A 57,671-nucleotide genomic window follows, 5' to 3' on the forward strand; every position below is an offset into this window, starting at 1 on the left:
CCATGGGGAAGGGAACATTATAAACCCTTTCATCGATCGTGCTAATATCTTTGGGTTCGCTCCCACTCGCTCGCGGAACGTCATGCCGCTATTTGTCCTACACCCCCTCGATTTCATAAATTCACGGAACTACGATGCGTTATTTCGTCTCAAAATAGGCTGAATGCCTCATTTTAAGCAAATAAGGGATCCTCCTTCCGTTTCACTTGAATGATCACGTGTGCACTACAAAATAACGTATCCCTGTTCCTCTACCTGTCGATTTAGAGTGAATAGGGGAAGGAATTCGCAGTCAACCCTAAGATTTTAAACATTCTATAATCTTAAAATAGAAAGCAAAAAGACCGAAGAATAATTAAATTCTTCAGTCTTTTTGCTGTTCTTATAAATTTTGAAGAAAGGCTTCCTTAGCGTTCTGAAACTCTTCTTTTACTTCTTGAAGAAGGCTTGGATTCTCAATTAAATCAAAAGCCGCTCCGGCAATAGATTTGGCCGCTAAGATTACAGCGTTATGGCCTGCCTCGCTCGTTCCGGCTTCTACCCATTCCGTAGAATGGCTGGAGGTGCCGAATGGAACAAAAGCTACGCGAAGGCAAGCACCAGGTACAAGGTAAGTTACATTGCCGAAATCAGTAGAACCTGTGCTTGAGCGCGGAGGAGATATTTCTTTAATTCCGGCTTCCTCCGCATTTCTCAACAGGAGCTGGTTCAATTTATCGACATTGACCTTGTTCTCGCATTTTTTCACCTGGTTAATCGTTAGCTTGCTTCCAGTCGCCAGAGCCGCACCTCGCGCTGCATTGTACACCCGCTCCAACACCGTATCCAAATACGGACGATCTGCAGCCCGCACATAGAACTGCGCTACAGCCAGATCAGGGACGATATTGGCCGCGACTCCTCCGTTCGTAATGACCCCATGCATCTTCACATCAGGACGAACATGCTCACGCAAGTATTCAATGGCATTGAAGGTCATCAGAATACCGTCCAGAGCGCTGATTCCTTTCTCCGGGGCTACAGCAGCATGAGCAGCCTTGCCCTCAAAGACGAAATCAATTAAATTCATTGCGAGCGATTTCCCGTCAACCGTTGTACGGTCGCCTCCATGCATCATTAAGGCAACATCAAGGTCGTCAAACAGACCGGCTTTGATCATGGGCAATTTGCCGCTGGTCGTTTCCTCCGCCGGGGTACCGTACACAACTATTGTTACAGGCATCTCACCCAAATTTTGCGATAATGCAATCGCCGCTCCTACTATAGAGGAGGCTTGCAGATTATGCCCGCATCCATGGCCTAGTCCTGGCAAGGCATCATATTCACACAGCAGACCAATTCTCGGTCCGCCTCCTTTATGGGTATAAGTTGCAATAAAGGCCGTTGGTAAAGCTGCCACGCCCTGCTCGACATGGAAATGATGAGCGGCTAAGGTGCGAGTTAACAGCTCTACCGCTTTAAATTCATTGTTCCCTAGCTCAGGATTATCATGAATGAAATCATTAATATCGATTATTGAGTCCCGCAGGCTATCAACTGAAGCATATATAGGTTGTTTGGACTTACTCACATGCACTACCTCCAAAAAAAACATTCTATATTAATTATATAAATGACAGGCAACGAATTGGCCGTTTACTTCCTTTAAAGCAGGTTTATCCGTTCGGCAAATGGCCATGCATTCGCTGCACCGTGGATGGAATGTACAACCGGAAGGCGGATTCGCCGGGCTAGGCACATCTCCTTGCAATACGATTCTTTCCTTCTTGATCAGAGGATTTGGAATAGGCACAGCAGATAGTAAAGCCTTGGTATACGGATGCTTCGGATTGCTAAAAAGCTCATTCTTATCCGAAAGCTCGACAATTCTGCCTAAATACATGACACCAATCCTGTCGCTGATGTGCTTAACCACGCTCAAATCATGGGCAATGAATAAATAGGTTAATTGAAATTGCTCCTGCAAATCTTGAAGCAAATTAATAACCTGGGATTGAATGGACACATCCAGTGCAGATACCGGCTCATCGGCTACAATGAGCTTGGGCTTCAACGCCAGAGCCCTTGCAATCCCTATGCGCTGACGTTGTCCGCCGCTAAATTCATGAGCATAACGTTTGGCATGATAGCTGCTTAACCCTACAACATTCAACAGCTCTTCAACCTGCCGGTCCACTTCTTTCCCATGGGCAATGCCATGAATTTTTAGAGGTTCCGCAATAATGTCCCCTACAGTCAGACGCGGATCGAGAGATGCATAAGGATCCTGGAAAATGATTTGCAAGTCTTTACGCAGCTTTCTTAATTCCCCGGCATTCATGCCCACGAGGTTTTTCCCCTCATAGAGCACTTCTCCCTCGGTAGGTTGAAGAAGCTGAAGAAGCGTTCGCCCCGTAGTCGATTTACCACAGCCGCTTTCGCCCACCAATCCAAGCGTTTCACCTTTATAAATATTGAAATCAAGTCCGTCAACCGCTTTGACATGATTGACAGTTCGACTGAAAAGCCCCTTTTTAATAGGGAAATATTTTTTTAAGTTTCTTACTTCAATTAGCGGTTTTGTCATTACGGGTCTCCCCCTGATGGTATGAATGAAGCCAGCAACGGCTGTAATGTCCTGTTTCGACTTCTTCCAGCTGTGGAGCATCTTGCCTGCATTTGTCCATGGCAAATTCGCATCTGGGGGCAAACGAACAGCCTTGCCGTAAGCTGCCTGGAATCGGCACATTTCCTTTGATGGAATACAGCCTCTTTTCTTCCGAGTCCAGCGTAGGGATCGATTTCATCAATCCTTGGGTGTAAGGATGCTTGGGATTGGTAAAAATAGTGATGACATCCCCTTCTTCCACCACCTTGCCGCTGTACATAACTACAACACGGTCACACATTTCAGCTACAACGCCTAAATCATGGGTAATCATCATGATCGCCGTATTTTGTTCCGCTCTTAATTTTCTCATCAAATCCAGGATCTGTGCCTGAATCGTTACATCCAATGCCGTAGTCGGCTCATCTGCTATTAACAGCTTCGGCTGGCAGGACATAGCCATAGCTATCATGACACGCTGTCTCATGCCGCCAGAGAGCTGATGCGCATACTCATCCACAATTTGCTCCGGTCTTGGAATGCCGACCAGCTTGAGCATTTCTACCGCGTGAGCCCTTGCTTGTGACTTGCTATAGTTTAAATGAATCTCCACAGATTCACCGATCTGCTGGCCTATTGTGAACACCGGATTTAATGAAGTCATCGGCTCTTGAAAGATCATCGCCATTTCATTACCGCGAATTTCTCTCATTGATGCTTCCGGAATCGATAAAATATTTTTACCGTTAAACTCAATCGACCCTCCTACTACTTTCCCTGGAGTCAGCCGCATGGTTGTCAGAGACGTTACGCTTTTGCCGCAGCCGGACTCACCGACTATGCCAACCGTTTCACCCTCATATATCGTGATATCTACCCCATCCACAGCAGGAACAACACCCTCATCGGAATAAAAGTAGGTTTTGAGTTCTTTAATCTCCAACAGCTTCTTCTTCAATGTTTACCCTCCTGTATAACAGAGTTACTCCGCTTCGGTCCACTTCACTTCACTACACTTCGATCACAGCTTCATCTTCGGATCCAAAGCATCCCTCAGCCCGTCGCCCAGCATGTTAAACGCCAATACCATGAACATGATTGCAAGTCCCGGGATAGTGCTTACATGCGGAGCTGTCCGCAAATATTCGCGCCCAGTGCTAAGCATAGCCCCCCATTCTGGAGTAGGAGGCTGTGCGCCCATGCCCAGAAAGCTTAGCCCGGAGGCCGTCAAAATGGCTGTAGCAATACGCAGCGTGGAAAGAACTATAATAGGAGCAATACTGTTTGGAACCACATGCTTGAATATAATGAGTGCATTGGTTGCTCCCATCGCTTTTGCCGCTTCAATGTATTCTTTATTTTTCACGGAAATAACCGCGCTTCTGGAAATACGAGAGAACGTCGGCACTGAAAAAATACCGATTGCTATCATAACGTTGATCATGCTTGGTCCCAATACGCTCACGATGGCTAAAGCCAACAGAAAGCTCGGAAAAGCCATGAAAATATCCATGATCCGCATAATTAAAGAATCAATATATCCCCCGAAGTAACCGGAGATCGTACCTAAAGCAACACCGAGGATGACAGAGATAAAAACACCGACAATCCCAATCATCAATGAAATCTGGGCTCCGTAAATAACCCTTGATAAAATATCCCGCCCGAACTCATCGGTGCCGAACGGATGGCTCCATGTCGGAGATTCCAGCATGATCTGCATGTTTTGAACGAATGGATCGTAAGGAGCAATCCAACGCGCAAGCAGAGCGACAATTACAAAGATCGTGACCATCCATAGTCCGACCATAGCCCGTTTATTTTTTTTGAATCGGCTCACCATCATTTGCAACGGCGAGCGCGGCGTATAGGATTGCTCGAACGGGTTGCTTTCAACTTGTGATACCGATGCTGACTGACTCATGAATTTGCTCCTTTCTTAATCGTATCTAACCCTAGGATCGACTAAGCTGTAACATAGATCGACGATCAGGTTCACAATAACAAATATGGTCGCGATAAAAAGCACTGTTCCTTGAATCGCCGGATAATCACGAAATTGAATCGATTGAATCACGTAACGTCCTAGCCCATTCATAGAAAAAACAGTCTCAGCTAGTACCGCCCCTCCCAATAAATGACCAAATTCCAAACCAATGATCGTAATAATCGGGATTAAAGCGTTTTTCAAAGTATGCTTATAGATGACTGCCTTCTCCCTGACCCCTTTGGCCCGAGCCGTACGTACAAAATCTTGATGAATGACTTCCAATACGGAAGATCGGGTAAGACGAGCCAATATAGCGGAAGAAGATAATCCAATGGCAAGCGCCGGAAGAATAAAATACTTAAACCCATCGCTGCCTCCGGAAGGCAGGATACGAAGATAATAGGAAAAAATTAAAATTAACATGAGTCCCAGCCAAAAGACCGGCATCGAAATGCCAAATAATGAAAACATCATGGTAGCATTATCCCGGATGCTATTAGGCTTGGTGGCCGAGAAAATCCCTGCGAAAAGCCCAACAATAATCATAATGATGATAGCCATAACCGTAAGCATAATCGTGGTCGGGAATCGCGTAAGAATTTCTGTCAGCACCGGCCGGTTGGAACGAAGTGAGGTTCCGAGATCACCTTTGGCCAAGTTGACCACATAGGTTCCGTATTGCACATGCAAGGGCTGATTTAATCCGAGGCGGTCACGAACCATGGCAACGTCTTCTTCAGTGGCGTCATTGCCGGCAACTAGCCGGGCTGGATCTCCCGGAACAGAGTGGATCAGAATAAATACAAGAATCGATACCCCAATCAAGGTAGGAATCATTTGCAGCACACGCTTTATAATATAGCTAAACAACCTGGCGCCTCCTTTACAAGAATAGAATAGGGGGATGCTAATATCCCCCTATTCTACTAAAGCTTTTTGTTATTTTTTCACAACATCACGAAGGATAAGCCGCTCGTTATTCCAATTGTATACATTGTCAAGATTGCTCTTATAGCCTGAGGTTTGTTTGTAATCGAGCAGGAAAATCCATGGTGCCTGGTCCTTGATAAGCTTAAGCGCATCGCCGTAAACCTTTTTACGCTCATCCGGATTGGCCGTTTTCATTCCTTTATCGATTAATGCATCGAGATCAGGATTGGACAACTTCGAGTAGTTGCTAGCGCCCTTCGTCATTAGGATCGGTCTCAAGCCCCAATCCGCATCATTCGTAGAAGTACCCCAGCTGTTCAAAGCCAGATTGAATTCAGCCTTCGGATCACGGGTTGCTTCCTGGAATGCGCCGAACTCCCATTTACGATATTCGACTTTAAATCCTACTGCCTGAAGGTTGCCTTGAATGAATTCGGCAATTTGGCGATCCATCAAATAACGGCCGTCCGGCGTCCATAATTTTAACGTTGTTCCCGGCGCAACTCCTGCTTCCGCCAACAATTGCTTCGCTTTCTCAGGATCGTACGGGTATGCACCTACAGAGGAGTAACCCCAAACCATATCACCAATGGCCGCTTCCGCCACTTTGGCTTGGCCGGACATGATTTTCTTAACAATCGTTTCCTTATCTACCGCATAGTTGATCGCTTGACGTGCTTTCACATTATCGAATGGCGCTCTTGTTGTATTAATAGACATGTATAGATTTCTGGAGCTTGGCTCCACATTGATTTTGATTTTGTCGTTTGTTTTAAGACGATCTACATCTGATGTAACAACTGGGACGATAATATCCGCTTCACCGGTTTCAAGCATGATGGAGCGTGCGGAATTTTCAGCTACTGTTTTGAACGTAATGGTTTTCATCTTCGGTTTATCTCCCCAATAATCGGGATTAGCCTCGAACACAACTTTGTTTCCTGGAACCCATTCCTTTAATTTATAAGGACCGGCGCCAACAGGAGATTTGCCAACATCTTTCCCCTTCTCTTTCACGTTCTTGGGACTATGAATCCCGCCGTTTGTATGTGCAAAGGTAATCAACGCAGGGCCGAACGGAAATTTCAAATCAAAGCTCACTTGATATTCGCTATCGACATTAACTTTATCGATAAACTCCGCATATAAAGAGTAGCGGTTCAGCTTATTATCCTTGTTAATAACGCGGTCAAAGGTAAATTTCACGGCTTCTGCATTAACAGGTGTACCGTCTTGAAATTTCGCCCCTTCGCGAAGCTTGAACGTGATCTTCTTTCCATCAGGCGATGTGGTCCATTCTTTAGCCAATTGAGGAACAATCGTATTGTTTTTATCCAAGGTAACCAGCTTATCGAACAATAGCTCGTTAGCATTATTGGATATACCGTCACTTGTATCTTGAGGATCCAGCGTAACCGGCTCAGAACCAAGGGCAACAACCAGATCCTTAGATGCACCGGCGCTGTCTCCTCCGGACGGAGCGCTGCTACATGCAGAAATGAGAAGCACAAAAGCCAAAATGAGTAATAATGAAGTCTTTTTCAAAACAAATTCCCCCTCTTCAACAAATATTTATATTAAAAGTAAAATGACCGAATTAAGCAAACTCGTGGATCACTGCAGCTACCATTTTGATACCATAAATATAATCGCTTACCAATATATTTTCATTTGGTGCATGCTTCCGAGAATCTCCGTTCCCAACACCGAAACCAACTGTCGGAATACCGAACTGCTGACAAAGCCGGTACATTGGACCCGAGCCTGGATTCATCAGCACCTTCTGAGGAGGTTTCCCGCTTACTTTTTCCGCAGCCTGCATCACTTTAATGACAAGCGGATGACCGGGATCTGTTTTAGCGGCTCGCGTTCCTTTTCTGGCAATGATTTCGATGTCCTCAAAGCCATGACGGTCCAAGTGCTCTCTTAAGAGCCGCACAATCTCCTCGGGATCTTGATCGGGAACCAAGCGGAAGTCCAGCTTAGCTCTTGCCTCGGAAGGCAGCACCGTTTTGGAGCCTTCCCCCGAATAGCCGGAATAAATACCGCAAATATTGCATGTAGGCTGAAAAATAAGCTTTTCCTTCAATGGCGTTCCGGTTAAGTTCAACAAAAATTGATCTAGCCCGTATCTTTGTAAGGTTTCTTCTTCCGGGTAATCCATCGACTCCAGAATGCTTCGCTCTTCATCTGATAGTTGTAATACACGATCATAGAATTTGTCTATTAAAATTTTCTCTTCCTGATCCTTCAAGGTGCTTAATGCCCAAACCAACCGCCAAGCGGGATTCTCGACAATGGCAGCATTCAAGGAATGCATATCCGAGTTGGCGCCTTTTACGGCCAGTTCGATATACAAAATCCCCTTTGTTCCCATCTTAAGCTCGATGCTTTTATCCGAATAAATAATGCCATTCTCCCAAATGCACAGATCAGCTTGCACCTTATCCGGGTGATTCTCGATAAAATCAGGGAGATTTATGCTTCCCTTCTCCTCCTCCCCTTCCACAATGAATTTCACATTGATGGGGAGTTCGCCATACACCTGCTGATAAGCATGAATTGCACAAATGCGTGCCATTAGGGCTCCCTTGTTATCTGCGGAACCTCTGGCGGTTAGTACATCATCATGAATTTCGGCTGCAAACGGATCATAATGCCAGGATTCGATCGGGTCTTCCGGCTGCACATCGTAATGATTGTAAAATGAAATCGTTTTCTTATTCCCCGAAAAAAAATGACCATACACAACCGGATGTCCTGTCGTCGCAATAATTTCTGTGGAACCGCCTTGCTGCTGCAAAAATTCGGCAACCATCTGAGAGGCTTCCTGAATCCCTCTGTTTTGAGTAGAAACGCTTGGTATTCTACATAATTCCTGCAGCCATTTCACATACATGTCTTGATGTTCATCGATATAACGGTATACGAGTTCCATATGTGTCCTCATCTCTGTATTTCTTGGAAGAAGTGTGTCTTGGACAGTCTTCTTTCTCTCGATCCCCTCCGTTTAAAGATTGACAGATATACTTTGTAAACTTCTTGTAAAAAGTATAGCATCCGATTTATTGAATGTATAATTTATAATTTTATCAGTTATTGATAAAATTTTTTGTTAATAAATCTATTCTTTATCTATGGGATGTTGTAAATTATCCTTATAATAATCAAATACCAGATTTCCGTTAGTCGTTTTTACACCGTAGAAAATGTCAGACAGCTTCTTCCCTTTCTGATCGATTTGATTCATCAGCCACTGCTCGGATAAATTATTTTCCAATAAGTTTTCCTTCATCATTTTCCCATCCATAATAACTTCAATAGGAAAGCTTGTTGTACCTGAATGAACCAGATTCAGATCTTTTTTTATTAAAGCCAGATACTTGTCCTTCTTCTTTACAGATAGCTTCCCGTTAGTTTCCAGAATCGCATAATCGACCTCTTCTATATTGAATACATCCTTTTCTCTTAAGGATTGATTGAGAGAATCCAGTGTATAATGCAGCTTTCTCATATTGTCCTCAAGTATTTTTCCTTTCTCAATGATTACAGTCGGTCCTCCGGACACCCATTTTCTTGTATTAGGGAACTTGAGCGCTACCACAGACATGATATAGGATGTAAGAGTAAAAACAGCAAGCGATAGAATAAAATACCAGGCTTGTATCTTCTCGTTGAAGGCCAAATTTGCTGCCACTGCTCCCATAGTTATACCTGTCGCAAAATCATGAAAGGTCATATTAGAGATCGTCTGTTTTCCTAATATTCTTGCAATTAACAATAGTGCTGCAAATGCTAAAATCGTTCTTCCGAATATTTCAATACCTTCCTGCATGATTGAATCACCTCACTGAACAGCTTTACCTTTGAAAATGGATTTTATTCCAATTGAGACACTGTATTGCCTTGTTCCTACCATAAGCTCCATACTTTTTGTGCTCTTAAGAAATTGTTAAGGTATACCCTGCCAATTATTTAAGAACTTGCGTCTATATTAATGCTATACATATGAAAAGTCTAAGGAGGAAGCCCGTATCGCAGCCCAAAAAACTATACTTCTTGTCGACGATGAGAAGGAAATTATCGATCTGTTGGAAATTTATTTGAAAAATGAAGGCTATCTGCTTCTACGCGCATCTGATGGGGAAGCTGCATTGAACATTTTACAAAAAGAGGAGGTTGATTTGATCGTGCTTGATATTATGATGCCGCGTATGGATGGAATTGAGGCCTGCCTCAAAATCCGTGAGCACAAAAATATGCCTATAATCATGCTCTCAGCCAAGGGACAGGATATGGATAAAATTATGGGGCTGAGCAGCGGTGCCGATGATTATCTGGCCAAACCTTTCAATCCGTTGGAGCTAATTGCCCGCATTAAGTCGCAGCTGCGCCGATATACGCGCCTCAACATCACCACTGCCAGCAAAGAGCATGAAATCGAGGTGGATGAGCTGCTCATCAATACACAGACACATGAAGTGAAGCTCGACGGCCGCATAATTAAGCTAACCCCGCGAGAATTTGCCATTCTGGAGCTGTTAGCTCGTCATCGCGGTGTCGTGTGGAGCATTGAAAAAATTTATGAAACGGTCTGGCAGGAAGCCTACTTCGATTCCAACAATACCGTCATGGTCCATATCCGTAAAATTCGCGAGAAAATAGAAGCCAATCCACGCAAGCCCAAATATATCAAAACCATCTGGGGGGTTGGCTACAAAGTTGAGTAAACATCCGTCCTTACCTCCGACATCACGTTTAAATCGATTCCCTTTCACCTGGTTTCCATTTAACTTGCTGCGTGCCTTGATTCTGCTGACTATGGACTTATATCAAATTATGAAAAAGCAAGTCGGACGAAGCCTGAGATTGCAGCTAATGGTTGCTTTTGCCTTTTGTCTGGCGGCGTCGCTCATCTTCTACTCCCTTAGCTCGGCTCTGTTCGGCGGGATCAATACAGATCCTGTCATTGATTACAAATCGGGGGTCCAGCGTATTGATAATGCGGCGAAGAGCTTGGCAGAGGTACTAAGCCATGAATACTCCAACCACGATAACGAAGTGAACAGTCCCGAATCACAGATCGAATGGGAAAAGGAGAGAATGCTGGACTTTACCGAGCAGGTCAAACGGGAAAGTTCTATGAACAGGCACAAAATAGTGGTCACCGATCTCACAGGCAAAGTTTTATTTCAAAGCTCCAATTCAGCTGAAACCAGTGTAGACATTCATAAATCGATCCGCAACTCGATAGACACCCAACGTGAAAGAAATCTGCGGCAAGAGACCTCGAGCCTGTATCCCGTTACTTACAAGGGGCAGTCCTCCTATCTGATCGTCAGCGGCATCCCCGAACCGAATATTACTTACAAACGCGGACAAAGTCCTTTTACAATGGTCGGCTCGATAATCTTTTTTATTGTTCTGTTCTACTTTTTAACCCAACAGAAAATGCGCTATATCGAAGAATTAGCGGGTGGGTTGATCACGATATCAACTGGAAATTTGAATTCGCGGGTTGCGGAACGCAGTGATGATGAGCTTGGCTCCCTGGCCAAAAATATGAATTTGATGGCGGAGCAGCTGCAGATGAAAATCGAAGAGGAGCGGAGGGCTGAACGGCTGAAGAATGAGCTGGTTACCAACGTTTCCCATGATCTGCGTACACCGTTAACATTGATCATGGGATACCTGCGTCTGCTCAATGATAAGAATTACGAAAACGAGCAGCAAGCTCAAACATACCTTAATATCGCCTACAATAAATCGGAAAAGCTTAATTCACTGATCGACGACTTATTTATTTATACGAAGCTGACTCATCGGGATGTTCCTTTGAATAAAACAGGCATTGCGCTTAATGACCTGCTGGAGCAGCTTCTTGAGGAGTTCGTCACACCGGCTGAGGAGCAGCAGGTTATTCTGTCTCGCAATATCCCTAAGGAGAAAATATTCGTAAATATTGATGTTGATCAGATGATCCGAGTGTTCGAGAACCTGTTGGGCAATGCATTGAAGTACAGCCCGAAGCCGGGAGTCATCTCGATAAGCATGGTCAGGGAGCAGCAGTATGGTATCGTCCGGATTAGCAATATGGCTGAGGAGCTGTCTGAGCAGGAGCTCGAACGATTGTTTGATCGTTTTTTCCGGGTGGATGCTTCCCGCTCCTCTCAGACAGGCGGTTCGGGTCTCGGGCTCGCTATTGCCAAAAGCATTGTCGAAGCTCACGAAGGCTTCATAGGAGTGGAGCAGCAAGATGGCGAGTTAATCTTTTACATTAAATTAAAGCTGGATTAAAACCTTATTCCTGATCCGTATCTAGGAGGGAGACTGTATAGGCCGCTCGTTCCTGTGTGGCAACTACAGTCCCCTCTATTCACCTATTCAACATACGATTAACAAACCATTTAGGATATCCAGACACAATCCTCAGGCTTCTTATCCAACAAAAATCCTTTAAACAACGTAGTTTTCAATTGATGCATATCCGTCCGTTCGAGATACTCAATCCGGCAGCATAAGCATGGTTGAATCCATTGTGTTTTCTCGTCCTCTGTCGTGTGAAGCCGCTGCGCAAGCTCCAAGAACTGTAGTTTATCCTCCTGCTTAAACCCAAGCTCCACTACACCAACCGGCTTGTTTTTGACCGTTCTGAAATTCAATCCTATAACAAGTCCGAATGGACTGGTTCTATAACCCAATATGAGCACATCCACTGTTTTGACATGGTTGATTTGCAGCCAGTCCTTGCTTTTCGTATCCGGAATGTACCTCGACGCTTTCCGCTTCGCTACGATCCCTTCCATATTATGTTCCTTGGTCAATTCAAACAAGGCATTCCCCTTACCTGTTAAATACATGGTGGGCATTATCGAAGGCGAAGCAGCAACAATCTCACTTATCCGCTGCTTCCTCTCCAATAAAGGTTCTTTCATGTGCTCCCTGTCCGTACATAAAACATCAAAAACAATGAATGATGCAGGATGAGTATGAACGGCGCTCTTAATCCGTGTGGAGTTGCTCAACCGCCCCCGGTAAGTAAAATCATCAAAAACAGGCCTTTGACCACGCAATACGATACCTTCACTATCTAAAATAGCGGTGTGCGCTTTTATTGCCGCCGCGACTTCCTTCAACTCAGGGAACTTGTCCGTTACTGAATGCCCATTAGATGTATAAGCTTCTATTCGTTCACCCTGCTTGTGTAAAAGAATGCGCCAACCATCCCATTTCGGTTCAAAGATGAAATCATCATCATCGAATGGCTCCTTGCCCAAACTTAGAAGCATTGGCTTGATTCGTGTAAAAAGCATTTAAACCACCTCATTACACCATTGTTCCATACTAAGCCTGCTCTAAACCGTGTTTTTATAATAGAAAACAGTCGCATGTAATTCACCATTTGCAGATTGCGCATAATGAGGGATACGTCCTGCGGGGATATAATCTAACGAAGTATACAGCAGATTAGAAGGGTCTCCTTCTCTGGTATCGAGAACTATTAAGGTTCTCCCCTCCAGCTTCGCTCTTTCTTCAGCTAATTGCATTAGGAAACGACCTATACCGTTACGACGGTAATTAGGATGCGTCATTAATTTAGCAATTTCGGCTCTATGTCTGCCATTCTGCTTCGTACTTAGATGCAGCTGCACCGTTCCGACTATCTGGTTGTTTATTTTCGCAACAAATAGAAGTACCCCATTGTCCAATACGTTTTCCCAATATTTTATGGCCTCTGAAAGGTTCAATGGGGGTAAAAAGCCAATCGATGCGCCATTTTCAACGACTTGTATCAGAAGATCCGAAAGCTCGTTAAGCTGTTCTTCGATGGTATTTATTTCTTCCAACATCACATCGCTCATGAGTACAATCACCTCCAATTAGTGTTCTATCTTCCTCAATTTAACATTATGAAGGTTTGCATACAATAAAGATGTCAGGTTTTTTTACAAGTAGTCATCATGATTATCTAAAATAGCAATCGGTAAGAAATCCCGTCATCTGGTGCATGCTATTATAATGGTGAGAGCTATCCAAACCAAAGGACGAAAGGATGTTGTAATTATGGCTAAACATGCACCTTATATTTTTTCCGAGGACGCAAGATCTCAAGCAGAGTTTTACACGAAAGCGCTTGGCGGAGAGATTCAGTCCATTATGACCTATGGAAATCTTCCGAATGCCAATGAAGCGAACAAGGACAGAATCATGCACTTGAGTCTAATGGCCGCAGGGGTTAACATCCTGATGTGTGATTCTCTATACGAGCCAATTCGTCATGGCAATGCCATTCATCTGTGTCTGGAATTCTCAACCGAAGCCGAAGCCCGTGAAGCATTCGACAAGCTTGCGGAAGGGGGCAATATCAAGCACCCGTTGGGAATGGAATTCTGGGGCGCAATGTTCGGACAAATCGAGGACAAATTCGGCGTATTGTGGATGATCACCACCGAGCCCAAAAGTCAATCTTGATTCAGCCTACCTGAATCCCTCATACCTAATAGCGGCAGCCAAGAGCATGAATATCATGTTCTTGGCTGCCGCTACCGTTCTATGTACCGATTTTTTGTGTCTCTCTCAATCTTTCTTTATAATCTAATTATTTTCAATAGGAATCATAATTATGAATTCAGGGTCTTTCACATAAGGATCTTGATGGATAGGATATTCCTCGTAGTGTGTGACCTCTCCCTTATGTAATTGATACCCCTGACTTGCAATCCAGGCATACATATTTTTGTATGAGAGATCTATACTTTGATCTTTCTTGTGCTCGCACTTTGCATAGGTTAAGGTCGGAACCGTTATACTTACCATTCCATCAGGAATGTGCTTGGCACTTTCAACCTCCATAACCGAATAGTGAGTAAATCCTCCTTCATTAATATGATAGGACAAGCCTAATAAAGTATCTGGATATAAAACATGCCGTATCTCCTGTAACCGTCTATTTATTTCGGAATGAACCGCTCTAATCCCACCCGCTCCTGCTTCTGCAAATGTTCCTTCCCATTTCAACCCCACTGCCTGAAAAGACTCTTTTGTAATAATAGTTGACTCATTCCTCTGTTCCAAAATAACCATCCTCCCGAAACGAATGATAATATCTCAATTACTATTTTACACCAATAAAGTTACAGAAGCTGGAAGAATATCTTTGCAGGTGAGGGATTAAACATCTGCATCCCTCTAAAATCATAGAGACAGTCTGTCATTTTCCGCGATACGCTTTTTCATGGTAATCAGTAATATAAGAGAACAAAGTTTTACCGTCATCCAGCGGTGCAAAATCCTCATTAAAGCTCAAGTACATAGCTCTATAAGTCTCTGGAACCCAAATATAGGGATGGACATAGTCGGTCAAATGAAACCCGACTTTTTCCCAAAACCGGATACGCTCCGCATTTTCCTTAGTCGGTTCAGCCTCAACCTCTATAACGATGCCACGGCAATCAGCCGTGCTCTCTGCCCATGCCCGAATATCTTCTATGCATTTTCGGCCTAATCCTTTGCCGCGCTGATTTTGTCGAACCGCTATATAATCAATGATCAGCACTTTTGCATTTCGATTTATCGCGGTGAGGGCCATCGCAACCACATCAGTACCCTCACTCCAAGTATGAAGATTACAGATTTCTCTTTTGAACATGCGTTGAATGAGCGATCGATTTTTCCTTCCGTGTTCAGGAAACGCCTCCGCATAAACTTGCTCCGCTTTAAGCCATAACGCTTCATCCCACTCTGCGGTTGTATGGTATTTCATAGCCATTGTTCTTCATCCTTTTCGTAAATTGTTCCTCAATTCATGAGTATATAGGTAGACGCCGCTCTGTAAGGAACATCCCGGTAATTGTAGAATTATTTAGTATGATGACAAAACGTAAAATTATTCTCATTCTAGGAACGTTAGTACTTATTCTAACTGCTGTACGTTTGGTATGGATTACACTTCAAGCAACGCCTGATCACCCTGATGCCGTTCAAGGGGTTCTAGATTTGCAGTAAGACATGGCGTTACTAAGCGCTCACATGGCGGAACGGTACGAATCCTCATTACCGATCATGAGAACTATATCGATATTACGAAAGAGGACGATGGAGTGGGAATGAATAAGGAAAAGCTGCATACTCTGCTCGATCATCATTCACAGGGCAGCCGTGGAATCGGGTTGTTCAATACGGAGCGAAGGCTGAAGCAGCTGTATTAAGAGCCCCTATTCTGTCTTGGTCAAGACAAGGATAAGGGTCTTTAACATATACGGGGACGAGTTTATTGTGCCAAAATCATCAATCACTGTATCATTAAAAATCGAAGCAAGCCCAATATGGCAAAGCAGAAGAGCACTATACCAACGCCAATCCCCGTAATTGCGCTGTTAGCAATATTAAGTTTTTTGGATACAACTAATGAGGTTACAACAACACCAACGAGGAGTATCCCTAAAATATACAAGCTGGAATCATTAAAAACGTTTTTTAACCAGAAAAAATGAACACCTACAATAAAAGCAATCCAAGGGGCAATATAATCATTACGTTTATATTTAATCAAAATAAAAGCACCTATAGCTGCTAATAAAAATTCAATGATTACGAATATCAAATAGTTTTGGAATGCACCCGGATCCGATAAAGCAGAGCGATCATGCCAGTGTGTTATACTCAAGTAAATACCCACTAAACCTACTATCAGTGGGGCTGAAGAAGCGATCCCAATATACTTCCGCCAACTTTTTCTAGGATTCTCCTGAGCCCAGCCGAACCAGCTAAAACTAAATATACCGAAAATAGCTGCATACATCACATAATCCCTTACATATTCCATGAATTCTCCCCCATTAAAAAATTCTGGCCCACATGGTATTGGTAAATGCGAAGCTGCTGCCATTTCGATTTACTTAGACTTTCCCGTATTCCTTACCATCCCTTATGATCTATTAAAACTTTTATTTGCGAAATGTGATGCTGATTATGCCAAACAAGCCTTTGAAGGGCAGTATCTATAGTGATTTTACCCAATGCTTGAGTTTTCAATCTTCTATTAAAATCTTCCGGGCTCAAACTATTTATCAGAATCAGAAATCGGCTGTGAAGTAATTCCAGAAGTAAAATGGATGTCTCAATAGGAGTATCCTTGTAATCGCTTAATTCTGCCCACAAGTCTTCTCGATAAGTCTGCGACATGGGTTCATCCTCAGTTAGCGCTCTCTTGAATCGCAAGTAAGCATTCATATCATTATCGGCTATGTGATGCACGATTTGTTGAATTGTCCAGCCCTCAGGACGGTATGGGATTTGAAGCTGATCCGGCTGAAGGCCCATAACAAGACTTCGAAGAGTTATTGCAATAGTAGGGATTTGATCTATAAAGCTTCTCCGCTCTTCCAAAGTAGGATTGAGCAGCGGTGCAAACTGACCCATTGGAAAACGTAATTTATCCATTCCTTGATTAACCCCCTTATTTCTTTTGGAGCTCTTGATTTAGTAAATGCAGCATTTCCTTTTCTTCCTCTTCTACGACCTCCCCTAATCTTACAGCTATTGTCGGTACTAACCATACGTCTATTTCCTCTTTACTTATTTCTTGTAATCTTAAATATTCAGTCAAATAAACATCATGAAAAAATAATCTGCAATTTCTATCCAGCAGCCAATCCGGAGGATCATCTGGTAGGGCGTGAGATCTTAACATTAAAAGAGTTCTCATTATATCGGCATTGGGATTACCAACTAAAGTATTAAACCAATCTACTATTATAGGTCCTCTAGGTGACATAATGATGTTGTCTGGATGAAAATCATAGTGACATATTGTATGAGCTGCCGGTAAGTTATCAAGCAATCTTATAATTTCTGTTCGGTTCTCGATGGTTATATGGTTTAATCTGTTTATTTTCTTGGTTAATTCCTGCTTTAAATTGGGCGGATGCTTATGAGTGGCTCTATGTATTTCTGCATGTAAAGCTGCCATAACCTTAGCGTGTTTCGATAAACTACTCTCTGTCGGTTCAATCAATCTCATCAATGTACTTCCAACTATTCGTTCATAGATTATCCCTTTACGGTCTTCTATTTCAACCAGCTCAAATACCTCTGCCGCGGGTAAACCGATCTGGTTTATTATTGTGGTATTAGTCATTTCCTGATTAACATTATCATCTTTTAAAAATAACTTTAATACCTTTGTTTCTCCCCATTCAAAAACTTCGGCAGTTCTCCCTCTCGCTAAAAGTCGCCCTTTTTCCACTACTATTCTCCTTTACATATAACCACAGGACTGTGGAGGTTGTTTTTTGTAAAGCTTCTCTATTCATTCATTTGATTTAAATACTCATCTAATAGAAGGGGAGAATACAATTTTTCACCTGGGTTGTCTCGCACTTTACTCCATATTTGCGCAGCAACTTTCATTCGGTCTTTAAAGCCCTTCGTTCGAGAGTCTTTATTAAAGTCTTTAACGAAATTGTTCCATTGATATGTTTTTTCTTCCGGGCTTTCAAGCTTCGTTTTCCCCTCATACACCTGAATTAAATCAGCAACTGTCATTTCAATATTACCTTGACGTTCCGCTTCTCGTAATGCCGCTGCCATTTCTTTAGTAAAAGTAAATTTACTCTTGTTGTAATATTTGGCGAAAAACTCCCTCGCCTTCTGGTTAAACTTAAATCCATCTGGAATAAGCCTTGTACTTAGCGATATTTCATTCAGTTCTTGTTTCTTTCTTATGTTTGTATTTAAGAGACGATGATCAATTGTTTTTTCGCCGATTAATAATTTTTTGATCTTCACTTCCAGCTCTGCTTTTGTCCCGGACGATGAGATGTTATGCATACTGCAGATGTGGATTAATTCATTCTTATACCAATAATGTCTTTCGAACTCTTGGATTGAAAGATCCATTGAAAAATCTGGCCGCTGTTGGTTAACGCTCATACGATTCTCCTTTACTTTTTCTGTTAGTTTCATTTTATGTTCATGTTATTTGCTATTAATTCCTGCTACGGCACCAATAATGACTCCGACTCCAATGATTAAATATTTGAGGTAAAAGTTGATCACACTAAGAGCCGCAAGTTAAGTCCTGCAACACTGTATAATTCAATAAACCCCAAAATATCCCTTCATTTTAGGAAACTTTTACCTGAATTCACCTTCAAGAATGCTTACGCTGCATTTGCGTGAATAAGAGGAACAGCTGCTGTTGAAGTCTTGTTCCTATGATGATCAAGCTTGCCATGATGGAGTTGGAACACATCTTGCAACAAAATAGTAAACGGCTCGATACTCCCTAAAGCTACCCTGAAAATAACGCATGATGCAGCCCGGGAAATTGGCGCACGAAACTAGGTGCAGCTATATTTTTAAAAAGCTGCGTCTGCCTAACGGGAAATCCTCCCGTTAATTCCGGGCGATGAGCGATTTTTTCACAATTAACTGGAAATCCTCATGCTAATTCGACACTGTAGCTCATTTAATCTAAAAAACATCAATATTAGAAGGAGAATTTCCAGTTAATTCCCTCTACAAGCAATTAATAGGAGAATTAGCTCCAGAAATTCCAGTTAACCATTTCACTACCTTCCGACCAAGATGCTTTCACGTTTTAATAGCATTGAGGTAAGCTTCGCTCACTCCAAAACATATAAATTATCTGTATATTAAAAAGAGGCGGTCCCAAAAGAGTGTCAGTGAATGAATCCGTCCCAACTATATACAAAGACGCCTCCAAAACCACTATGTCCGTGGGGATGGAAGCGTCTTTTTGTAGGGAAATTCCCATTAGAGTGAGTGGGGGTCAAAAATCCAGAAACGGATTTGGGAACAGCCTCTCCTCACTATTTGTTCGCCAGTTAAAATGTAGGCAGATTATCCAGATTGTTCTCCTGCACACCGTCAGGCTCGCTTCGCAGAATATCGCGGCCATAGCGGTGGTATACATCCACATTGGCGAGGGCACCCGCCTTAGCCTCATTCAAAGCACTTACATAATCAAGCTCACGTCCTGCCGATGTTTGAATCGCAATGATATCGCCGTCATTATTTTTACGTACGGCTACGATATGCTCTTTTCCAGCGTTTGCCGCAGTATTCATCTGATCCTGCCCCGCTTGCATTTCACCCTGTTGCCTGTACTCTTGATAAATTTGTTCGTAGTTTGTATTCTGATTCGTTGGGTTTTGATTCATTGAATTCTGATTTGTTGGACCTTGATTCATTGAATTCTGATTCGTTGGATTCTGATTCATCGGATTTTGATTCATTGAAATCTGATTCGTTGGATCTTGATTCATTGGACCTTGATTCACTGGATTCTGATTCGTTGGACCTTGATTCATCATAACCACCTCGTCAGTTATGATACCCAGAAATTCCATCTATTATCAGCCCAACAACAGCAGCAGCTCCAAAACTCCTTCATGCTCAGGTTCCATAGCCAAAGCTTTATGAGCATAGTCCCGCGCCGAGTCTTGAATCCCAAGCTCATAACAGCAGATCGCCATATTATAAAGGACTTCCGCTCCAGCCTCTGTTTCTTTCAATGCACGTTCATAGAACACCAGTGCGTCCTCGTATAAATCCATTTGAAACAGCAGCATACCGCAGTCCAAAGCTAAATTATGCTTCTCCTCCATAGGATAATAGCTATCCCACATCCGTTGGATCCCATTGCGAATATCGTTCATATCTTTCTCATTAGCTGCTGGAAGCAGCAGGGCGATTCGCTTGGCGCTCTGAATGAATAATTGAGCATCATAGCTGCCCAATTTCCAAAAGGAATGCAGCTGGGATAGCTCCATTTGATCCAGATGCATATCAAACCATTGTTTCATACTAAAAAAATCATCCGGCCCAAAACGGTCTACAAACCTCCGGTAAGCCAGACGTGAATTGGCATAGCTCGCCGGATCTTGAAGCATAAGGATACAGCCTACATTCAAGTTGTTATATTGATGCGTTGTGAATAAGGTCTGTGCACCCTTTTGTTCAAATAGGTACTGTATCGCATGGTAATTCGCTTCCAGGGAGAAGCTTCCATGATGGATAAGCTTAGGAGGCTCAGCATATTCCCAATTTTCTATTCGATGGTCTCCTTTATCGGCCGTAAGCAGAAGAAAACCATGTTGGGACAATTCACTGAGTCGTTCCAAACACGCCAATCCTACGCCCGGAAAGAGAACATGCGAATCCTCAAGCTTTTGCTTATAGAGCTCTATTACATCGTTGTAGGGATACGATTGCTGTTCATAGCTCTCAGCTCTGCGGTAATGATACTCGGGTATGACTTTCCCAAGCTTATCGGAGGCGCTCAGACCGGCAGTCCCTTCCGGAAACAGCAGGGAAATATCACATTCATAAATCTTGCCTTCATCTACATAAAGCAGCTCTTGAGGGATACTGTCAAAAAAGTAATTAGCAATAACCAGCAGCGGCTGCTCCAAATCGCCAGGCCTTACGACTGATTTAGATTGCGTCAAGATTAGCTCTGTATCCTGAACGGCATCGAATTGTGCGAAATCCAAAACACCTTGCTGGACATAGGGCAGTAAACTTGTGTGCTGCTCCCAATAGGATATATTTTTGACAGCCAAGTCACTCAATATATAGCGAAAAGGAGGAAGCGGTATGCCGGCATAATCCCTTAGCTCGCATAGCTCCTTAAGAATATGAAACGCTAATCGGCCCGAACCCGCACCAAGCTCAAGTATTGTAACGGGTGCTGAAGTATACCCTAACCTCGCTCTATCTTGAAGAAATCCAAATATAATTTCCGCATAAGCCAATGCCATAATTGGATTATTCGTTATATACTGCGGTACTTCTTCACTCTGCCAAGCGTTGATTCCCTGCTCTTCATAAAAGAATCGCTGCAGCTCCCAGATTGGCGCTTCACTAAAACGGTAAATTGGCGGTTCGGTACGAGTCATCTATTTAAACCTACTTCACTAATTGTTTATCATCCTATAGGGATTGATATGTGTATATCATAAGCGGATATACGCTTCAAAACAATGTGTTAGCTTAATCACCGGGATTTATAAATGCTTTTCAAGTACATTTCGATACTGCGCTTTGGGACGAAGCCCCACGATTTTATCTAAAGGCTGCCCTTCTTTATACACGATAACGGTTGGCATGCCCATGACGCCAGCCTCAGCGGCGGATGCAGGTAAATCCTCGCAGTTTACTTTTACTATCCTGACTTTCCCAGTCATTTCCTGATCTATCTCCTCCAATACGGGGAGTAATGCCTTGCAAGGCCCACACCATGGTGCGCCATAGTCGACAAGTACGACCCCTTCACTAATAAGAGATTTTAGCATGGCGTCATTTTCCGCAACTGTTAGTGCCATTTCCTCTCACCTTCCTATTCATTATTCGCTTCCGCCTCAAGCTGCACGTAAGCTATGCGATCCAACAGATTCGCTTTGATTTGATTCAATTCGATGATTTGCCGTTCGATCTCCTCCAGCTTCTGCTGGTAAATCGGCATTACATCTGTACAGAACGCCTCTTTATTCTGAAGCACGCAATTTAGGAACCCTGCAACCTGCTCTGTAGTTAAGCCGAGATTTAAATACAATTTAATCGTCTTCACCGTTTCCTCAGTGAGTGGACTGAAATCTCGGTATCCATTCGTTAGGCGTGCCGGTGCAATTAATCCTTGCTTTTCATAATAACGCAGCGACCGGATGCTGACACCCGTCAATCGCGATAGTTCACCGATCTTCATAACAATCCCCCGGGTCTATGAGAGTGGCTTATTCTTATTATAAAGTCTGACAGTAGTGTCAGGGTCAAGCGTTTTTTTTACGGCAGAAATAACAATCATTTTGTCACAAATATAGGGTGGACCTCATTTATTGAACAAATAGTGAACGCTTTAGAGGATCATTATTCCCGCGACATCGTTCGAGTTACTTTTTACATGGGTTTTGATAAAGTAAGCCATACGAAATCAACTAACATATGGTAGGTGCTCAATGGTTGAACTTATGGTACAAGAAAAAAAATGCTTTAGCATTGAGGAAACAGCTTTATTTTTCGGAATCACTGAAACACGGCTAGTTAATCTTCTTCAAAAAATTGAAGGGTCCGGGTACTTATTTAAACGATCGGATAGTGGCCAATTGGCACTGACTGAAGAGGATATCATGATGATTCTCTGTTTCACCTAAGTAGTCCTATGTTATCATATCAAATTAAGATGCCAAAAAGCCGCTCAGCGAAGCGGCTTTTTTATTTTTACTATTCATAGCCCAGATTACAAAAAAGAAGAGTTTATGGGTTACGAAGTCTTAAAGAAAGGAATACATTAACATTATCAGTAAGCCGTTGAGACTGGAGACTTATACATGAACGAAAGAACCTTGTATTTATTTGATGGAATTAATAAAAACTCAGTAAAAGCCGTTGTAGAGAATATACTGAAGATTAACCAATTGGACGATGAAAAAGATAAGAGAGAGAAGGACTACAAGCATGTTCCCATCGACTTGATCATCAATAGCAATGGTGGAAATGTTTATGACGGGCTAGGTCTTATTAATGTGATTGATAATAGCAAGACACCTGTCCATACGTATGTGTATGGTCTTGCAGCCAGTATGAGCTTGCTTGTTGCAGTTAGCGGTCACAAGAGGCATTTAGGCAAACTAAGCACGCTAATGTATCATTCCATTTCAAATACAATAGGAGGCCGTTTGGAGCATTTGAAAAATCGGGTTGATGAAGGGCAGAGATTACAAAATATTTACGATCAGTATTTAATATCGAAATCTAATCTCCGGCTGGAGGATCTTAAAAGTGTTCAGGAGCATCAGCGCGATTGGTTCATTAGTCCAGAGGAAGCATTAGAGCTAGGAATTATTGACGAGATTATTTAGAATTATTTAGAAGCAAGCAGGTCCCCGTTACGAACTACCCGGTACAATGCTTGATTATTTTCAATACGGCCGATGATTATGTCAGGCTCCCCATCCTTGTTTTGATGAAAGAATGGGGGGATCTATCGGGGTTAGCGCTCTTCCCATTTACTTAGAATGAAGTCCATAATTTCCTGACTCGTCTCCTCGGTAAGGCCATTGCGCAATGCTGTAATGAATTCAATAAAAAGTAGAGAGACAAGCTCATCCAGCTCTATATCAAGAGGGTGATGCTTCCAACGCAAATCTTCAAAAAACACATTCACTCGGTTAACTTCCTTTGAATGCAGCCTTATGGAAAGAGTCAAAAACTCGCTTTCCTCCTTTTTGCCGTTCTTAGTAGTTAGGCTCCAATGAAATTTGGTTGGTGCGCTTGAATCGGACACTTTTTTGCCAATGTTATTGGGTGTCGTAAGGACACTTCCGTATAACCTGCTCAAAGAGGATAGGTATTCATACAGATCCTTTCCCTGCCGGACACTTTCCAGAAAATTATCAAACAACAGCTTCGCAAGAAAAGCTTTGTTTAATCCCGTCAATTCTTCCTCAGTCATATATTTAACATCCTCTATAAAAGCATCCGCACGATTAAAATAATCGCGAGGCGCACGAACCTGAACCGTTTGGTAGGACTCAGATGACCTCCCGTTGAACATACCTGTCCATTTTTTGAAAGCGATCATATACCCAGCTCCCCCTTTTTCCCCTCTATTAACTACTATTACGAATCTAGCAATTTTATGACATAAAAAAAGAGCCGCCTAGTAGCAAGCCCCTCGCAATAATTATGCAATTAGGTTAATTGAGATACTAATTCTATCTGGAATACCAGTACAGAGCATATTCAGTCATAGTAGAGGCGTAGCCCAGCTGGCGCAACATAGCCGTAATATTGCCGCGGTGGTACGTAGCATGATTCACAATTTGCAAAACGATTTCAGAATAGCTCGTTTCCCGTATACCAGCATATGGGTTATCTACAACTATCGTTTTTTCCATATTGTCCTGTTGGTTGAAAATTGCTTTAAACTGCTCGGATGATTCCAAAAACAACATTTCCAATTCCTCAAGGCTCTTCGCCTCGGTATTTTCTTTCAATTGATTAGCATATACCAAAGCATCACTCATACTTTTACCCAATAGGATGTTCAACCAACAGATATCCGTTATGTAAATATGAGGCATCGCCTTCGAAATCGATGGAAAAACACTTTGAATCTCCTTATTGTAAATGTCCTGTGGAATTTCCTTTAATCGATCGAGCATCGTTTTATTCGCCCATACATTGAAGTTATACATTTCTATTGAGGCATGCGCCATATATAAAACCTCCTATTTTCATTTCATTTTCCAATTAATTAGCTTATAACAAAATAGTAGCACAACTACCCTGACAGCTGTTTGTCAGGGTTATCTAATGATGCTATGAATTTAGCTTGCTATCGTTTTAAAATAATGATAAATCTTATTTAATTTATCCTCTTGTTTCCCCTTGGGACTTTCCATATTCCCGAATTCAAAGAACTTTACTTTCTTTATTCCCACATAACTAAACAAGGCTTTTTTCATTAATACTTTGTGCGCATTATTTAACCAAAACAAAGGATATAACGCGGGCCCCTTCATGGAAGAAATACAAACTACCGAACGTCCCTTTAAAAGTCCTTCTGGCAGCAGTCCACCTGTATCTTTGTAAGCAAAGCCTGACGCAAACATTTGGTCGATGTACCCCAGAAGCATAGCAGGAGGCCTTCCCCACCATATAGGATACACGAAGACGATTTTGTCGGCCCACATAATCTGATCCCGATACTTGGCAAGCCGGGGTTCAGATTTCATATCTCTTCGGCGTTTATTCTCATTGAACACAAGGACAGGGTTAAACTCCTCCTCATATAAATCCAGTACCTTGATCTCCATAATATGAGGATTTTCGGTGCTTCCTTGTATGACTTTTTGCAAAAATGCGTAGCTTAGGCTCTGATGATTAGGATGCGTATAAATAACTAAAGTTTTCATTGAACCACCTCATTACTTATCATTTGATAAGCAAATAGTAGCATGCCGTTATTTTGTTATCAAATGATAATTGTTTTATGATAATCAATTTGTTATGGTATCCCTAAGAGGTGATTTCTGTGGATAAAAAAGTTTTTTTTCAAAAATTCGTATCCTTTACCACTGCTGTTCTGCAAGTGAAACATGAGCTTACCAAAGATATTAAATCCGATGCCATTACACCTGTTCAATATAATATTCTCGAATATATAGCGGTTAGTCAGCCCGTTACCCTTAGCGAGATTAGCGATTGTCAGCATATGTCCATGCCGAACACGAGCCGTGAACTGAAGAAGCTTACCGAAAAAAATCTATGCGAAAAAGTCGCCGTTACCGAGGATCGACGCAAGCAATATATCCGTCTCTCCGAAGAAGGACAAGCCATAATGGACGAAGCCTTCAACCGTATTGAAGTTCGTTTTCTGCAGCAGATAAAGGATGCTTCTGCAGAGGATCTGCAAGAAATAGAAAAAGCTCTGGATGTGCTTAACTCCAAAGTGTTTCATTCCAATAAATCAGTGTGACCGCGATAAACTCAGCCTGTGAGGGCCCCCTTTGAATTTTTGGGGGGCATTTTTTGTTACTCAAGATTCATTTTCCGCATGGTGTGCAAGAGCATTGTCATTGTCATCGCCAGACACATTATTAAGAATATTGTCTTCTAATACAGTAAATTTATCCCCATACTCTTTGATAATATGGTTTTCACCCCAGGCGCATAGGGAGTCCAGGATCGATTTCAAACTCCATCCATATTCGCTCAGCTCATACTCCACCTTAGGAGGAACTTGGTTATAGCTAATTCGATTCAATATGCCATCTTGTTCTAATTCTCTCAGCTGCTGAGTTAACATTTTTTGTGTAATTGCTGGCATAAGACGTTTTAAATCACTTGTTCGTTTTTTGCCATGCGTCAAATGACAGAGGATTACACATTTCCATTTACCCCCAATCACCTCGAGCGTTGCCTCCACTGAAATGTTATATTTCTTTTTGATCACACACTCTTCCCCCTAACTACGCTTATAGGAACCTATTAGTTTGTGGGTACTTTTTAGTTCCTATATCACTTCAAAGTACGTACTATTCATTTCTATTCAAATAATACATAATAACATCTACCGGCCGGTAATACCATACTGTAGGAGTTGTGAAACAAATGTCATTGGACTCAAAGAGAAGTACATTCGCGCTCCTTGCATTAGCCATCAGCGCCTTTGCTATTGGAACAACGGAGTTCATCAGTGTAGGACTGCTGCCTCTCATTTCTGAGGATCTAAATATATCGGTTACAACATCCGCATTAACGGTTACTTTATATGCATTAGGGGTAACTTTTGGGGCGCCCATCCTAACATCCTTAACCTCTAATATTCCGCGCAAAACGTTATTAGGTTGGATTATGGTTGTTTTTATTGTGGGCAATAGCCTTGCCGCCGCAGCAAGCGGCATTGGCTTGCTTCTGGCAGCTCGTGTTATCTCCGCTTTAGCACACGGAGTGTTTATGTCCATTGGCTCGACCATAGCAGCGGACCTTGTCCCTGAAAACCGCAGGGCTAGCGCCATAGCTATCATGTTCTCCGGGCTCACGGTGGCGACTGTTACAGGAGTACCCTTGGGTACCTTGATCGGGCAGCAATGGGGTTGGCGGGCTGCATTTATCGGTATCGTTGTAATCGGCGTTATAGCTTTCATAGCTAATATGACATTGATTCCATCCGATTTGCGCAGAGGAGCTAGAACGCCGCTTCGCACTCAGCTTAAACTTGTTACTAATGGGCGTTTGCTGCTTGCATTCTCCATTACTGCCATAGGGTACGGAGGCACATTTGTCGTCTTTACTTATTTATCCCCATTGCTTCACGACATAACCGGATTTAAGGAGACAACAGTAGCGCTTATTCTCCTTATTTACGGTATTGCCATAGCCATCGGCAACGTAATTGGAGGAAAAGCTGCCAACCGCAAGCCGGTTTCCGCCTTGTTCTATATGTTCATTTTACAAGCTATTGTACTTCTGATCTTAACGTTCACCGTCCCATTCAAAGTAGCCGGCTTGATTACGATTTTCTTTATGGGATTGTTAGCTTTTATGAACGTTCCGGGATTACAGGTGTATGTAGTTATGTTGGCTGAACGATTTGCACCGAAAGCTGTAGATGTGGCTTCTGCCGTCAATATCGCCGCGTTCAACGCCGGCATTGCGATCGGGGCCTTTATAGGTGGTGTTGTTACGGATTCTATTGGACTTATTCATACAGCGTGGGTTGGATCGTTGATGGTTTTTGGAGCCGTAATTTTAACCGGTTGGGCACGAGCCTTGGAAAAAAGAGATGAAACCAACCACAAACAAAAGTCAGCAGCTTAATGATATGATGCCCCGGTGTCGACTCAAAAAAAGTTATTCAGCTCGTAATCGGGACGCTGCAATAAATCGCATCCTCATTATATTTTTCAAAACAAAACTCAGGAGGCTTATTCTATGATCGCGAAACATTTACAAGATACAACAACGTTACACAATGGTATCCAAATGCCTTGGTTCGGGCTCGGAGTATTTAAAGTAGAAGAAGGTGAGGAGCTGGTTCATGCTGTTAAATCAGCCATCAAACAAGGCTATCGCAGTATCGATACGGCTGCTATTTACGATAATGAAAAGAGTGTCGGTCAAGGGATTCACGAAGCCATTGTAGAGACCCGAATCGCTAGAGAAGATCTTTTTATTACATCCAAGGTTTGGAATGCCGATCTCGGATATGAGTCCACATTGGCCGCCTACGAAACAAGCTTGAACAAGCTAGGCTTGGACTATCTCGATTTATACCTTATTCATTGGCCTGTTGAAGGTAAATATACCGAGTCGTGGAGAGCTTTGGAAACCCTATATAAAGAAGGGCGTGTAAAGGCGATTGGAGTAAGCAATTTTCAGATCCATCATATTGAAAAACTTATGAAAACAGCAGCTATTAAACCTATGGTGAACCAAGTGGAGCTTCATCCCCAATTAACTCAAAATGAGCTGATTAGCTTCTGTAAGGAGCACGGCATTCAAGTGGAAGCATGGTCACCGTTAATGCAAGGTCAGTTATTAGATCATCCGGTCTTACAAGAAATTGCAAATAAGCATAACAAATCGATTGCCCAGATTATTCTGCGTTGGGACTTGCAGCATGGGATTGTAACGATTCCAAAGTCTACTAAAGAACATCGGATCATAGAAAATTCGGCCGTATTTGATTTTGAGCTTTCAAAAGAAGATATAGCCCGGATTGACGGCTTGAACCAAAACCACCGTGTAGGTCCGGATCCGGATAACTTTGACTTTTAAGATGAGCCTTCTTCTATGTAATTTCAAAAGGATGTTAGAAGAGAGTACCGATTCGAGGGTACTCTCTTAAACCATGCTAGTCTGTAGTCACATACTCGTTTTTTCCAGCGCCCATACCAAAAATAAAAATAAAGATCGACGCGACAATTAGCATCAACAACGGGATAGTCCAGCTATGCGCTGCATCATGCAACAATCCAAACAATGTGGGACCTACTGCAGCAAGCAAATACCCAAATGATTGCGCCATTCCTGACAGCTCGGCTGCTTGATGCGTATTATGTGTTCGAAGGCTAAAAAACATCATAGCTAAACTGAAGGCAACTCCAGCTCCAATACCAATCATAATGACCCATAAAGGGATTAGTGTCGTACCTCCATACAGAACACCCAATATTCCAGCCATAAATAATAAAGCGGTTATGGCGACTAAAATACGCTGGTTTTTCATATATCCCGCCAGAATAGGAACAATAAATGTAAAGGGAAGGACTGCAAATTGCATCAAGGAAAGCATCCATCCCGCTGAACTTGAGCTTAATCCTTGTTCTTGAAGAATCACAGGCAACCAAGCAATAACCGTATAGAAAATAAGGGATTGCAGCCCCATATATAAAGTCACTTTCCAAGCCAATCTGGAACGCCACAAGCTGACAGACTTGGTTTGCTGCTCCAAGCTTACTTTTCTAGCTGATTGGAGCCGTGTCCGCATTTGCGGAATCCAAAATAAGAGAGCAATGAAGGACAAGATTCCCCAGCAGCCAAGAGCGCCCTTCCAGCCTAATCCCATTGAAGACGAGATTGGAGTACTAAGCCCCGATGCAATGGCTCCGCACAGGTTCATCGAAACTGCATACACCCCTGTCATAATTCCAATACGCCCGGGGAATTTTTGTTTAATAAGACTCGGCAGCAGTACGTTGCAAACAGCAATTGATAAGCCAAGCAGGATGGTACCGGCAAATAATGCTCCTACTCCAGCAAATGATCGTAACAAGATTCCTACTGTTAACATAACCAATGATGCCAGAAGCACAACTTCTATGCCAAAGCGTCGTGATAACTTAGGTGCGAAGGGTGAAAGTACTGCAAAAGCAAGTAAGGGAACAGTGGTTAAAGTACCGGTTACTGTGTTGGATATTCCCAAACTGTCACGAATGGAAGCTACCAGAGGTCCTATAGATGTCAAAGGCGCTCTGAGTGTTGCTCCAATAAAAATGATTCCAATAACAAGCAGCCATACCCCTGTCTTTGGTGCTGCTGTAATTTCAAGCTGTGCTTTGTTTCTTGTTTGCTGAAAACTCATGATGATCCTCCAATATCTAAAGATAAGGCTTCTTTAAATTGATAAATATATTCATTTACAGCTTCAACGGCCTGATCCGTATTTTGTTCGATAATGGCAGCTACAAGCTTACTATGAATTTTTTGATCAGAATCCGTATGCGAAGTAATTTCCACCAGGTTATGAACAGAAGCCTGCAACGATTCTGTCATATGCTCGTACAAATCAATCAGGACACTGTTATGAGTTGCTTCTGCTATCGCTTGGTGCAGCTTAATATCAGATTCAGCGTAGGCCTGAAGGTCCTTTGCATCTGCGGCAGCTTGACAAGCAGCGATGCACATACGCAACCTGTCCAAATCTTCTTCATTGCGCCTTATAGCTGCTAATTGTGCAGCTTCCCGCTCAAGAGCATGCCGCACCTCTAATGTTTCTAATATATTGGACTTCTGGATGCGCCGGTTAAGTGCAGCCCCGAGGACGCTTGATGAGCTTACGAAGGTACCGCTCCCTTGTCTTGTTTTCAGAAGTCCTGCATGAACAAGTGCTCGTATCGCTTCTCTTAATGTATTGCGACTCACATCGAACTGCTGCATCAATTCCAGTTCAGGTGGTACACGGGTTCCAACAGACCATTTTCCAGATTCAATTAAAGATTCAATTTGTAATACGACTTGCTCGACAAGCGATAAACGATTTGTTTTAGCTATATCCATTTACGCACCTCAAATTTGTAGGATGTTTGGTTCATTGGTTAACCCAACATAACATAAGTATGTGATAATGTAAATGAAAATAAAGCTCAACAAGAAAAAGAACCTTATACCACACCGTGGTTTTAAGGTCCTTTATACTACACCTGCCGAGCTTCCAGCCTACGAGCTACAATGGATAACGAATAGTTAACAATAAAATACATAACTGCAGCGAGCAATAAGATTGGGATTACGAAATTAACGTTCTGCCCATTAATAATTTGTGCATTATGCATTAATTCTCCTAAAGATATAACGACAGCAAGCGATGTGTCCTTCAGCAGTGAGATAAATTGGCTCACCATTGGCGGGACCATACGGCGGAGCGCTTGTGGAAGCACAATATACCAAAGCGTTTGCAGATAGGACAGACCCGATGACCGGGAGGCTTCTATCTGGCCTTTATCAATTGATTTTAATCCGCTTCGTACAATCTCTGAGATCATCGCCGCTTCAAAGATGGTCAGCGCAACAATCGCCGCATTCACAACACTTAGCTTGATTCCAACTTCGGGGAGAGCAAAAAACGTAAAGAAAATGATCAACAGCAGGGGAAGGTTGCGAATCGTTTCCACAATTATGGCAGTTAGCTGTGAGATTACGGGAAATTTCGTATACCGAATCGTCCCCAGTAAACATCCGAGCAAGAAGCTGAGCAGGATCGCTATCCCTGCTACTTTCAATGTTATTCCCAAGCCTTGCAGCATGAACCATAAATGATCCCACGTATACGCACCTGCAAAATCCATAAGGCCTCACCTCCAAAGCAAGCCTAAACCACCTTAACTCACTCCCGCCATTCGTCGTTCCAAATAGGAAAGCCCGATGCTGAGCGGAATGGTAATAACAAGGTAGAATAGGGCTACAAAAATATAGACGCTAAACGTAACAAATGACTTGGTAGAAATAAGGTCGGCATAATACATCAAATCCAACCCTGCCACGACACTTAATATCGATGAGTTTTTAACAAGATTCAAAAATTGGTTGCCGATCGGAGGGATAACGATTTTAATAGCCTGAGGTAATACAACATAATACATCGTTTGGTTATAAGTTAATCCTGATGCACGTGCGGCTTCGGTTTGCCCCTTCGGCACAGCCTGTATTCCCGCCCGAACCGCTTCAGCTATAAACGCGGCTGTGTAAATAGTCAACGCTAATGTGCCCGCAACAAAGCCGCTAAGCGGTAACCCTAGTACGGAAGGAGCAAGAAAAAAGAAAAACACAATCAAAATAAGTGGAATATTGCGAATAAATTCAACAAACACAGTACCTAGCCAATTCAAGGGCCTAATAGGAGCTATTCGCATCACTGCAACAATCGTCCCCAGAATAAAGCTTCCCACCAACGCTATAAGACTTACCTGAAGCGTATTCAAGAAGCCTTCCATGTACATATCCCAATACTTAAATAAAATATCAAATTTAAGCTTATCCATACCCTTGCGGCGCCTCCTTCCGCTAATGGAACAAGGGTGAGCAGCTTACTAGCCAAGCTTGCTCATCCCTTAGTCCGGCGTACTATTTACTCGGCTTTTCTCCAATCCATTGCTCATACAATTTGTCGTATTGACCGCTAGCCTTGATGGATTTCAAGAAATCATTAACATAAGCAGTGTAAGTTGTATCGCCTTTCTTAATGGCCATTCCATAAGGCTCATCTGTAAAGGTTCCCCCTACTACCTCGTAATTAGGATCCTGTTTAACCATACCGTACAAAATGGCATTATCCGTAGTTAATGTATCTCCCTGGCCCGCTTTCAGAGCGGTGAATGCTTCTTGATAATTTTCAAACTCAAGCACCGTTGCCTCCGGGGCTTTGGCACGAATGTTGGTTGTCGAGGTTGAGCCTTTTACAGCCAGCACCTTAACTCCTTTTTTCACATCTGCCACTGATTTGATAGCACTTCCTTTTTTAACTAACAGAGACTGGCCTGCTTTAAAATATACATCTGAGAACTCGACTTCCTTTTTACGTTCCTCTGTAATGGTCATAGTAGCTATAATCATGTCAATATCACCGTTATTAAGCATTGGAATCCGCGTTTTGGAAGTAACCTCTTTTAATTCCAGCTTTGTTTCATCGCCTAGTATTTGTTTCGCCAAAGCTTTAGCTAAATCGATATCAAATCCTTCGACCTTGCCTGTACCCGGGTCCTTCAATCCGAACAGCTTGGTATCAAACTTAACGCCCGCTACCAGCTTGCCCCGTTTTTTGATCGCATCTAAAGTACTGTCCGCCGCTTTTCCAGATTCCGCACCTCCAGTTTTTGGCGCATCTGTACCTGGCGCGGGAGCGGCAGTGCCGCAAGCGGTTAAAGCGAGCATTATCGTAATCATAATCAGTGTGAACGTCATCCCCATCTTTTTTCTACTCATTGAACAAACCCCTCTCCTAATGATTTATTAATGCTGCAGCAAGCGGCCGAGGAATAGTTGGGCCCGTTCCTCTTTTGGATTATTGAAAAAATCATCCGGTGCCCCTTCCTCAACAATGAACCCCTGATCCATAAAGACAACGCGATCTGCAACCTCGCGGGCGAACCCCATTTCATGTGTTACTACAACCATAGTCATTCCATCATGAGCCAGGCCCTTCATAACATCGAGCACCTCACCAATCATCTCCGGATCAAGTGCAGAGGTTGGTTCGTCGAATAACATAATCTGCGGCTTCATTGCGAGCCCGCGGGCTATTGCAACCCGCTGCTGCTGTCCGCCTGAGAGCTGGGATGGAAAAGCGTCCGCTTTCTCAGGTATCCCAACCTTCTCCAAGTACTGCATCGCTATTTGTTTTGCTTCCTGCTTTGATATTTTGGATACTTGGACAGGCGCCAATGTGATATTTTCCAAGACAGACATATGCGGATACAGATTAAAATGCTGAAACACCATCCCAATGTTGCGCCGCAGCTTGTTAACATCGGTCTTCTTGTTATGCAGCTCGGCAGCATTTACTGTCAATTCTCCATCTGTGATAGTTTCCAGCCGGTTGATACAGCGAAGCAAGGTACTTTTCCCCGAGCCTGATGGTCCAACAACAACTACTACTTCCCCTTGCCGGATGGATAGATTGATCTGTTTAAGTACATGGAATTTTCCATAATGTTTATTAACGTTGCGAAATTCGATCATGAGCCGCCACCCAACCTCCCTCAGGCTATACCAAAAATATAACTTTTAAATTATCTTTTTGATATATTAATAATGTATGTTGTTATATTCGGGTTATGCTATACAACATTAACGGATATCAGGGAATGCTCCATTTCATTGTGCAGCACCTGCCTTTAAATGGTATTAACCTCATTTCATGAATTACGAATCTCGGATCGTTTTAACAATTCTCCAAAGTAAGAAAAGCTTTCTGATCGAGGCCCTTTCGAGGAAGATACATTCGTGTCTTAGCGATGGCTTTTCTTGCAATATCAGCTTGTTCAGCTCCGCTGAAAACTTATAAGTTTGATATTATAAGAAAAGCTTTCTGATCGAGGCTATTTCCATGTAGATACATTCGTGTCTTTGCGGTGGCTTTTATTGCAATATCAGCCTTGTTCAGCTCCGCTGAAAACTTATCAAGTCTGATATTACAAAAAAACACACCTCAAAAGTCGCCTCTTGGGATGAGTTTTTTATTGTTATATGGGCTATTACTTTACATACTTCCCGATAAACCGGGCTACCTCTTGATCATAAGCCTCCGGATTGGTCTGTCTAGCCATGCCGTGACCGGCTCCAGGGACGATGAACAATTTCTTATGTGTCGGGCTATTCTCGTACAGTTCATATACCATTTGGGTCGGGACAAACAAGTCGGTGTCACCATGAATGAACAGCGTTGGTGTTTTGGATTTTTTCACTTGCTCCAAGGCGGAAGCTTCGCCAAAAAAGTAGCCGGCCCGAAGTTTGGTCAACAGGCTGGTCGATTGAATAAGCGGAAATGATGGGAGGTGGTACATTCGTTTCAGCTGATAGGACAACTGATCTTTAACCGACGTATACCCGCAATCCTCCACGATCACTTTGACGTTCGGAGGCAAATCCTCGCCGCTGGTCATTGTTACAGTCGCTGCCCCCATGGATATGCCATGAAGAACAATTTGCGCCTGGCTTCCCGTTTGTTCAATAATCCTATCGATCCACTTGACGTAATCCAGACGTTCCGACCATCCGAAGCCGATATAGTTTCCTTCACTTCTCCCATGTCCGCGAGCATCCGGCATCAGAACATTAAAGCCAAGTGAATCTCTATACATTTTGGCCAGTTCACGCATCTGCTCGGATTTACCGAAATAACCGTGTGCGAGAATAGCCGTCTTGTTCGAAGGCTGATCCGCTGCTAAATAATAAGCGTGAAGCTTGATTCCATCATTGGATACCAGGCTCCATTCCGAATAAGCTTGTTTCCTCCACCATTCTTCAATGCTGTGAAAAGGCTTCTGGGCAGTTACCTTAACCTCTAAATCCGGATTACCATTTAAAAAACTTTTATCCGTACGAGCTATAGCAACATGATAGAAATAAAAGCTGGCTAAAGTGATAAATAAGATTATTATGAGAACAATAATGATAACCGTCACAAGTAACACCCTCTATTTACTTTTTAAAATCGTTCTTTTTAATCTACACGTTTACGTTTATTGTATAGTATTGCTTAAATTAAAGGATTATAAGAAAAAAGTTTTTTGAGCTTTATTCGGCTGAAAATGGAACATATATAAGAAAAACTTCTGATCGAAGCCCTTTCGAGGAAGAGACATTCGTGTCTAAGCTGTAGCTTTTCTTGCAATATCAGCCTTCTTCAGCTCCGCTGAAAACTTATAAAAGTCTGATATTTAGTAAACTATCCTGACGACCCTTTAGATGCGGAGCAGACTATGGTGCATGGAGAGAGAAGAACGTGTGGGATTATATCCAATGATCGTGCATGTTCTTTGAAATGTAGGCTTGGCGTGAATGAAACACATCTCGCACCATAACCATCAAATTTGTAGAAAGCAACGACCTTGTCCATCATGCAGCGCCACAACGAGCGATCTAAGGTACCCCACATAATTAGCTGGAAATCCTCCAGTTAATTCCAGTTGAATATGGATTTATTTGCAAATAACAGGAAAACGTCCCGTTAATTTCGTGATTTTAATACATTTAAGCCAATAATATCAAAATTAGAAGGATTATTTCCAGTTAATTTCCTCACAGAGGATCTGACGGGAAAATTAGCTCCAGAAATTCCAGTTAAACCATTCGTTATCTCCCTGACGACAAAGCATTCGTGCTATAGCAGCACTTCTTTTCAACACGCGCGAATTCCGAGCATGCATTGCGCTCTTGCATTGCGCTCTTGCAATGCATCGCTGCATTGCGGTTTTGCAAGCAGAAACATGCACCTTAGTGAAATTAAACTTTCTCTATTTGCCAAGGTTTAGGGTGATCAAATTACCGCTTTAATCAATTAGTTCGGTTGTCCGCAGTGGAAGCAAGCTTACTTTCTGCTATTCAACACAAAGAAACCGTGCTGGGCACGGTCCTTAACATTTCCTTGTTCTAGCTTCTGCTTAGAACAACATTTCGACAATAAGAAACAAGTTCAATGAAACCACAATCGCCGCTATAATCCAACCTACAATGGAAGTGATTCGATGATTGACCAGCTCTCCCATGATGTTCTTATTGCTTGTAAAAATAATAAGTGGAATTAGCGCAAAAGCAATACCAAACGATAAAATGACCTGACTCATAACCAAAGCTTTGGTTGCATCAATACCAAGAATAATAATAACAAGTGGTGGAATAGTGGTGATTGCTCTGCGCAAGTACAAATTGATTCGTTTTTTAATGAACCCTTGCATTACTACATCTCCAGCCATAGTACCCACAGAAGAGCTTGATAAACCGGCAATTAACAAGCCGAGACCAAACGAAATGGCAAATGAGGGACCCGCCAGCTGGCCGAATTGATGGAAAGCTGTCTCCAGATCTTCAACAACCAGACCGTTTTTAAAAAACAGGGCGGCTGAGGTAATAACCATTGCCATATTAACTGCTCCTGCAATAACCATAGCAATAATAATATCCATCAACTCTAGTTTAAATATTTGTTTCTTTTCTGCGTAATTATTCCCAACAATACGGTTTTGTGTAAGGGATGAATGCAGATATATCGCATGCGGCATAACTGTAGCTCCGAGAATCCCGGCTGCCAGCAGAATGCTATCTACACCTTGAAAGTTAGGAGTAAAAATACCTGTGACCACAGCTCCTATGTCCGGCTTCGCCATAATTACCTGAAAGGTGAAAGCTAACACTACAATCATAATCATCGAAGCAATCCCGGCCTCTAAAGCTCGAAAGCCTCTACGCTGCAGTTCCAATATGGCAAAAGAACCAACCGCTGTTATGAGTGCAGCAGGCAGCATTGGAATACCGAAAAGCAAGTAAAGACCTAGCGCCGCTCCAATGAATTCTGCTAAATCAGTTGCTATAATAACCAGCTCACTTTGGATCCACAAGCCTATAGATACTGGCTTCGAAAACCTCTCTCTTGCAACCTCTGGCAGATTCTTCCCTGTTGCTATTCCAAGCTTGGCAGATAGTGTCTGAATGAGAACCGCCATTAAGTTGGATACGGCAATAACCCACAATAAAAGATATCCATATTGGGAGCCTGCTGTTATATTAGTTGCAAAGTTACCAGGGTCTAAATAAGCTACAGATGCTATAAAGGCTGGACCCAGAAATGGAAGCAGTCTTTTAAACCCTTTGATATCTCCTCTTAGCGCTGATTCGGCTGAAAGGGGCGTTTTTCTTTCTTTTTTGATCAACCTGTTGTAACTATAGCTTTTCTCCGTCATGGCTGACCCCTCCCCCTTTTTCATAAGTTAGCTTAGTGCATAAAAGTTTACCACGAGCAACTTTTAGTTAATTATAATCTATATCTTATAAATTGTATATAGAGGTGTCGCTTCGTAATCGCTTTAACTACCCAAATAACAAAAAAATAAGCCAAAGGCAGTCCCCTTTGACTTTCTGTTCCAGCTTATGCACTAGCTTTTAATAACAGTAACACCCTTATTTACATGTCGGAGTGACCTTTTAGCCTTTAGCCTTCAGTGTGTAGTTTAGTGTTTAGTGTTTAGTGTTTAGTGTTTAGCCTCTAGTCTTCAGTCTTCAGTCTTCAGCCCTTAGCCTTCAGCCTCCTCTTTTATCCATGAAAGCTGCCGATAAAGTTCCCGTTTATGTCAAACTTCATTTCCTCCAGCTCTCCAACTACTTCAAGATGATCCAGCCCGTGGACTTCCGGCAGCAAGGATTCTGAAATGTACAGATACTCCAGATGAAGAGTATTCGGAATACGCATGATACGGGCTAGCTCAGGAAGGATACCCCAGCTGCAACGCAGCGCTGTCCTCATAGCTTCCCTATCATTATCGATAATAATCGGAATCATAGCGCGATGAAGAAATGTGCTTGTAATGACGTTTTCATTGGTTTTATGAAAATCAATTTTATCCATCAGCCGTTTCGTCGTCAGATCAGCCAATCCAACACCAAGCGCATTGCCTTGACATTCATCGCTAAGGTCTCCGGCAATTACATATCCGATTCTGGGAGAGGCCGGCTCGTCCACGCCGTTAATCCGCATTCTGCCGATAATATTCGTATCCATACCGGTACCGCTGTAATTCTTCCCGATTTTATCAACATGCAGCACATCTAGCTCCTGCACCGGAAGCTTCGGCATCAGAGATGCAGAGAGCTTGAGCAGCTCCCGCTCGCGTTCCTCTATCAGCCTTGTCGGGATGGCTTCGATTACGGCTGTCTGTTCATAAGCATTCTCAACAATGCCGATGCCGCATAAAATATTCGCTTTCTCGAACACGACACGCGATACCTCCGGCATGAAATCACGGATTCCCGGAATGCCATAATTATGCAGCGCCAACGCTTGCTTATGCTTTCCAAGGCCGATTGCCGCCATTTTCATAATACCGCTTTCGATGCCAATCGGAGATTTGAAGTCAGTATGCAGCTTCACCCTTCCGATCAGGATGATTCCGTCCCCTTCATACGCATGTCGGTCTATATAGACCGGGATTCCTCTCGGTGTCTCGCCGATTTGCACCACTTCCATAGACGAAAGAATGGGAGCTCCACAGTAAGACTCAGTCACACCCAAGCTTTCCAGCACCTTAACTTGGCCTTCTGCGGTTGCTCCTCCATGACTGCCCATAGCTGGAATGATATAAGGCTCGGCTCCTATCGATTTCAACTTGCGAACAGCAGCCCTAATAATATCGGCAATATTGGCGATACCACGGCTGCCCGCTGTCAGCGCTACTCTCATCCCCGGAGTTATCTTCAGCTCATGCTCAATCTGCGTAAGCTGCTTCGTTACTTCTCCTTCAATATCCTTGACTGCAGGACCTGTAAAGCGCTGCTTCACCAACGCCATCTGTGGCAGTTTCATGCTAATCCTCCTTACGATCGAATTCTGCTAAGCTTACAAACAGCTTCATCCCGCTCCAAATGAATGGATTCGGGATGAAGAGCTTGCACCTTTACTTACACAAACTTAGGCAACCAATTGCCATGAGCTTCAATGAGTTCATCACACATAGCCACAATATCATCAATAGAAAGCTCCGCTGCCGTATGAGGGTCGAGCATCGCTGCATGATAAATATGCTCTTTTCTGCCTGTTGCTGCTGCTTCTAAGGTTAATAGCTGAGTATTGATATTCGTGCGGTTCAATGCGGCAAGCTGCTGAGGCAGATCTCCTACATAGGTAGGTGTAATACCACTTGCATCTACCAAGCAAGGAACTTCAACTACTGTTTCTCTAGGAAGATTCGTGATCAAACCGGTGTTCATCACATTACCGCCGATTTTGAACGGGTTGTTTGTTTCCATAGCTTCAAACATATAGGATGCATATTCATGGGACCGGGTATGCCCAAGACTTTTGTTATTGACGAGTTCGTCACGCATAGTCGCCCATCTTTTAATTTGACGTTCACAACGGCGAGGGTACTCATCCAATGGAATATTGAAGCGTTCAATTAATTCGGGATAATTCTTTTTGATGAAGTACGGGTGATATTCGGCATTATGCTCGGAAGATTCCGTAACATAATAACCGAAGCGGAACATCAGCTCATAACGGACCATGTCTTCATGCTGTTCTTTTTGCTTCTCACGGGCACGACGTTTGATTTCTGGATATAAATCCACTCCGTCCTTTGTTGCTTCCAGCAACCACGCCATATGGTTTATGCCTGCAATTTTAGTATGAACTCCTTCGGTTTCCATATCCAATGCTTCAAACAAGTAAGGTATGCAGCGTTGAACACTATGGCATAACCCGACTGTTTTTACGCCTCCATATGTCGTCATTGCATTGGTTAGTACAGCCATTGGATTCGTATAGTTCAGGAACCATGCATCCGGGCATACTTCATTCATATCTTTGGCGAAATCGAGCATTACCGGGATTGTGCGAAGATTACGGAAAATACCACCAATTCCTAAGGTATCGCCTATCGTTTGGCGTAAACCATATTTCTTCGGTATTTCAAAATCGGTAATCGTGCAAGGATCATAACCGCCTACCTGTATCGCATTAACCACATACTTCGCTCCACGCAGAGCTTCCTTCCGGTTTGTATATGCTTTTACAACGCAGGTGCTTCCAAGTGTAAGCTTTAAATTATTTAACATGTTCTCAGAATCCTTGAGACGTTCTTCATTGATATCGAATAATGCTAGTTCAAAGCCTTGCAGCGACGGAGTCATCATGCAGTCACCTAACACATTTTTTGCGAATACAGAGCTGCCCGCGCCTAGAAAAGTAATTTTTGACATTAAAGCTTGCCTCCCGATGTATGGTGTGAAATATTAATTCCTTATTAGAATCCTGCTAATTTAATGGCGAGTCTCATTGCTTGTTCAGTGGCACCGGGGTCAGCGATTCCTTGACCTGCAATATCGAATGCGGTACCGTGAGCAGGCGTTGTAATGACAACTGGAAGTCCCCCGCTGACCGTAACTCCTTTATTAAAGCCCAGCAATTTCATGCCGGTCTGAGCCTGATCATGATACATACTAACTAAGCAATCGAAAGGCTTGGTTTTTAAACGCAAGAAAATGGTGTCAGCCGGATAAGGGCCTTCTACGTGAATTCCTTGCTCCTGCGCTTCATAAATCGCCGGTCTGATCTCGTCAATTTCCTCCGTGCCAAGCAATCCTCCATCACCGGCATGCGGATTAAGGGCTGCAACGGCAATTTTCGGCTTATCATAGCCTACATTGATTAAAGTGTCATGTGCAAAACGAATAATGCGGGCTACACGCTCTTTAGTAACCAGGCTGCTCACTTGCTTTATCGGGACATGGGAGGTTATCCTTGTTACCCATAGATCGCCCATCACATTGATTTCACTAAAGCCTTCTTTGCAATCAAGAAGTGATGCGAAAAAATGCAGCTCATCCTGAAAATGAAAACCTCCGCTGTGCAAAGCTTCCTTATTGATAGGAGCATAAACAACACCATCCAGTTTTTTCTGCTGCGCAAGCTTCAGCACGTACGTCAATGTTTCACCCGTCGCTTGGCCGGATTCTGCCGATAATCGCCCAAGAGTATAAGCATCCGGCTGCAAATTGTGCAAATCAATGAAATATACCTGATCGTCACGTTCAACTTCTTCTATGTTTGTTATGGTTTGATAGGGAAGAGTTACTCCTGCCACGGATAAGCCTTGTTGGAAAACACGCTCATCGCCCACTACAACCCATGTTGCCATTCGACGAATGTCTTCGGATTCGAGTGTTTTGGCAACCAGCTCCGATCCGATCCCCGTTGCGTCGCCTAATGTCAAACCCATTAAAGGCTTTCTTTTCATGATTTCAACTTCCCTTCTATAGGCCTTTTTTTATATAAACTTGCCGTAATTATCCTTTCACTGCCCCGGAAGTCATACCTTCAACGAAATATTTTTGCAAAAATAAATATAAGGAAATGCTGGGAAGAGCAGCCAATAAGGAACCGGCAGCTACCCATCCGATATTCGAATTGTTCTCGCCGAAAAATGCAGATAAAGCAACCGTAATCGTTCTATATTCCAGCTTCTGCAGGAAAAATACCGAAAACTGATAATCATTCCAGATGGAAACACCATTCATAATGATGACTGTTGCTGTAATAGGCATTAATACCGGCAATATAATCCGAAAAAACAATCCTATCCTCGATGACCCGTCTATCATTGCAGCTTCGTCCAGCTCTCTCGGAATCGTGCTTATAAATCCAGTAAACAAAAAGATCGCCATGGAGAGATGAAAGGTAACATGTAGAATCACTATCCCTGTATACGTGTTCATTGCCCCAATATCAACAAACATCTTATACAAAGGAACCAGAATAGTAAGGGGCGGGACGATAAGGGCACTTACAAAAAAGCCGTACATCCATTTGTTCAGTGTAGTTCGATGACGGGCAAGCGGAAATGCAGCGGATGAGCCCAGTATCAATATCAGGACAAGTGAGAAAACAGTAACAATAGTCGTATTAAGAAAAGCTCTATCCAGGCCTGCGAGCTGCCATGCATTAGTGAAATTATCCCAGGAGAGGTAACCCGGCATGACCCATTTGGAGCTATGATCCAATTCATCCTTAAACGAAGTAGTTATTAGCACATAAAAAGGAACAATATGCATAAGACCTATTAAAGCACCCAGTAATGTATATAGTGCCCCTGCACGCTTCATAACGAAATCTCCTTTTTACGCAAATAATACAAAGAGGTTAAACCAATAATGGAAATAAGCATAAACATAAAATTACCTAATGCTGCAGCGTATCCGGCATCTTGATGTGCGAAATATAATTGATAAATCATTGTAGAGAGCGAAGCAGACGCATAGCCCGGGCCCCCATTGGTTAAAGCGGTTATAACGTCAAACAGCTTTAATCCACCGATCAAATTAAGCACAACATTGATAGTAATAGCCGGTGCAAGCAGCGGAAATGTGATGTTACGAAATCTGGAAAATCCTGATGCCCCATCCATCTCAGCCGCCTCATAATACTCCTTGGAGATGGATTGAAGTCCGGCCAAGAAGATGATCATAGCCACTCCCAGAAATTGATAGGTGTTTACTAGAGTAATGATCCATACATTAAGCCCAGTGTCAGCAAGTAAATTGATCGGCTTATCACGAAACAACAAGATTATATCGTTAAGAGCTCCCCCGTTAAACTGAAAGAAAAAATACCAGATATAACCCATAACAAGAGGACTTACGATAACCGGAAGATAGACTATGGTACGAATAATCGTCTTCCCCCGTATATAGCTGTTTAGCATGATCGCATAAGCCAACCCAATAATATTTTGCAGAATAGTGCTTCCAATTCCATAAATTAGTGTATTAAGTATGACCGTACCTATTCTATGGTCCGTAAGCATCCTTTTATAATTATCCAATCCAATATACCGATACATCTGTGAGTAGCCATCCCAATTCGTAAAAGAGATCATAATTCCTTTAATAAATGGGTAATAAATAAAAAGCACGAACAGCAATAACGCAGGCAAGTACATCAGATTCATTGAAGATGGAGAATTTATCCAACGGCGCAAACGATTTTTAGCAACTGTACGATTAGCATCTATTTTACGATCTATAATTTCCAGATTAAATCTCTCCTTAATGAAGGCAAGAAATGAATAGGTGAAACATCGGTTTGATCTTTCACCTATAGGTTTCAATTAATTTTTACGCAATCTTTCTACTTCTCGCTTCATCGTTTCTGAAAATTCTTTGGAAGTAATACGGCCTGCCAGCAGCTCTGTACCGGATTTGGACATAACGCTCCACATTCCATTTGGCAAATAAACCCGGTCGAAATACGGCAGCACTCTAACATTGGCATATTTATCATAGTACTCTGTTAATTCGTGCTTCGACTCAATCCCTTTCAAACCTGACTGCAGCTTGGTTACATTGGCAATTTTGGACAAATTCTCGGGTTTGGCAAAGAAGGCCATCAGCTTCTTGGCTTCGGGTATATTTTTAGAATCTTTCCATACTCCCAATGTGTTCCGTTCTCCACCGGAGAAACTCGGTTTATCATTGGCCGACATCGCTGGAATCGGCATCAATCCGACTTTCATATCCGGCTTAATCTTATTAACAGCATCTACGAATGACGGACCCAACAAGGCAAATGCTACTTTTTCAGCAGCAAATACAGCTGGAAGCTCGCTGCGTTTCGCCGTTAAGAAATCTTCATTAATCAGTCCACGATTTTTGATATCCAGCAGCTTGTCCGGAAGTGGAGTCCATTTACTCCAATCAAAGGTATTCTTTAGCAGGTCTTCGGATGAATTACTAGCAGGGCTGATTAATAGAGCGTTTGCAAAGTATCCAAAGTAAGTGCCAATGGTGCTTTCATCAATTCCCGAGAAGAAGAAAGGCGTTGTTTTTCCACCGCTGTCTTTTTTAATTTTCTCTGCAGCAGCTACCAGTTCATCGAAGGTTTGAGGTGGCTCCACATTATACTTTTTGAGCATTTCGACATTATACATAATGCCATCCTTGGCTTCACTGATCGGTAAGGCGTACACTTTACCGTTTTTGTCGGTTACGACATTTTTAATCGTATCGGTCAACTGCTTAACCCATGGCTCTTCTCTAAGATCCCCCAAATATTCGCCATAACGGACTTGTGCCCAGCCATGTGTATCAAAGATGTCGGGAAGATCATTAGCCGCCATCTTGACCTTCATATTATTTTCATAGGCGGACCCCGGGAACTGAATATTCACACCGATTGACGGGTTCTCTTTTATGAAATCATTGATAATTTGACGATAAACATCCTGAACGGGTTGGTCAGCAACATTCATCATCATAGATAACGTTTTTTTAGCACTGCTATTATTGCTGCTGTTCTCCTTACCCCCTGAGTTTGAAGGCTCGGCAGCCGGTTTTTCTGGACGTTGGGAACAACCGCTTGCGGCTAATGCGGATGCCAGAATTAACGCCAAAGATACTTTCCATTTAGTAGACATGTACCCACCTCTTATATTTATTTTGTACTTCACGCCTAAATCTTATCACGGTTGTAAGTGTTTACATATGTATCAAATCTATGATTTCAGGCGCTCATATTTATGGTTGCAACCCTTTACAATTTACAGTATAATCGACCACAAAATTAAACTGCTGGGGGTAGTCCTGCCTGAATAAGCCAAACATCTCGATTCGTGTGAAACTGATTCTGCTCTATTCGTTAACTATTCTGCTCCCTGTTATCATTATCGCTTTTGTTATGCCTTCCTATTATGTCAAAATAATTACGGCAGAAACCGAAAAGCTCACAAATGCCACCCTGGTCGGACTGACCGAAAACATCCAAACCTATTTAGATGATTTGGAACGAGTAACCGTCTCACCTTATACCAACAACGATGTGATGAACTCTCTCAAGCAAAAAGCCAGAGGCTTGAATAGTCCAATTGATAATTATTCCAAGTATAAAGCCGACTATACATTGTACCATACTCTTCCCAGCTTGCTTGTAAATTTGCGTAAGGATATACTAGGTACTCTGCTAGTGGCTATCGATGGTTCTGTTTACTATAATGATAGCAGCTCGCAGCTAACGGAACCCCGGAATGATTATCCATATACGGAGCAAAATTGGTATCGTGAAGCAGTTGCAGCTAATGGAAGAGTATCCTTTGTTGATGTCCATCCGCAAGATTATTTAAAGCTGCCCGCTGTTCCTGATGTGTTCTCTGTAGCTCGTTTAATAAAAGATCCTGACTCCAAACAGCCTCTCGCCGTAATAATGGCTGATGCGGACACGATCGTTTTGGATAGAATCGTCAGGCAGGTTTCCGTTAATGTAAATTCTATTGTTACAATTACAGACAAGGATCAAAGATTGATTTATTCCAATACCCACTTATCTAGAGAGGTGTTGAATCAATTTCTGAAAAACCCGGCCAAAATCGATTTTAATCAGCAATCCTATGTAGCTGTTTCGAGAGAAATACCTACTAGCTCCTGGAAAATTACCGTTTGGTTATCCAAAGCTGAGCTTGCCTCCAAGGTCCATTGGATGCGCTTAACGGGGGCGGTATTTGCAGTCGGTGGACTCGTGCTTACCTTTTTCTTATTTTTTGCTTATTCCAGAACCCTGTTGACACCGTTCAAAGAAATGATCGGCGTCATGCGCCAAGTTCAGCTTGGAAATATGAACAAACGCTTTTCCGTTCGAGGTCAAGATGAGATTGCTCAGCTCGGGAATGTTCTGAACCGGATGATCAGTCAATTGGATGAATTAATTACCAATGAATATCTTACTAAGCTGAAGCTAAGAAATGCTGAATTTCGTGCATTGCAATCACAAGTTCATCCTCATTTCCTTTATAATACACTGAATGCATTTGTAAGCTTAAATCGTAAAGGAGAGCATGCCCTTCTGGAACGTGCCATATTATCTTTAAGCGGCATGCTCCGTTATTTCTTAACCTCCCATGATACTTGCAGCTTGGAAGAGGAATTCTCCAGTATTCAAAAATACGGAGAGCTTATGAGCATGCGTTTCAGTGACCGTTTAGAGATAACAATCACATTAGCCCCCGAATTGGCATCTATACGTATTCCCAAACTGCTGCTCCAGCCCTTAGTGGAAAACGCTATCATACACGGGGTTGAGCCTTGTGAGCATCCTTGCAAGGTTGAAGTAAGCGCTGAGATGCTCCCTAGCATTAATAACAGCGAAAGTTTTGTCATTCGCATTGCGGATAACGGGATAGGCTTTAACACATTTGAGCAAATTGACGATCAGCATATTGGCTTAAGCAATGTGAAGGAAAGATTGGCGCTCGCTTTTCCGGATAAGCACGAATTTCAACTGGATAGCAGTCTTGGACACGGTACTACTATTACTATCACTATATCTCTCAACAATGAGGAGTTAGCCCAATGAATATTGTTATTTCTGATGATGAACAATTGGCACGGGAAGCGTTGTCAATTATCCTGTTGGAAATATGCCCGGATTTGCATATCTATGAAGCACGCAATGGGAAGGAGCTCATAGAGGTTGTTGAACGAATCCAGCCTGATGCTGCTTTTGTCGACATTAGAATGCCTGGCAAATCAGGCCTGGAAGCCATTCAGGAAGCAGCCCCTCTGGCACCGGGTACCCAATGGATTATAGTTACGGGCTTTGCCGATTTTCAATATGCTAAAGAGGCACTTCGACTAAGAGCTATCGAGTATTTACTAAAGCCGGTTGATATTGAGGATATACGGGTATTGTTAACAAAAATACAGCAAACTGCATTTATGCAAATCGTTGAAAAGAACAAGGCATTTGAATCGGACATGCTCTCCTTATTTCATGGGCTCATCCGTAACTGGGGGGAGCTGGAGGAGGCCGAAAATAAGCCTTTCAGCCGGATTCGATGTCAAATTATTTATATGGACAGCTATTACTCCGAAACGGAAAAATCAGCAGCAATCAAGCTATTTTTCAATACGATCCACTCTACGATGCCCCGGCATTATCACAAGGATTTAGAGCTGGCCACTTTAATAATGCCCAATGGAGAGTGGGCTGTGGTCGGGAGATATACTTCCAGGCAAGGTGCAGAGCAGCTGGATGACCTATTTGCTTCCATCTCAGAGCTTGTACAAAGGGTTGAAGAGCCAGGAATAGCATTCACACTGCTAGTTTCTGATGAATGTAACTCTTATACATCCCTTCTCGACGAAGTGACAGTAATTAACAAAAATTCCCACATTCGCTGTTCATTAGGAATTTCCCTTAGTTGGACCAAAGCAGATTTGTTGGAGGCTGCGTCACAGCCAACTATTTCTCAGCAATGCCACATTCTACTTAAAGCAACAGATGAATATTACAAAAGAAATTATGTAGGTTATATGGATGCAATAGAGCAATTTATTAAAAACTATGATGGGCAGCAGAATTCGGTAATAGAAGCAACGCCAGCCTTTTCGCGGTTTCTAAATTGTTCTATCCATGCTCCCCTACTTACTCCAACTAAAGAAGAGGCTTGGTTCCAGTCACTAAAAAGTGTTGGCGAAAATCTTCTGGACAAAAAAATAAGACAAATAGAAACCAAAACGGATCTGGTAACAAAAACAATTGCTTATATAGAGAATCACTATTCGGGAGATATAACATTAGGTCGCGTTGCTGAACAATTTTGTGTGACTCCCAACCATTTAAGCAGTCTTTTTCATAAACGAACAGGAACCACCTTCATGCAATATGTAACCAAACTCAGGATGCTCAAAGCGAAGGAGCTGCTGTCCGATCCGGCGGTACAGGTACAGCAAGCTGCAGAGCAGGTAGGCTATTTTAGTTCACGACATTTTACCAAGCTGTTCAAAGAATTTTTTGAATGTTATCCCTCCGAATACAAGAAACAGATACAAATGAAGGAATAACAAAATTTGTTTTTTATCATAATTAATCCCATGTGAAAACAAGCCTTCATTCCCTCTTATACAGTGGGCTTAGAGGCTTGCTTGTTGTATTTCAACCTATTTGTCCGAAGACGGTCGCGTCATTATCATAAATAAAGTAATCAAGCTAAACGCTATTAGAGCAAGGAACGGAATCGTTATAAATCCAACCCAATTAATATAATCGACATTACATGGAACTCCTTTGGTACAAGGCTTGATGGCAGCTATATAAGGAATCTTTTGCTCCAGATAATGAACGAAAGAGATAGTTCCTCCCACAATGGACAAGGGCAATATATATTTTTTAACAGCTTTCTCATTATGATAAGCAGCAATACCCAAAACAATGCTTAACGGATACATGAGTATACGTTGATACCAGCAAAGCTCACACGGAATATACCCCTTAACCTCACTAAAATACAAGCTGCCCAATGTAGCTATCATAGAAACTATCCACGCCATATAAAGGGTATGGTTGCAAATTGTTGATTTTCCAATTGCCATTTTCATGATCTCACCTCTTATTAATTAATGAAGTGATTTCATTGTAATCGAATGGATTTTTAACCATAATTCCATCAATCATAATGCTGGGCGTTTGTTGGATATTGTATTTTTGAACCAAGCCCTCATCTATATTTACTTGTGGTAGCGTTTTTTGATTTTTAGTGTCATCCTCTACTTTCTTAACATCAACCTTAGGTGCATATGCTGCAGCCAGCTTCAACAGGACATCCGTAGTAATCCAGGGCGCATCATGGTTTTCCCGCGGTTGAGTATCGAACAGTTGTTTATGAAATTTCCAGTAGGCTTCCTTATCCTGAGCGAATACAGACTCAGCCGCCAGTGCTCCTAGCTTCGATTCCTCCCCGTGGAAAGGAGTGTTGATATATGAAAACCTGGCTTTTCCTGTATCAATGAAATCTTTGCTTAATTGGGGAAATACTTGCTCCCCCCATGCTTTACATGACGGGCATTTATAATCGCCAAATTCTATTATTGTTACTTCTGCGCTTGATTTCCCTATAACGGGTTGATTATCTAGTGAAGGCATGTTTTTAATAGCCGTATCACGGTCTACGTTTTCAGACATTTTGGTAACGAAAAATAATGAAATCAATAAAACAACCAGGGCAAGTGTCAGTATTACCATAGATTTTGAACTGTTTTTGCTTTTAGTCATAGAACACCTCTCCAATCCTATATGGGTCTGCCACTATATTTAAATTCAAGCAATTATTCACTCATTACACCCGGAACTTTTATGCTGAAAGGAATAATTATACGTTCCCCATTAACTTTTACTGCTTCTATATCCAAATAAGTGGTCCCGGCTGAATGAAGCAGGTTGCCCGTAAGTTTATATTGTCCCTTGCCCATGAAGAAAGCATAGTTCTCCTTGCGTTCATTGGGAGGCATGCTCAGTGTAGCTTTCACACTTTGCAGCTCAGTTTCGTTATCAAATTGAATCACAATATCGTTTGCACCTGACTTCAGAGGAGTGACATTCACTGTTGCTGTGATCCCGTTTACCGTATTCTTGTCAGGAAATACACCTTGCGCAGCTTCACGCGGCGATGAATCGATCAAGATGGCTACGGCAATCAATATCATACATCCGATAAAAAATTCAATTCGAATGTTTCTCAGGAACTGTATGCTCGTAACAGCAATTCTGGATAACAATTTTCTTTGCAGATACCCGATAATTACGATTTCAATTAATAAAATGATTTTCATTAAAAGCATTTTTCCCCAATTGCTTGCCCATAAGCTTTCCCATGTAAAAGAAGGCACATAGCTCACACTCATCCATATACCAGTCAAGGTAATGATCACAATAGACGCAAGCGCCCATTTGGAATACAACCTCCCGACCGTTCCGAGCCATTCCGTGGCTGCAGTCTCTTCTTTAGGCATCAATATGGGAAGAGCGATTAAGCCGGCCAGCCATACAGCCACCGCTAGCAAATGTAAGATATCCATTCCGATTTCAACATTCCCCCCATAAACTAGAGAAGTAGAATGTCCCGAAAATCCCCAAAGCATAATAGCCAGACCAAACATACCTAATTGCAGATAGCCTCGGAGAAACCAGAACCCCAGAGTGACTGCCAATAACTGTAGAACAGGAACCCAAACGAAGGAAAGCCATACGAATTCATCGAACGGCACATTCGGATACTCCCATCTGTGTGAAGCAACCTGTAAAGAGACACCGATAACACTTATACCGTATAAAAAAAACGTAAACCGATGCCACCGTTCCTGATTTCCCAGCTTTTTTGCTATACATAATATAAAAAAGGAGCCTCCGGCAAGTAAAAGAATACCGAAAAAGGATAACCAATGACCCACCTGCAAAAGCCCGAAATCGGCCATAATAGATTGGGAAGGTATTACATTCGTACCTTTAATAGACGAATACTGCTGAATGGCAAAATAATAGACCCCGTTCTTCTCTTTATGCCCTCCAACGCCGGCATACCAGTGTGCAGAATAAGTTCCCGGTTCAAGCGGCTTATTGAGTTGCGCGGTATAATGTTTGGGATTAGCCGGGTCCTGAACAGGATTTTTAGTAGGTACACTTTCCCCTCGGTCGTTAAATATACCAAAAGCTGAAATGGAAACCGATTCAGTAAACCATAACTCCAATTGATCGGGGGATAATGGAACTATCTCTCCGTCCATCGGTGCCGTCCGAACCAACTTCAGATTTTGGAAGATTTCTTCCTCCGTAGGTTGAGTTCTTTTAACTACAAATTGAAACGTCCCCTTAATAGGATGACTGTCAATACTAATAACGTTTACTGTGACTGTATAAGTTCCGGAAGGCAGTTCTTTTTCTATATCCGCTATAATATGACGATTGTCTTTAGGGTCCAATCTGGGAGCAGCTACAGGTATTTGAACATTTTTATCGCTCGTAACAACAATGGAGCCCTTGTAAACTTCAACTAAATCTCCGAACCACACTTCAATGGTGGAAGGGGATTGATCCAGCGTTTCGGCTGCTTTGGGGTACACCTTCTCCATGTCAGAGTGGGCTGATACTGGAGCGTTAGGCAATATCTGAAGGGATAGCACTGCTGCCAATAAGGTGAGTAAGATAATCCATGCTTTGTTTCTCATATGATCCTCTCTCTAGTGGAACTAGACTGCAATAATTTCATTCATGCTTGATCAAGATTCGTTAAGAGCTGCTAGTTAGAAAAGGCTCAAAATCATAGCAATAAGTGAAGCAATCCATATAAACAAATATACTTTCGAGAATAGTTTTAGCCTTTTTGCCTTAACATGATCAGCAGCAACACTGTACATTAGCATCCTTTTTGCATTGCTTGCGGTCATCAAATAAAGGATAAAAAACACAACAAACACGGTATTGAATAAAAACCACGTACCCAATTGTAATTCCTCCTTAACATCAGGCAGACATGAATAAACAGTAAAGCTGGAAGCGGAATTCTAATTACCGCAGCAGTCTATTTATTCGTGTCGAAATATCATTCTCACTCATCTCACCCACGAATATATCCTGGATAATTCCATTGGCGTCAATATAGAAGGTGGTCGGATAAGAGATAACTTTGTATTTCTTCCTAATAACATCGTTATCTAAAAGAATCGGCAGCGTGATGTTATACTGTTGCAAATATGCTTTTACGGTCACCGGACTTTCATTTAAGTTCATCCCAACGATCTGAACATTCTGATCCTTCCATTTATCATACTGACTTTGCAACGCCGGCATTTCCCTCACACATGGAGGGCAGAAGGTCCCCCAAAAGTTGATGATTAGAGGTTTTCCTTTGTATTGGGATAAGTCATGCATTTGGCCGTCCAATCCGGTTACCGTGAAGTCCGGTGCCTTCGTTCCTATAGTTACCGAGTCTTTACCTTCCAGTGTATTAATGACAACTATATAGATTCCGACCAGCAGAACAAACGTAAAAATGGTTGCTTGAAGCCATTTTTTATTCTTTCTCATAGGTTCTCCTTAAAATGTGTTCAACATTTCTATCCCTATCTTTTATAAACAGTAGCCATCTTTTCACCATCATCTTCCATAATCGGCCAAATGCTCAGGAATAGATATCCAATCATTATAAATGGCATAATAAAACAGAATGATCGTGATGAACCCCAGACAAAGCTGGAGGGAGCCTTGCCGTTTTTTTCTTTGAAAGAATAATACAAGTGCTGCACTAAAAAATGAGCCGATAATGACTAAACACAGCAATAAAATTATCGTCGCCAAACTCAGGCCTCCTACGTGATTAAGCTTACATACCCGTACTCCAGTTCTACACTTTTTATACTCTCGGCTATACAATTTATAAAATACCACAAAACATGCTATAAAACACTATGATATGTAGTTTAATAATGACAAAATCATGAAGCAGACTTGTTTAAGAACAAAAAGAAAATAATAATGAAACAAAGCATGGAACAAAGCGTTGCAAAAATAGCCCCGGTTAACCAGGATTCTTTCTTTTTGACAAAGATGGATAGTACCAAATGTAATAAAAACGGGGCAACATAAAAATAAAGCCTTGTATTAAAATTAAAAACTATCAACAAATCAAAGATAAAAATCACAGCCAAGACCAGAAATAGCAAGTACCCGCTTTTTCTTACAACCTTAAAATCCAAATTCATACTGAAATGAGAATGCATACCCGATTCCTCCGTTTTAATCGAAATTATAATAGCTCCTGCCCTTAGCGGCAGAAGCTATCGTTAACTATGTGCCCCTATCTGTGTTAAGCACTAATTGAACCTGCTTTTGTACGCAGAAGCCTCATCCCATTCGCAATGACGATTAGCGAGCTTCCTGTATCAGCCAGGACAGCCATCCAGAGAGTAGATGTGCCCAGGAAGATCATGATGAGGAATACGACTTTGACTAGCAACGAAAAAGCGATATTTTGTTTAATAATCCGTAAAGCCCTCCGACTTAATCCGATAGCGAACGGCAGCTTGGAAAGATCATCGGCCATCAATGCAACATCTGCTGTTTCCAATGCCGTATCGGTTCCGGCAGCTCCCATTGCAATCCCTACAGTAGCTGTTGCTAATGCAGGCGCATCGTTAATTCCATCCCCGATCATGGCAACATAACCGTGTTTGTCCATCAGCTCTTTAATGGAGCTCACTTTATCTTCAGGCAGCAGCTCGCTTCGGTAGTCAATGTTTCCGAGCTTCGCTGCAACGGCTTGAGCCGTACCTTGATTATCCCCTGTTAACATGACGGTCCGTTCAATACCAATTGCCTTGAGATGCTCAAGAGTGGACTTGCTATTCGCTCTAATCTCGTCTGCAACGGCAAATATTGCCCATACATCTTGCCCGCTGCCCATTAGCATAACGGTTTGCCCCTGCTTTTCGAGCCTTTGAATGGTATCCTTAACATGTTCCAAAGATAGTTTCAATTCATGAATAAACCAACGGGGGCTCCCGATGTAGAATAAGGTTCCCTCGATGCTCGCCTGAGCACCTCTACCTGTCACCGAAGTAAACGAGGAGCTGGATTTGATGGGAAGGTTGGCCTGCTTTGCTTTTCTTACGATGGCATTTGCTACCGGATGTTCAGATGCGGACTCCACTGCGGCCGCTATCGATAATACCTCATCTTCTGTTCGGGAATCCAGCGGAATGATCTCTGTTACTTGCGGAATTCCGGCTGTAAGCGTACCTGTTTTATCAAATGCAACAACAGATACAGCCCCTAAACGTTCAAGATGAGCTCCGCCTTTAATTAAAACTCCATTTTTGGCTGCATTGCCAATGGCAGAAACAATGGACACCGGCGTTGATATAACTAAAGCACATGGACACGAGACGACCAACATCATTAGAGCTCTATAAAACCATACCTGAAAGGATTCACCCATAAGCAAAGGCGGGATAATGGCAATTAGCAGGGCAATTACAAGCACGGCAGGCGTATAATATTTGGCAAAAACATCTACAAAACGCTGGGATGGAGCTTTTTGAGCCTGTGCTTCTTCCACAAGATTGATGATACGCGACAAGGTATTGTCCTTAGACAGCTTAGTGACTTTCACTTCCAAAGCCCCCTGCTGATTGACCGTACCCGCGAACACTTCATCCCCTTCTGCCTTCTCGACTGGAATCGATTCACCGGTTATTGGAGCTTGATTAATAGTTGAAGCTCCTTTGCTAATCACGCCATCCATAGCTATTCTTTCACCCGGCTTAACGATAACCGTGTCGCCAATTTGAATAGCCTCGATCGCAATCATCATTTCTTCACCGTTTCTTCGGACGAGCGCTTCCCTCGGTGATAAATCCATAAGACCGCGTATTGACTTTCTAGTACGATCCATAGTGTAAGCTTCCAATGTTTCTCCTAAGGAGAAAAGGAATACAACAGCAGCTCCTTCTTCCCATTGTCCTATGAGACCTGCACCAAGAGCCGCAACCGTCATAAGAAGATCCATGCCGATGGTTCTGGATTTCAAACCATAAATGCCTGTTCGCGCAATGCGATAACCGCCTATTAGCATAGCCAGTGCATAAAAGATCGTTGATATGGAATCAGGGATTGCATGAACGAGCTCAAGAGCCCATGTTATTGTAAATATCAAGCCTGATAATGCAGTAGGAATCACTTTATTATTACGTCTCCAGAAGCTGCGTTCATCGGCCACTAGAGGCATGCCGCCTTTATCCGGCAAGGCCGTATATCCGGCTTGCTTTACAGTCTGAATGACAGCTTGCTCAGCACTGCCATCATGCTCAACCGTCATCTTGGCCGCGCCATAATTCACCATGACTTGATTTACAGAAGCAAGAGCTCCTACACGTTTCTCTAGCTTTTGTGCACAGTCTGCACAGTCCATGCCTTCAATCCGAAAAACGCTGGATTGCTTTGCGGCAGCCTGTTCTTGAACACTGTATCCGAGGTTACGAATATGCTTTTTAATGGTATCGAAGTCTAATTGGGATTGGTCATAACCAAGGCTCATCTTGGCCGTAGCAAAATTTACTTGAACTTGTGCTACTCCTTCTATACGGGAGATCGATTTTTCCAGCTTCAGAGCACAATCACCGCAATGCATACCTTCAAGGGTAACCGTCTGGTTTACTGTACTAGCACCATGATTTCCGCCGCATGAATCCCCATGCTTGTGATTATGAGCGTGATCATGAGCGTGATTATGAGCGTGATTATGGTTGTGACTGTCATTGTGGCTCTTGTGATCATGTTGATCCCCATGATTACAGTCCGGACCATGATGATGATCTTCTTCACTGTGCTTATGGTTGTTAGGGTCATGGCTGTGATCATGTCCATGATTATGGTGCTCATGTTGAGCACATGAGCACGATTCATGATCCCGGTCCTTTTCCTCATGGATATGACTATGCTTTGCATCCTGACTGCAGCATGAAGAGTTTCCAGACATAAGAATCAGGCTCCTTTAAATTACATATGATTAATTGCTCATGTATTGTTTGTTTATATAATATGCCTTTCTTATCCATGTGTCAATCATGTATAGCCTAATTCCTTAAAGTGTGCTTCCCCAATAGGCCCGCCCACTTTACTACTGGCTCTTGCCCTATTTTTATTGTCAGAGCTTTGGCAGATTCTTTAAGTATTCACATAAATCGCCGCTTACACTATCGTTTAAGAAAACAAAAAAAAGCAGTGGATCTCTCCCCTGCTTTACACGCACTGAAACATAACAATCATCGACATCACAAGCATTACCGCACTGCTAATAAAAACACATCTCCCGGTAAACAAGGTTGCAGCAATGGGCTTATCGGGATCAATGATTTGCTGCAGCCGGTAATTGATGGCATGTTCAGCAAAACTAACCCTAACCATTTGAAACTTATTATGAACTTTTATTAATTTAATCAAGGCTGATCCCAAAATTAAAGGAGAGTTCGTTTTTTTCATAACATAACGGTCTGCTTGCAGCTCAATCCAAATTTCAAAGTGTGCTCCCAAGCTTTTGATAACAGGTACATATTCCATGCTCTTGATGAACAATCCGGTAATCCATTTTTTAAGCGGATGGCGAAATTGACAATGGTATCTTTCGTGAAGCAGCACAGCCTTAACTTCTTCCGGAGACAATAGATCTAACAATCCTGTAGAGATAACGATTTTCGGTCGCATAAACCCAACTGCAAAGGCTAGAGGCGAGCTTTCCCGAAGAACTAAGATAGTTTCATCCCATGTTCTAAATTTATTATTCCATCGCTTTGTAAGTTTTCCATGTACCTGTCCTTTAATAAATAAATTCCACTTCATCGCCAAATACGATTGTTTAGCAATATATTGGAGCATTCGATATACAGTGAAACAAATTAATAAGAAGAATAGCATTTCGAACACGGAATGGTTGACCCATATATCAGATATAAGTTCAGCTAAATACCCAAGTGTATTTTGGCCAAAGGGAACATCACCAAGCTGATGAGATAAGGAGAGGCCCATCTGCAATAAGACCAGGCCAGATATTAGAATGATCAGGAGCATCGATATTTGAGGTCTTTCGAATCGTATCATAGCTTCTTCCTTCGATTAACTTCATCAAGTTTTTGCTGCAGCTTCTGGATTAGGGTTGGGTCCGCTTCCTCCATTACGTCAATAATATGAGTAACCATCATATCGCCAAACTCTTTGATTAATCCTTGAGTCACGTTTTTGGCCTGTTCAGCCAAAAATTGTTCCTTTGTACAGGCTGCTTTAAAAAGCGTCAATTTCGTTCTTCCCTTACCGGATGTTTGTTTCTCCAGAAGTCCTTTTTCAAATAAACGGTTCATAACCGTCATAATGGTATTGAAGGAATAGGGGGTACCTGCATCAATAATTTGATGTACCTGTTTTATGCTCAATTGACCGGATGACCACATTATTTCCATAATCTGTACCTCAAGTGAACCAAGGAAGCGCTGCAAGCCTTCCTCTTGAAAATGATAATTTTTAATTTTCATCATCACACACACTTTCTCAAAGCTATTTACCCGTGCTTTATATGCTGCAGCATTTGGACAAATATTTGTTCGATATGTTCATCATCCAGGGAATAAAACACCGTCTTCCCTACTTTACGGCGTTTAACGATTCGCAGGTTGCGCAAATACCGCAGTTGGTGAGAGATGGCAGATTGACTCATATCCAAAACTACGGTCAGGTCATGCACACAAAGTTCATTTTGTACTAAAGTATATATGATTTTTACACGTGTGGGGTCTCCGAGCGCTTTAAACACCTCAGCCAAGCCCGCCGCTGTATGTTCGGTT

At 42.5% G+C, this 57,671-nt stretch carries 58 protein-coding genes (1 of these 58 only partly in view); 11 read left to right on the forward strand and 47 right to left on the reverse strand.

All coding sequences use genetic code 11. The features are described from left to right. Window positions 1-382: 382 nt before the first annotated feature. The 8 genes from NV381_RS28565 to NV381_RS28600 all read right to left on the reverse strand — a co-directional run bounded on the left by NV381_RS28565 (window position 383) and on the right by NV381_RS28600 (window position 9,342). Complete coding sequence (locus NV381_RS28565) at window positions 383-1,570, reverse strand: M20 family metallopeptidase (RefSeq protein ID WP_258216710.1); 1,188 nt, start codon at window positions 1,568-1,570, stop codon at window positions 383-385. Window positions 1,571-1,600: 30 nt separating this feature from the next. Then, window positions 1,601-2,566: an ABC transporter ATP-binding protein gene (locus NV381_RS28570; RefSeq protein ID WP_258216711.1), complete on the reverse strand. Its 966-nt coding sequence runs from the start codon at window positions 2,564-2,566 to the stop codon at window positions 1,601-1,603. Further along, the gene (locus NV381_RS28575; RefSeq protein WP_258216712.1) at window positions 2,547-3,545 is read right to left on the reverse strand and encodes an ABC transporter ATP-binding protein; all 999 of its coding nucleotides are present in this window, start codon (window positions 3,543-3,545) and stop codon (window positions 2,547-2,549) included. The genes NV381_RS28570 and NV381_RS28575 overlap by 20 nt, the downstream gene beginning before the upstream one ends. A 63-nt stretch (window positions 3,546-3,608) precedes the next feature. Next, window positions 3,609-4,511, reverse strand: a complete 903-nt coding sequence (gene nikC / locus NV381_RS28580; RefSeq protein ID WP_258216713.1) for a nickel transporter permease — start codon at window positions 4,509-4,511, stop codon at window positions 3,609-3,611. 15 nt (window positions 4,512-4,526) lie between these two features. Next, window positions 4,527-5,447, reverse strand: a complete 921-nt coding sequence (gene nikB, locus NV381_RS28585) for a nickel ABC transporter permease (RefSeq protein ID WP_258216714.1) — start codon at window positions 5,445-5,447, stop codon at window positions 4,527-4,529. Between the two features lie 69 nt (window positions 5,448-5,516). After that, the gene (locus tag NV381_RS28590) at window positions 5,517-7,052 is read right to left on the reverse strand and encodes a glutathione ABC transporter substrate-binding protein (RefSeq protein ID WP_258216715.1); all 1,536 of its coding nucleotides are present in this window, start codon (window positions 7,050-7,052) and stop codon (window positions 5,517-5,519) included. Window positions 7,053-7,104: 52 nt separating this feature from the next. Continuing rightward, a complete protein-coding gene (locus NV381_RS28595) occupies window positions 7,105-8,445 on the reverse strand; it encodes a M20/M25/M40 family metallo-hydrolase (RefSeq protein WP_258216716.1) in 1,341 nt (446 codons plus the stop codon). Between the two features lie 186 nt (window positions 8,446-8,631). Further along, window positions 8,632-9,342, reverse strand: a complete 711-nt coding sequence (locus NV381_RS28600) for a DUF421 domain-containing protein (protein WP_258216717.1) — start codon at window positions 9,340-9,342, stop codon at window positions 8,632-8,634. Window positions 9,343-9,541: 199 nt separating this feature from the next. On the opposite strand from NV381_RS28600, the gene NV381_RS28605 reads away from it, so the two are divergent. Next, window positions 9,542-10,237 (forward strand): response regulator transcription factor, encoded by a 696-nt coding sequence (locus tag NV381_RS28605; RefSeq protein WP_258216782.1) that lies wholly within the window; start codon window positions 9,542-9,544, stop codon window positions 10,235-10,237. Then, window positions 10,230-11,804: a sensor histidine kinase gene (locus NV381_RS28610; RefSeq protein WP_258216718.1), complete on the forward strand. Its 1,575-nt coding sequence runs from the start codon at window positions 10,230-10,232 to the stop codon at window positions 11,802-11,804. Before NV381_RS28605 ends, NV381_RS28610 begins: the two co-directional genes overlap by 8 nt. A 110-nt stretch (window positions 11,805-11,914) precedes the next feature. Here the strand turns inward: NV381_RS28610 and NV381_RS28615 are convergent, their stop codons facing one another. Together NV381_RS28615 and NV381_RS28620 are read right to left on the reverse strand one after the other, a co-directional pair. Next, window positions 11,915-12,820, reverse strand: a complete 906-nt coding sequence (locus NV381_RS28615; RefSeq protein WP_258216719.1) for a DNA ligase — start codon at window positions 12,818-12,820, stop codon at window positions 11,915-11,917. Between the two features lie 42 nt (window positions 12,821-12,862). Then, window positions 12,863-13,369 (reverse strand): GNAT family N-acetyltransferase, encoded by a 507-nt coding sequence (locus tag NV381_RS28620; RefSeq protein WP_258216720.1) that lies wholly within the window; start codon window positions 13,367-13,369, stop codon window positions 12,863-12,865. Between the two features lie 202 nt (window positions 13,370-13,571). On the opposite strand from NV381_RS28620, the gene NV381_RS28625 reads away from it, so the two are divergent. Next, on the forward strand, window positions 13,572-13,979 hold the full coding sequence (locus NV381_RS28625) for a VOC family protein (RefSeq protein WP_258216721.1): 408 nt from the start codon (window positions 13,572-13,574) through the stop codon (window positions 13,977-13,979). 123 nt (window positions 13,980-14,102) lie between these two features. Here NV381_RS28625 and NV381_RS28630 read toward each other — a convergent pair whose 3' ends face one another. Continuing rightward, window positions 14,103-14,591 carry a GyrI-like domain-containing protein gene (locus NV381_RS28630; protein WP_308862353.1) on the reverse strand — a complete coding sequence of 163 codons (489 nt, stop codon included), beginning with the start codon at window positions 14,589-14,591 and terminating at the stop codon, window positions 14,103-14,105. Between the two features lie 127 nt (window positions 14,592-14,718). Then, window positions 14,719-15,276 (reverse strand): GNAT family N-acetyltransferase, encoded by a 558-nt coding sequence (locus NV381_RS28635; protein WP_258216723.1) that lies wholly within the window; start codon window positions 15,274-15,276, stop codon window positions 14,719-14,721. Window positions 15,277-15,374: 98 nt separating this feature from the next. Between NV381_RS28635 and NV381_RS28640 the strand changes: the two genes are divergently transcribed. Both NV381_RS28640 and NV381_RS28645 read left to right on the forward strand, forming a co-directional pair. Further along, the gene (locus tag NV381_RS28640) at window positions 15,375-15,512 is read left to right on the forward strand and encodes a hypothetical protein (RefSeq protein WP_258216724.1); all 138 of its coding nucleotides are present in this window, start codon (window positions 15,375-15,377) and stop codon (window positions 15,510-15,512) included. 47 nt (window positions 15,513-15,559) lie between these two features. Then, complete coding sequence (locus NV381_RS28645; RefSeq protein WP_328517116.1) at window positions 15,560-15,715, forward strand: hypothetical protein; 156 nt, start codon at window positions 15,560-15,562, stop codon at window positions 15,713-15,715. A gap of 83 nt (window positions 15,716-15,798) precedes the next feature. Here NV381_RS28645 and NV381_RS28650 read toward each other — a convergent pair whose 3' ends face one another. The 8 genes from NV381_RS28650 to NV381_RS28685 form a co-directional block, all read right to left on the reverse strand. Beyond that, the gene (locus tag NV381_RS28650) at window positions 15,799-16,332 is read right to left on the reverse strand and encodes a hypothetical protein (RefSeq protein ID WP_258216725.1); all 534 of its coding nucleotides are present in this window, start codon (window positions 16,330-16,332) and stop codon (window positions 15,799-15,801) included. Between the two features lie 92 nt (window positions 16,333-16,424). After that, the gene (locus NV381_RS28655; RefSeq protein WP_258216726.1) at window positions 16,425-16,949 is read right to left on the reverse strand and encodes a YfiT family bacillithiol transferase; all 525 of its coding nucleotides are present in this window, start codon (window positions 16,947-16,949) and stop codon (window positions 16,425-16,427) included. Window positions 16,950-16,965: 16 nt separating this feature from the next. After that, window positions 16,966-17,754, reverse strand: coding sequence for a phosphotransferase family protein (locus tag NV381_RS28660; protein WP_258216727.1), 789 nt, complete (start codon window positions 17,752-17,754; stop codon window positions 16,966-16,968). Window positions 17,755-17,813: 59 nt separating this feature from the next. Further along, window positions 17,814-18,440: an SAP domain-containing protein gene (locus NV381_RS28665; RefSeq protein ID WP_258216728.1), complete on the reverse strand. Its 627-nt coding sequence runs from the start codon at window positions 18,438-18,440 to the stop codon at window positions 17,814-17,816. A 917-nt stretch (window positions 18,441-19,357) separates the two neighbouring features. Further along, the gene (locus NV381_RS28670) at window positions 19,358-19,693 is read right to left on the reverse strand and encodes a DUF3892 domain-containing protein (protein WP_308862356.1); all 336 of its coding nucleotides are present in this window, start codon (window positions 19,691-19,693) and stop codon (window positions 19,358-19,360) included. A gap of 195 nt (window positions 19,694-19,888) precedes the next feature. Next, window positions 19,889-21,433 carry a tetratricopeptide repeat protein gene (locus NV381_RS28675; RefSeq protein WP_258216729.1) on the reverse strand — a complete coding sequence of 515 codons (1,545 nt, stop codon included), beginning with the start codon at window positions 21,431-21,433 and terminating at the stop codon, window positions 19,889-19,891. A 108-nt stretch (window positions 21,434-21,541) separates the two neighbouring features. After that, a complete protein-coding gene (trxA, locus tag NV381_RS28680; protein ID WP_258216730.1) occupies window positions 21,542-21,859 on the reverse strand; it encodes a thioredoxin in 318 nt (105 codons plus the stop codon). A 14-nt stretch (window positions 21,860-21,873) separates the two neighbouring features. Then, window positions 21,874-22,239 (reverse strand): MerR family transcriptional regulator, encoded by a 366-nt coding sequence (locus NV381_RS28685; protein WP_258216731.1) that lies wholly within the window; start codon window positions 22,237-22,239, stop codon window positions 21,874-21,876. A gap of 622 nt (window positions 22,240-22,861) precedes the next feature. Here NV381_RS28685 and NV381_RS28690 point away from each other — a divergent pair. Continuing rightward, on the forward strand, window positions 22,862-23,392 hold the full coding sequence (locus NV381_RS28690; RefSeq protein ID WP_258216732.1) for an ATP-dependent Clp protease proteolytic subunit: 531 nt from the start codon (window positions 22,862-22,864) through the stop codon (window positions 23,390-23,392). A gap of 131 nt (window positions 23,393-23,523) precedes the next feature. On the opposite strand, the gene NV381_RS28695 is transcribed toward NV381_RS28690, so the two are convergent. The 3 genes from NV381_RS28695 to NV381_RS28705 all read right to left on the reverse strand — a co-directional run bounded on the left by NV381_RS28695 (window position 23,524) and on the right by NV381_RS28705 (window position 25,450). Beyond that, entirely contained in the window at window positions 23,524-24,114 is a 591-nt protein-coding gene (locus tag NV381_RS28695; RefSeq protein ID WP_258216733.1) for a hypothetical protein, read from the reverse strand. A 133-nt stretch (window positions 24,115-24,247) separates the two neighbouring features. Beyond that, the gene (locus NV381_RS28700) at window positions 24,248-24,751 is read right to left on the reverse strand and encodes a DinB family protein (protein ID WP_258216734.1); all 504 of its coding nucleotides are present in this window, start codon (window positions 24,749-24,751) and stop codon (window positions 24,248-24,250) included. Between the two features lie 111 nt (window positions 24,752-24,862). After that, entirely contained in the window at window positions 24,863-25,450 is a 588-nt protein-coding gene (locus NV381_RS28705) for an NAD(P)H-dependent oxidoreductase (RefSeq protein WP_258216735.1), read from the reverse strand. 119 nt (window positions 25,451-25,569) lie between these two features. Here NV381_RS28705 and NV381_RS28710 point away from each other — a divergent pair, with 119 nt between their 5' ends. After that, window positions 25,570-26,013, forward strand: a complete 444-nt coding sequence (locus tag NV381_RS28710; RefSeq protein ID WP_258216736.1) for a MarR family winged helix-turn-helix transcriptional regulator — start codon at window positions 25,570-25,572, stop codon at window positions 26,011-26,013. A gap of 60 nt (window positions 26,014-26,073) precedes the next feature. On the opposite strand, the gene NV381_RS28715 is transcribed toward NV381_RS28710, so the two are convergent. Next, window positions 26,074-26,487 carry a winged helix-turn-helix transcriptional regulator gene (locus NV381_RS28715; protein ID WP_258216784.1) on the reverse strand — a complete coding sequence of 138 codons (414 nt, stop codon included), beginning with the start codon at window positions 26,485-26,487 and terminating at the stop codon, window positions 26,074-26,076. Window positions 26,488-26,648: 161 nt separating this feature from the next. On the opposite strand from NV381_RS28715, the gene NV381_RS28720 reads away from it, so the two are divergent. Next, window positions 26,649-27,857: an MFS transporter gene (locus tag NV381_RS28720; RefSeq protein WP_258216737.1), complete on the forward strand. Its 1,209-nt coding sequence runs from the start codon at window positions 26,649-26,651 to the stop codon at window positions 27,855-27,857. A gap of 117 nt (window positions 27,858-27,974) precedes the next feature. Beyond that, window positions 27,975-28,817, forward strand: a complete 843-nt coding sequence (locus NV381_RS28725; protein WP_258216785.1) for an aldo/keto reductase — start codon at window positions 27,975-27,977, stop codon at window positions 28,815-28,817. A gap of 76 nt (window positions 28,818-28,893) precedes the next feature. Here NV381_RS28725 and NV381_RS28730 read toward each other — a convergent pair whose 3' ends face one another. The 14 genes from NV381_RS28730 to NV381_RS28795 all read right to left on the reverse strand — a co-directional run bounded on the left by NV381_RS28730 (window position 28,894) and on the right by NV381_RS28795 (window position 44,935). Next, window positions 28,894-30,123, reverse strand: coding sequence for a CynX/NimT family MFS transporter (locus NV381_RS28730; protein ID WP_258216738.1), 1,230 nt, complete (start codon window positions 30,121-30,123; stop codon window positions 28,894-28,896). Continuing rightward, complete coding sequence (locus NV381_RS28735; RefSeq protein ID WP_258216739.1) at window positions 30,120-30,818, reverse strand: FadR/GntR family transcriptional regulator; 699 nt, start codon at window positions 30,816-30,818, stop codon at window positions 30,120-30,122. The genes NV381_RS28730 and NV381_RS28735 overlap by 4 nt, the downstream gene beginning before the upstream one ends. A gap of 137 nt (window positions 30,819-30,955) precedes the next feature. Then, window positions 30,956-31,606: an amino acid ABC transporter permease gene (locus NV381_RS28740; protein ID WP_258216740.1), complete on the reverse strand. Its 651-nt coding sequence runs from the start codon at window positions 31,604-31,606 to the stop codon at window positions 30,956-30,958. A 33-nt stretch (window positions 31,607-31,639) separates the two neighbouring features. Further along, on the reverse strand, window positions 31,640-32,299 hold the full coding sequence (locus tag NV381_RS28745) for an amino acid ABC transporter permease (protein WP_258216741.1): 660 nt from the start codon (window positions 32,297-32,299) through the stop codon (window positions 31,640-31,642). An 82-nt stretch (window positions 32,300-32,381) separates the two neighbouring features. Continuing rightward, entirely contained in the window at window positions 32,382-33,239 is an 858-nt protein-coding gene (locus NV381_RS28750; protein ID WP_308862355.1) for a transporter substrate-binding domain-containing protein, read from the reverse strand. Window positions 33,240-33,266: 27 nt separating this feature from the next. Beyond that, the gene (locus NV381_RS28755; protein ID WP_258216742.1) at window positions 33,267-33,995 is read right to left on the reverse strand and encodes an amino acid ABC transporter ATP-binding protein; all 729 of its coding nucleotides are present in this window, start codon (window positions 33,993-33,995) and stop codon (window positions 33,267-33,269) included. A gap of 515 nt (window positions 33,996-34,510) precedes the next feature. Next, window positions 34,511-35,449, reverse strand: coding sequence for an alpha/beta hydrolase (locus tag NV381_RS28760; protein WP_419182311.1), 939 nt, complete (start codon window positions 35,447-35,449; stop codon window positions 34,511-34,513). A 969-nt stretch (window positions 35,450-36,418) separates the two neighbouring features. Then, on the reverse strand, window positions 36,419-37,714 hold the full coding sequence (locus NV381_RS28765; protein ID WP_258216744.1) for an Nramp family divalent metal transporter: 1,296 nt from the start codon (window positions 37,712-37,714) through the stop codon (window positions 36,419-36,421). A 350-nt stretch (window positions 37,715-38,064) separates the two neighbouring features. Further along, window positions 38,065-39,330, reverse strand: a complete 1,266-nt coding sequence (locus NV381_RS28770; RefSeq protein WP_258216745.1) for a nickel-dependent lactate racemase — start codon at window positions 39,328-39,330, stop codon at window positions 38,065-38,067. 95 nt (window positions 39,331-39,425) lie between these two features. Next, the gene (locus NV381_RS28775) at window positions 39,426-40,724 is read right to left on the reverse strand and encodes an alpha-glucosidase/alpha-galactosidase (protein ID WP_258216746.1); all 1,299 of its coding nucleotides are present in this window, start codon (window positions 40,722-40,724) and stop codon (window positions 39,426-39,428) included. A gap of 44 nt (window positions 40,725-40,768) precedes the next feature. Then, complete coding sequence (locus tag NV381_RS28780; RefSeq protein WP_258216747.1) at window positions 40,769-41,761, reverse strand: PdxA family dehydrogenase; 993 nt, start codon at window positions 41,759-41,761, stop codon at window positions 40,769-40,771. 49 nt (window positions 41,762-41,810) lie between these two features. Continuing rightward, window positions 41,811-42,626, reverse strand: a complete 816-nt coding sequence (locus NV381_RS28785; protein WP_258216748.1) for a carbohydrate ABC transporter permease — start codon at window positions 42,624-42,626, stop codon at window positions 41,811-41,813. After that, entirely contained in the window at window positions 42,623-43,471 is an 849-nt protein-coding gene (locus tag NV381_RS28790; protein ID WP_258216787.1) for a carbohydrate ABC transporter permease, read from the reverse strand. The genes NV381_RS28785 and NV381_RS28790 overlap by 4 nt, the downstream gene beginning before the upstream one ends. Before the next feature lie 159 nt (window positions 43,472-43,630). After that, window positions 43,631-44,935: an ABC transporter substrate-binding protein gene (locus tag NV381_RS28795; RefSeq protein ID WP_258216749.1), complete on the reverse strand. Its 1,305-nt coding sequence runs from the start codon at window positions 44,933-44,935 to the stop codon at window positions 43,631-43,633. Between the two features lie 197 nt (window positions 44,936-45,132). Here NV381_RS28795 and NV381_RS28800 point away from each other — a divergent pair, with 197 nt between their 5' ends. Both NV381_RS28800 and NV381_RS28805 read left to right on the forward strand, forming a co-directional pair. After that, complete coding sequence (locus NV381_RS28800) at window positions 45,133-46,863, forward strand: cache domain-containing sensor histidine kinase (RefSeq protein ID WP_258216750.1); 1,731 nt, start codon at window positions 45,133-45,135, stop codon at window positions 46,861-46,863. Continuing rightward, window positions 46,860-48,353 carry a response regulator transcription factor gene (locus NV381_RS28805; protein ID WP_258216751.1) on the forward strand — a complete coding sequence of 498 codons (1,494 nt, stop codon included), beginning with the start codon at window positions 46,860-46,862 and terminating at the stop codon, window positions 48,351-48,353. The genes NV381_RS28800 and NV381_RS28805 overlap by 4 nt, the downstream gene beginning before the upstream one ends. 96 nt (window positions 48,354-48,449) lie before the next feature. On the opposite strand, the gene NV381_RS28810 is transcribed toward NV381_RS28805, so the two are convergent. The 9 genes from NV381_RS28810 to NV381_RS28850 all read right to left on the reverse strand — a co-directional run. Next, a complete protein-coding gene (locus NV381_RS28810) occupies window positions 48,450-48,887 on the reverse strand; it encodes a disulfide oxidoreductase (protein WP_258216752.1) in 438 nt (145 codons plus the stop codon). Between the two features lie 4 nt (window positions 48,888-48,891). Next, window positions 48,892-49,560, reverse strand: coding sequence for a DsbA family protein (locus NV381_RS28815; protein ID WP_258216753.1), 669 nt, complete (start codon window positions 49,558-49,560; stop codon window positions 48,892-48,894). A 53-nt stretch (window positions 49,561-49,613) separates the two neighbouring features. Continuing rightward, complete coding sequence (locus NV381_RS28820) at window positions 49,614-51,509, reverse strand: copper resistance protein CopC (RefSeq protein WP_258216754.1); 1,896 nt, start codon at window positions 51,507-51,509, stop codon at window positions 49,614-49,616. A 340-nt stretch (window positions 51,510-51,849) separates the two neighbouring features. After that, complete coding sequence (locus NV381_RS28825; RefSeq protein WP_258216755.1) at window positions 51,850-52,368, reverse strand: redoxin domain-containing protein; 519 nt, start codon at window positions 52,366-52,368, stop codon at window positions 51,850-51,852. Between the two features lie 69 nt (window positions 52,369-52,437). Next, entirely contained in the window at window positions 52,438-52,638 is a 201-nt protein-coding gene (locus NV381_RS28830; RefSeq protein ID WP_258216756.1) for a hypothetical protein, read from the reverse strand. A 508-nt stretch (window positions 52,639-53,146) separates the two neighbouring features. After that, the gene (locus tag NV381_RS28835; RefSeq protein ID WP_258216757.1) at window positions 53,147-55,816 is read right to left on the reverse strand and encodes a heavy metal translocating P-type ATPase; all 2,670 of its coding nucleotides are present in this window, start codon (window positions 55,814-55,816) and stop codon (window positions 53,147-53,149) included. Window positions 55,817-56,079: 263 nt separating this feature from the next. After that, on the reverse strand, window positions 56,080-56,934 hold the full coding sequence (locus NV381_RS28840; protein ID WP_258216758.1) for a M56 family metallopeptidase: 855 nt from the start codon (window positions 56,932-56,934) through the stop codon (window positions 56,080-56,082). Beyond that, window positions 56,931-57,365, reverse strand: a complete 435-nt coding sequence (locus tag NV381_RS28845; RefSeq protein ID WP_258216759.1) for a BlaI/MecI/CopY family transcriptional regulator — start codon at window positions 57,363-57,365, stop codon at window positions 56,931-56,933. Before NV381_RS28845 ends, NV381_RS28840 begins: the two co-directional genes overlap by 4 nt. A 23-nt stretch (window positions 57,366-57,388) precedes the next feature. Then, window positions 57,389-57,671 carry the 3' portion of an ArsR/SmtB family transcription factor gene (locus tag NV381_RS28850; protein WP_258216760.1) on the reverse strand. Its footprint extends 80 nt past the window's final position, so only the last 283 of its 363 coding nucleotides appear in the window; its start codon lies beyond the right edge, outside the window; its stop codon occupies window positions 57,389-57,391.

The sequence above is a fragment of the Paenibacillus radicis (ex Xue et al. 2023) genome (genome assembly GCF_024722015.1).
GTDB lineage: Bacteria > Bacillota > Bacilli > Paenibacillales > NBRC-103111 > Paenibacillus_S.

Bases quoted from the DNA above. Each gene is read 5' to 3' on its own strand.
- NV381_RS28685 (WP_258216731.1), bottom strand. From the start codon at position 22,239: ATGAAGATCGGTGAACTATCGCGATTGACGGGTGTCAGCATCCGGTCG.
- NV381_RS28675 (WP_258216729.1), bottom strand. From the start codon at position 21,433: ATGACTCGTACCGAACCGCCAATTTACCGTTTTAGTGAAGCGCCAATC.
- NV381_RS28755 (WP_258216742.1), bottom strand. From the start codon at position 33,995: ATGATCGAATTTCGCAACGTTAATAAACATTATGGAAAATTCCATGTA.
- trxA (WP_258216730.1), bottom strand. From the start codon at position 21,859: ATGGCACTAACAGTTGCGGAAAATGACGCCATGCTAAAATCTCTTATT.
- NV381_RS28780 (WP_258216747.1), bottom strand. From the start codon at position 41,761: ATGAAAAGAAAGCCTTTAATGGGTTTGACATTAGGCGACGCAACGGGG.
- NV381_RS28740 (WP_258216740.1), bottom strand. From the start codon at position 31,606: ATGGATTTTGCAGGTGCGTATACGTGGGATCATTTATGGTTCATGCTG.
- NV381_RS28640 (WP_258216724.1), top strand. From the start codon at position 15,375: ATGATGACAAAACGTAAAATTATTCTCATTCTAGGAACGTTAGTACTT.
- NV381_RS28735 (WP_258216739.1), bottom strand. From the start codon at position 30,818: ATGGATATAGCTAAAACAAATCGTTTATCGCTTGTCGAGCAAGTCGTA.
- NV381_RS28815 (WP_258216753.1), bottom strand. From the start codon at position 49,560: ATGACTAAAAGCAAAAACAGTTCAAAATCTATGGTAATACTGACACTT.
- NV381_RS28765 (WP_258216744.1), bottom strand. From the start codon at position 37,714: ATGACGGAGAAAAGCTATAGTTACAACAGGTTGATCAAAAAAGAAAGA.
- NV381_RS28720 (WP_258216737.1), top strand. From the start codon at position 26,649: ATGTCATTGGACTCAAAGAGAAGTACATTCGCGCTCCTTGCATTAGCC.
- NV381_RS28840 (WP_258216758.1), bottom strand. From the start codon at position 56,934: ATGATACGATTCGAAAGACCTCAAATATCGATGCTCCTGATCATTCTA.
- NV381_RS28730 (WP_258216738.1), bottom strand. From the start codon at position 30,123: ATGAGTTTTCAGCAAACAAGAAACAAAGCACAGCTTGAAATTACAGCA.
- NV381_RS28745 (WP_258216741.1), bottom strand. From the start codon at position 32,299: ATGGATAAGCTTAAATTTGATATTTTATTTAAGTATTGGGATATGTAC.
- NV381_RS28770 (WP_258216745.1), bottom strand. From the start codon at position 39,330: ATGAAACTGCCACAGATGGCGTTGGTGAAGCAGCGCTTTACAGGTCCT.
- NV381_RS28630 (WP_308862353.1), bottom strand. From the start codon at position 14,591: ATGGTTATTTTGGAACAGAGGAATGAGTCAACTATTATTACAAAAGAG.
- NV381_RS28820 (WP_258216754.1), bottom strand. From the start codon at position 51,509: ATGAGAAACAAAGCATGGATTATCTTACTCACCTTATTGGCAGCAGTG.
- NV381_RS28595 (WP_258216716.1), bottom strand. From the start codon at position 8,445: ATGGAACTCGTATACCGTTATATCGATGAACATCAAGACATGTATGTG.
- NV381_RS28690 (WP_258216732.1), top strand. From the start codon at position 22,862: ATGAACGAAAGAACCTTGTATTTATTTGATGGAATTAATAAAAACTCA.
- NV381_RS28655 (WP_258216726.1), bottom strand. From the start codon at position 16,949: ATGGATAAATTACGTTTTCCAATGGGTCAGTTTGCACCGCTGCTCAAT.
- NV381_RS28570 (WP_258216711.1), bottom strand. From the start codon at position 2,566: ATGACAAAACCGCTAATTGAAGTAAGAAACTTAAAAAAATATTTCCCT.
- NV381_RS28790 (WP_258216787.1), bottom strand. From the start codon at position 43,471: ATGAATCTGATGTACTTGCCTGCGTTATTGCTGTTCGTGCTTTTTATT.
- NV381_RS28705 (WP_258216735.1), bottom strand. From the start codon at position 25,450: ATGAAAACTTTAGTTATTTATACGCATCCTAATCATCAGAGCCTAAGC.
- nikC (WP_258216713.1), bottom strand. From the start codon at position 4,511: ATGAGTCAGTCAGCATCGGTATCACAAGTTGAAAGCAACCCGTTCGAG.
- NV381_RS28620 (WP_258216720.1), bottom strand. From the start codon at position 13,369: ATGAGCGATGTGATGTTGGAAGAAATAAATACCATCGAAGAACAGCTT.
- NV381_RS28700 (WP_258216734.1), bottom strand. From the start codon at position 24,751: ATGGCGCATGCCTCAATAGAAATGTATAACTTCAATGTATGGGCGAAT.
- NV381_RS28750 (WP_308862355.1), bottom strand. From the start codon at position 33,239: ATGAGTAGAAAAAAGATGGGGATGACGTTCACACTGATTATGATTACG.
- NV381_RS28775 (WP_258216746.1), bottom strand. From the start codon at position 40,724: ATGTCAAAAATTACTTTTCTAGGCGCGGGCAGCTCTGTATTCGCAAAA.
- NV381_RS28810 (WP_258216752.1), bottom strand. From the start codon at position 48,887: ATGAAAATGGCAATTGGAAAATCAACAATTTGCAACCATACCCTTTAT.
- NV381_RS28670 (WP_308862356.1), bottom strand. From the start codon at position 19,693: ATGAATCAAAACCCAACGAATCAGAATACAAACTACGAACAAATTTAT.
- NV381_RS28635 (WP_258216723.1), bottom strand. From the start codon at position 15,276: ATGGCTATGAAATACCATACAACCGCAGAGTGGGATGAAGCGTTATGG.
- NV381_RS28600 (WP_258216717.1), bottom strand. From the start codon at position 9,342: ATGCAGGAAGGTATTGAAATATTCGGAAGAACGATTTTAGCATTTGCA.
- NV381_RS28785 (WP_258216748.1), bottom strand. From the start codon at position 42,626: ATGAAGCGTGCAGGGGCACTATATACATTACTGGGTGCTTTAATAGGT.
- NV381_RS28625 (WP_258216721.1), top strand. From the start codon at position 13,572: ATGGCTAAACATGCACCTTATATTTTTTCCGAGGACGCAAGATCTCAA.
- NV381_RS28695 (WP_258216733.1), bottom strand. From the start codon at position 24,114: ATGATCGCTTTCAAAAAATGGACAGGTATGTTCAACGGGAGGTCATCT.
- NV381_RS28615 (WP_258216719.1), bottom strand. From the start codon at position 12,820: ATGCTTTTTACACGAATCAAGCCAATGCTTCTAAGTTTGGGCAAGGAG.
- NV381_RS28665 (WP_258216728.1), bottom strand. From the start codon at position 18,440: ATGAGCGTTAACCAACAGCGGCCAGATTTTTCAATGGATCTTTCAATC.
- NV381_RS28795 (WP_258216749.1), bottom strand. From the start codon at position 44,935: ATGTCTACTAAATGGAAAGTATCTTTGGCGTTAATTCTGGCATCCGCA.
- NV381_RS28805 (WP_258216751.1), top strand. From the start codon at position 46,860: ATGAATATTGTTATTTCTGATGATGAACAATTGGCACGGGAAGCGTTG.
- NV381_RS28845 (WP_258216759.1), bottom strand. From the start codon at position 57,365: ATGATGAAAATTAAAAATTATCATTTTCAAGAGGAAGGCTTGCAGCGC.
- NV381_RS28825 (WP_258216755.1), bottom strand. From the start codon at position 52,368: ATGAGAAAGAATAAAAAATGGCTTCAAGCAACCATTTTTACGTTTGTT.
- NV381_RS28650 (WP_258216725.1), bottom strand. From the start codon at position 16,332: ATGGAATATGTAAGGGATTATGTGATGTATGCAGCTATTTTCGGTATA.
- NV381_RS28835 (WP_258216757.1), bottom strand. From the start codon at position 55,816: ATGTCTGGAAACTCTTCATGCTGCAGTCAGGATGCAAAGCATAGTCAT.